54 protein-coding genes, 1 tRNA gene and 1 pseudogene (2 of these 56 running past the window's edge) are annotated in these 57,671 nt (G+C 52.1%); 21 read left to right on the top strand and 35 right to left on the bottom strand.

Annotated features, from left to right (window positions below):
- The 8 genes from lysB to MWH02_RS21150 all read right to left on the bottom strand — a co-directional run.
- Positions 1-173: the 5' end (the start) of an Rz-like lysis system protein LysB gene (gene lysB, locus MWH02_RS21185; RefSeq protein WP_271461390.1), read on the bottom strand. The gene continues 256 nt to the left of window position 1, outside the view; the window shows 173 of its 429 coding nt (coding positions 1-173); its start codon is at positions 171-173; its stop codon lies beyond the left edge, outside the window.
- Positions 170-685 carry a lysozyme gene (locus MWH02_RS21180; protein WP_271461389.1) on the bottom strand — a complete coding sequence of 172 codons (516 nt, stop codon included), beginning with the start codon at positions 683-685 and terminating at the stop codon, positions 170-172. Before MWH02_RS21180 ends, lysB begins: the two co-directional genes overlap by 4 nt.
- The gene (locus MWH02_RS21175) at positions 666-878 is read right to left on the bottom strand and encodes an HP1 family phage holin (RefSeq protein WP_009127601.1); all 213 of its coding nucleotides are present in this window, start codon (positions 876-878) and stop codon (positions 666-668) included. The genes MWH02_RS21180 and MWH02_RS21175 overlap by 20 nt, the downstream gene beginning before the upstream one ends.
- Positions 879-881: 3 nt before the next feature.
- Entirely contained in the window at positions 882-1,085 is a 204-nt protein-coding gene (locus MWH02_RS21170; protein ID WP_271461388.1) for a tail protein X, read from the bottom strand.
- Positions 1,085-1,549: a head completion/stabilization protein gene (locus tag MWH02_RS21165; protein ID WP_271461387.1), complete on the bottom strand. Its 465-nt coding sequence runs from the start codon at positions 1,547-1,549 to the stop codon at positions 1,085-1,087. Before MWH02_RS21165 ends, MWH02_RS21170 begins: the two co-directional genes overlap by 1 nt.
- Before the next feature lie 98 nt (positions 1,550-1,647).
- Positions 1,648-2,298, bottom strand: a complete 651-nt coding sequence (locus MWH02_RS21160) for a phage terminase small subunit (RefSeq protein ID WP_271461386.1) — start codon at positions 2,296-2,298, stop codon at positions 1,648-1,650.
- Positions 2,299-2,300: 2 nt separating this feature from the next.
- The gene (locus MWH02_RS21155; protein ID WP_271461385.1) at positions 2,301-3,362 is read right to left on the bottom strand and encodes a phage major capsid protein, P2 family; all 1,062 of its coding nucleotides are present in this window, start codon (positions 3,360-3,362) and stop codon (positions 2,301-2,303) included.
- Between the two features lie 46 nt (positions 3,363-3,408).
- Positions 3,409-4,260, bottom strand: a complete 852-nt coding sequence (locus tag MWH02_RS21150; RefSeq protein WP_271461384.1) for a GPO family capsid scaffolding protein — start codon at positions 4,258-4,260, stop codon at positions 3,409-3,411.
- Between the two features lie 142 nt (positions 4,261-4,402).
- Between MWH02_RS21150 and MWH02_RS21145 the strand changes: the two genes are divergently transcribed.
- Together MWH02_RS21145 and MWH02_RS21140 are read left to right on the top strand one after the other, a co-directional pair.
- Entirely contained in the window at positions 4,403-6,169 is a 1,767-nt protein-coding gene (locus MWH02_RS21145) for a terminase ATPase subunit family protein (protein ID WP_271461383.1), read from the top strand.
- Entirely contained in the window at positions 6,170-7,201 is a 1,032-nt protein-coding gene (locus MWH02_RS21140) for a phage portal protein (protein WP_271461382.1), read from the top strand.
- A gap of 37 nt (positions 7,202-7,238) precedes the next feature.
- Here MWH02_RS21140 and MWH02_RS21135 read toward each other — a convergent pair whose 3' ends face one another.
- The 11 genes from MWH02_RS21135 to MWH02_RS21080 form a co-directional block, all read right to left on the bottom strand.
- Positions 7,239-8,903 (bottom strand): P-loop NTPase fold protein, encoded by a 1,665-nt coding sequence (locus tag MWH02_RS21135; RefSeq protein WP_271461381.1) that lies wholly within the window; start codon positions 8,901-8,903, stop codon positions 7,239-7,241.
- 240 nt (positions 8,904-9,143) lie between these two features.
- Complete coding sequence (locus tag MWH02_RS21125; RefSeq protein WP_061720362.1) at positions 9,144-9,401, bottom strand: hypothetical protein; 258 nt, start codon at positions 9,399-9,401, stop codon at positions 9,144-9,146.
- 112 nt (positions 9,402-9,513) lie between these two features.
- A complete protein-coding gene (locus MWH02_RS21120; protein ID WP_049850574.1) occupies positions 9,514-9,702 on the bottom strand; it encodes a hypothetical protein in 189 nt (62 codons plus the stop codon).
- A gap of 101 nt (positions 9,703-9,803) precedes the next feature.
- The gene (locus MWH02_RS21115) at positions 9,804-11,813 is read right to left on the bottom strand and encodes a replication endonuclease (protein WP_271461379.1); all 2,010 of its coding nucleotides are present in this window, start codon (positions 11,811-11,813) and stop codon (positions 9,804-9,806) included.
- Positions 11,806-12,123: a DUF5405 family protein gene (locus MWH02_RS21110; RefSeq protein ID WP_271461378.1), complete on the bottom strand. Its 318-nt coding sequence runs from the start codon at positions 12,121-12,123 to the stop codon at positions 11,806-11,808. Before MWH02_RS21110 ends, MWH02_RS21115 begins: the two co-directional genes overlap by 8 nt.
- Complete coding sequence (locus MWH02_RS21105) at positions 12,120-12,347, bottom strand: TraR/DksA family transcriptional regulator (protein ID WP_105088565.1); 228 nt, start codon at positions 12,345-12,347, stop codon at positions 12,120-12,122. Before MWH02_RS21105 ends, MWH02_RS21110 begins: the two co-directional genes overlap by 4 nt.
- Positions 12,347-12,577, bottom strand: a complete 231-nt coding sequence (locus MWH02_RS21100) for a DUF2732 family protein (protein WP_271461377.1) — start codon at positions 12,575-12,577, stop codon at positions 12,347-12,349. The genes MWH02_RS21105 and MWH02_RS21100 overlap by 1 nt, the downstream gene beginning before the upstream one ends.
- A gap of 64 nt (positions 12,578-12,641) precedes the next feature.
- A complete protein-coding gene (locus MWH02_RS21095; RefSeq protein WP_271461376.1) occupies positions 12,642-12,980 on the bottom strand; it encodes a DUF5347 family protein in 339 nt (112 codons plus the stop codon).
- Positions 12,944-13,135 (bottom strand): phage filamentation protein Fil family protein, encoded by a 192-nt coding sequence (locus MWH02_RS21090; protein WP_271461375.1) that lies wholly within the window; start codon positions 13,133-13,135, stop codon positions 12,944-12,946. Before MWH02_RS21090 ends, MWH02_RS21095 begins: the two co-directional genes overlap by 37 nt.
- A gap of 2 nt (positions 13,136-13,137) precedes the next feature.
- Entirely contained in the window at positions 13,138-13,647 is a 510-nt protein-coding gene (locus MWH02_RS21085; RefSeq protein WP_271461374.1) for a phage regulatory CII family protein, read from the bottom strand.
- A 34-nt stretch (positions 13,648-13,681) separates the two neighbouring features.
- Complete coding sequence (locus MWH02_RS21080; RefSeq protein ID WP_061720369.1) at positions 13,682-13,918, bottom strand: hypothetical protein; 237 nt, start codon at positions 13,916-13,918, stop codon at positions 13,682-13,684.
- A gap of 89 nt (positions 13,919-14,007) precedes the next feature.
- Here MWH02_RS21080 and MWH02_RS21075 point away from each other — a divergent pair, with 89 nt between their 5' ends.
- From MWH02_RS21075 to MWH02_RS21040, 8 genes and pseudogenes are all read left to right on the top strand, one after another.
- Positions 14,008-14,613, top strand: coding sequence for a phage repressor protein CI (locus MWH02_RS21075; RefSeq protein ID WP_271461373.1), 606 nt, complete (start codon positions 14,008-14,010; stop codon positions 14,611-14,613).
- A 9-nt stretch (positions 14,614-14,622) separates the two neighbouring features.
- Complete coding sequence (locus MWH02_RS21070) at positions 14,623-15,645, top strand: phage integrase (RefSeq protein WP_271461372.1); 1,023 nt, start codon at positions 14,623-14,625, stop codon at positions 15,643-15,645.
- Between the two features lie 88 nt (positions 15,646-15,733).
- Positions 15,734-16,231, top strand: coding sequence for a hypothetical protein (locus tag MWH02_RS21065; protein ID WP_271461371.1), 498 nt, complete (start codon positions 15,734-15,736; stop codon positions 16,229-16,231).
- Between the two features lie 10 nt (positions 16,232-16,241).
- Positions 16,242-17,129: a hypothetical protein gene (locus MWH02_RS21060; protein ID WP_271461370.1), complete on the top strand. Its 888-nt coding sequence runs from the start codon at positions 16,242-16,244 to the stop codon at positions 17,127-17,129.
- Between the two features lie 111 nt (positions 17,130-17,240).
- Positions 17,241-17,343, top strand: a tRNA-Leu gene (locus MWH02_RS21055).
- Positions 17,344-17,494: 151 nt separating this feature from the next.
- Complete coding sequence (locus MWH02_RS21050) at positions 17,495-18,361, top strand: glycosyltransferase family 17 protein (protein WP_271461369.1); 867 nt, start codon at positions 17,495-17,497, stop codon at positions 18,359-18,361.
- 891 nt (positions 18,362-19,252) lie between these two features.
- Positions 19,253-19,939 (top strand): annotated as a pseudogene (locus tag MWH02_RS21045) (phage integrase); the annotation flags it as partial.
- Positions 19,939-20,529, top strand: coding sequence for a hypothetical protein (locus MWH02_RS21040; protein WP_217549722.1), 591 nt, complete (start codon positions 19,939-19,941; stop codon positions 20,527-20,529). The pseudogene MWH02_RS21045 and the gene MWH02_RS21040, both read left to right, overlap by 1 nt.
- Before the next feature lie 272 nt (positions 20,530-20,801).
- Here MWH02_RS21040 and MWH02_RS21035 read toward each other — a convergent pair whose 3' ends face one another.
- The 4 genes from MWH02_RS21035 to MWH02_RS21020 all read right to left on the bottom strand — a co-directional run bounded on the left by MWH02_RS21035 (position 20,802) and on the right by MWH02_RS21020 (position 27,275).
- Positions 20,802-21,506, bottom strand: coding sequence for an MgtC/SapB family protein (locus MWH02_RS21035; RefSeq protein WP_110867369.1), 705 nt, complete (start codon positions 21,504-21,506; stop codon positions 20,802-20,804).
- A gap of 341 nt (positions 21,507-21,847) precedes the next feature.
- Positions 21,848-23,731, bottom strand: coding sequence for a TolC family protein (locus tag MWH02_RS21030; RefSeq protein ID WP_271461368.1), 1,884 nt, complete (start codon positions 23,729-23,731; stop codon positions 21,848-21,850).
- 5 nt (positions 23,732-23,736) lie between these two features.
- Complete coding sequence (locus MWH02_RS21025; RefSeq protein ID WP_137386563.1) at positions 23,737-24,978, bottom strand: HlyD family type I secretion periplasmic adaptor subunit; 1,242 nt, start codon at positions 24,976-24,978, stop codon at positions 23,737-23,739.
- The gene (locus tag MWH02_RS21020; protein ID WP_101762929.1) at positions 24,975-27,275 is read right to left on the bottom strand and encodes a type I secretion system permease/ATPase; all 2,301 of its coding nucleotides are present in this window, start codon (positions 27,273-27,275) and stop codon (positions 24,975-24,977) included. The genes MWH02_RS21025 and MWH02_RS21020 overlap by 4 nt, the downstream gene beginning before the upstream one ends.
- A 267-nt stretch (positions 27,276-27,542) precedes the next feature.
- Here MWH02_RS21020 and ddlA point away from each other — a divergent pair, with 267 nt between their 5' ends.
- Positions 27,543-28,637: a D-alanine--D-alanine ligase gene (ddlA, locus tag MWH02_RS21015; protein ID WP_271461367.1), complete on the top strand. Its 1,095-nt coding sequence runs from the start codon at positions 27,543-27,545 to the stop codon at positions 28,635-28,637.
- A gap of 16 nt (positions 28,638-28,653) precedes the next feature.
- Here ddlA and MWH02_RS21010 read toward each other — a convergent pair whose 3' ends face one another.
- The gene (locus MWH02_RS21010; RefSeq protein WP_192412215.1) at positions 28,654-30,078 is read right to left on the bottom strand and encodes a GGDEF domain-containing protein; all 1,425 of its coding nucleotides are present in this window, start codon (positions 30,076-30,078) and stop codon (positions 28,654-28,656) included.
- Between MWH02_RS21010 and MWH02_RS21005 the strand changes: the two genes are divergently transcribed.
- Positions 29,986-30,276 (top strand): hypothetical protein, encoded by a 291-nt coding sequence (locus MWH02_RS21005; protein WP_271461402.1) that lies wholly within the window; start codon positions 29,986-29,988, stop codon positions 30,274-30,276. The two genes, MWH02_RS21010 and MWH02_RS21005, sit on opposite strands and share 93 nt — an antisense overlap.
- 96 nt (positions 30,277-30,372) lie before the next feature.
- On the opposite strand, the gene MWH02_RS21000 is transcribed toward MWH02_RS21005, so the two are convergent.
- Together MWH02_RS21000 and MWH02_RS20995 are read right to left on the bottom strand one after the other, a co-directional pair.
- Positions 30,373-31,848 carry a SulP family inorganic anion transporter gene (locus MWH02_RS21000; protein WP_192412217.1) on the bottom strand — a complete coding sequence of 492 codons (1,476 nt, stop codon included), beginning with the start codon at positions 31,846-31,848 and terminating at the stop codon, positions 30,373-30,375.
- Between the two features lie 682 nt (positions 31,849-32,530).
- Complete coding sequence (locus MWH02_RS20995) at positions 32,531-33,340, bottom strand: 5'-nucleotidase, lipoprotein e(P4) family (RefSeq protein ID WP_271461399.1); 810 nt, start codon at positions 33,338-33,340, stop codon at positions 32,531-32,533.
- A gap of 109 nt (positions 33,341-33,449) precedes the next feature.
- Here MWH02_RS20995 and MWH02_RS20990 point away from each other — a divergent pair, with 109 nt between their 5' ends.
- Entirely contained in the window at positions 33,450-34,169 is a 720-nt protein-coding gene (locus MWH02_RS20990) for a purine nucleoside phosphorylase YfiH/LACC1 family protein (protein ID WP_271461366.1), read from the top strand.
- 30 nt (positions 34,170-34,199) lie between these two features.
- On the opposite strand, the gene MWH02_RS20985 is transcribed toward MWH02_RS20990, so the two are convergent.
- The 4 genes from MWH02_RS20985 to MWH02_RS20970 form a co-directional block, all read right to left on the bottom strand.
- Entirely contained in the window at positions 34,200-35,519 is a 1,320-nt protein-coding gene (locus MWH02_RS20985) for a gluconate:H+ symporter (RefSeq protein WP_008103467.1), read from the bottom strand.
- A gap of 78 nt (positions 35,520-35,597) precedes the next feature.
- A complete protein-coding gene (gene idnO / locus MWH02_RS20980; protein WP_101762923.1) occupies positions 35,598-36,362 on the bottom strand; it encodes a gluconate 5-dehydrogenase in 765 nt (254 codons plus the stop codon).
- A gap of 9 nt (positions 36,363-36,371) precedes the next feature.
- Complete coding sequence (gene idnD / locus MWH02_RS20975) at positions 36,372-37,403, bottom strand: L-idonate 5-dehydrogenase (RefSeq protein ID WP_271461365.1); 1,032 nt, start codon at positions 37,401-37,403, stop codon at positions 36,372-36,374.
- A 170-nt stretch (positions 37,404-37,573) separates the two neighbouring features.
- Positions 37,574-38,275, bottom strand: a complete 702-nt coding sequence (locus MWH02_RS20970) for a response regulator (protein ID WP_101762921.1) — start codon at positions 38,273-38,275, stop codon at positions 37,574-37,576.
- 481 nt (positions 38,276-38,756) lie between these two features.
- Here MWH02_RS20970 and MWH02_RS20965 point away from each other — a divergent pair, with 481 nt between their 5' ends.
- The 3 genes from MWH02_RS20965 (at position 38,757) to MWH02_RS20955 (ending at position 45,438) form a co-directional block, all read left to right on the top strand.
- Positions 38,757-42,389, top strand: coding sequence for an ATP-binding protein (locus tag MWH02_RS20965; RefSeq protein WP_271461364.1), 3,633 nt, complete (start codon positions 38,757-38,759; stop codon positions 42,387-42,389).
- 99 nt (positions 42,390-42,488) lie between these two features.
- Positions 42,489-43,112 (top strand): response regulator transcription factor, encoded by a 624-nt coding sequence (locus MWH02_RS20960; protein WP_101762919.1) that lies wholly within the window; start codon positions 42,489-42,491, stop codon positions 43,110-43,112.
- Positions 43,113-43,434: 322 nt separating this feature from the next.
- Positions 43,435-45,438, top strand: a complete 2,004-nt coding sequence (locus tag MWH02_RS20955; protein WP_271461363.1) for an NADPH-dependent 2,4-dienoyl-CoA reductase — start codon at positions 43,435-43,437, stop codon at positions 45,436-45,438.
- Here the strand turns inward: MWH02_RS20955 and rlmG are convergent, their stop codons facing one another.
- On the bottom strand, positions 45,439-46,557 hold the full coding sequence (gene rlmG / locus MWH02_RS20950; RefSeq protein WP_137386574.1) for a 23S rRNA (guanine(1835)-N(2))-methyltransferase RlmG: 1,119 nt from the start codon (positions 46,555-46,557) through the stop codon (positions 45,439-45,441).
- A gap of 81 nt (positions 46,558-46,638) precedes the next feature.
- Between rlmG and MWH02_RS20945 the strand changes: the two genes are divergently transcribed.
- Positions 46,639-47,139: a M48 family metallopeptidase gene (locus MWH02_RS20945; protein WP_101762916.1), complete on the top strand. Its 501-nt coding sequence runs from the start codon at positions 46,639-46,641 to the stop codon at positions 47,137-47,139.
- On the opposite strand, the gene MWH02_RS20940 is transcribed toward MWH02_RS20945, so the two are convergent.
- Positions 47,136-48,824, bottom strand: a complete 1,689-nt coding sequence (locus MWH02_RS20940; protein WP_271461362.1) for a chloride channel protein — start codon at positions 48,822-48,824, stop codon at positions 47,136-47,138. The two genes, MWH02_RS20945 and MWH02_RS20940, sit on opposite strands and share 4 nt — an antisense overlap.
- 139 nt (positions 48,825-48,963) lie before the next feature.
- On the opposite strand from MWH02_RS20940, the gene MWH02_RS20935 reads away from it, so the two are divergent.
- From MWH02_RS20935 to sstT, 3 genes are all read left to right on the top strand, one after another.
- Positions 48,964-49,950: a Gfo/Idh/MocA family protein gene (locus MWH02_RS20935; RefSeq protein ID WP_101763015.1), complete on the top strand. Its 987-nt coding sequence runs from the start codon at positions 48,964-48,966 to the stop codon at positions 49,948-49,950.
- A gap of 271 nt (positions 49,951-50,221) precedes the next feature.
- Positions 50,222-51,193, top strand: a complete 972-nt coding sequence (locus tag MWH02_RS20930) for a TerC family protein (protein WP_008103489.1) — start codon at positions 50,222-50,224, stop codon at positions 51,191-51,193.
- 232 nt (positions 51,194-51,425) lie between these two features.
- Entirely contained in the window at positions 51,426-52,673 is a 1,248-nt protein-coding gene (sstT, locus tag MWH02_RS20925) for a serine/threonine transporter SstT (protein WP_101762914.1), read from the top strand.
- A gap of 44 nt (positions 52,674-52,717) precedes the next feature.
- On the opposite strand, the gene MWH02_RS20920 is transcribed toward sstT, so the two are convergent.
- The 3 genes from MWH02_RS20920 to uxaC are packed head-to-tail and all read right to left on the bottom strand — an operon-like array spanning position 52,718 to position 57,079.
- On the bottom strand, positions 52,718-54,208 hold the full coding sequence (locus MWH02_RS20920) for a UxaA family hydrolase (RefSeq protein WP_271461361.1): 1,491 nt from the start codon (positions 54,206-54,208) through the stop codon (positions 52,718-52,720).
- Between the two features lie 4 nt (positions 54,209-54,212).
- Complete coding sequence (locus tag MWH02_RS20915; protein WP_271461360.1) at positions 54,213-55,661, bottom strand: tagaturonate reductase; 1,449 nt, start codon at positions 55,659-55,661, stop codon at positions 54,213-54,215.
- A 2-nt stretch (positions 55,662-55,663) separates the two neighbouring features.
- Positions 55,664-57,079 (bottom strand): glucuronate isomerase, encoded by a 1,416-nt coding sequence (gene uxaC, locus MWH02_RS20910; RefSeq protein WP_271461359.1) that lies wholly within the window; start codon positions 57,077-57,079, stop codon positions 55,664-55,666.
- 373 nt (positions 57,080-57,452) lie between these two features.
- Between uxaC and MWH02_RS20905 the strand changes: the two genes are divergently transcribed.
- Positions 57,453-57,671, top strand: the 5' end (the start) of a protein-coding gene (locus tag MWH02_RS20905) for an MFS transporter (RefSeq protein ID WP_271461358.1). Its footprint extends 1,083 nt past the window's final position; the window shows 219 of its 1,302 coding nt (coding positions 1-219); it begins with the start codon at positions 57,453-57,455; its stop codon lies beyond the right edge, outside the window.

Raw genomic sequence — 57,671 nt, 5'->3', positions numbered from 1 at the left:
GTCAGAATGTTGAGGGCAATCAGCTGGCCGTTTTTCTGCGACAGCTTTTTGCCCTGCGCGGCTAAATCTTTCACCTGCGCGTCGATTTTGTTTTGGGCGGTGCTGAGCCGCCACGACTGCACGCCAAGCGCGGCAATGAGAACGAGCGCCAGCGCTGCCAGCGCGCGCATCATGCTGTTACTCCTTTTAAGCACCATGCCAATTCACGCATTCGCCGGTTATCCAGTCCCTGATTGAAGACGCCTTTCACGAACACCCAGCGCGGCAGCTGATAACAGGCATCGCGCCAGCGCTCCTTTTTGATGAGTGCCACCATAGTTGAAGCGCAGGCATTGCCGGTGCCGACGTTAAACGCCAGCGACACCAGCGCGTCGTATACCGGCTGCGGCATGGAAACCGCAGCGCAGCGCGCCAGTGCCGCTTCAACGCGTAACACGTTGGTAATGAAATTCCCCGCAGCCTGCCGCTCGGTGATGGTCCGGCCCGGTACCACGCCGACGGTGTTACCTATGCCGTCGGTCCATTTTCCCGCGTCGCACAGGTACGGCTTCAGGCGGCAGCCCTCATAATCGGCGATCAGCTTCAGTCCCTCGACCGAGGTGTGCAGCTGCTGGAAACCCGGCATCGTCGCGACGATAGCCAGCACCATGCCAACGGTACAGCGCTTAACGGTTTGCAGATTCATATTCCTCCCGCGTGATGCGCCCGGCGGCCAGCAGCTGATAGGTTTTGCGCTTGTAGTACCAGCTGATGATTGCCATCAGCAGGCCGATTAATACCCCGGCCACGGTTGAAACATCTTTTAGCGACATGTCGCCCAGCCATGCCATACCGACAGCAATAAACCAGACGATCCCGGCGCGGATTCTTTCCCACATGATTCAGTCCCAAAGCTGGACGGCCTGCACGGTGGCCGCCGCCGTCACGTCCGGCAGCTCCACCTCCAGCCCGTGCGGTAAAATGGGGCCGTGCTCCGCCAGCCCCGGATTGGCCTGCAATACCTGCTCCGTCATGCCCTGCGTGCGCCCGTAGTGACGCCAGCAGATCTCGTCTACCGTGTCGTTTTGCTGCGCGCGCACTTTCATCAGATCAGCTCGACGGTGCAGTGCGGCGCGTTCTGTACACGGCTGATGGCCCAACGTGCGTCGCGCCACAGATCGCCGGTGGCGTCTTCAAGTTCTTCCCCGCGCTTAGCAGCGGCAGCGGTGGCGTCAAAGTCCTGATAACGCTCGTTCAGCACCGCACGCGCCCAGCACCACACCGCATTTTCATAGTGATGCAGACGCACGCTGCGCCCGGCCAGCTGCTCCGCCGGTACATCGGTCAGCCCGTTGAAGCCGCGCAGCTCCTGCTGTTCGCGCCACGGGTACAGCTCCGCGTTCACTTCCGCCATCGCGGTGAGCACCACCTGCTTCAGACGCTGCGGCGTCACGGTGCCGTCAACGCGCATCACGCTGCGAAACGTCGCCAGATCGATGTCCGGCCAGAATGAGTTGTTGGGGATAATTTCCGGCGTTCCCGTCGCCTTTTCCGGCGCTACAAACTGCATGCCTTATTTCTCCTGAATAGGTGGGCGGTGGACGGGGTTTTGATGCGGCGCTGCCTGTCGCTACCCCGTGCCGCCCCGCGCGTGGGCACGTCCGGTTATCAGCTGGCGTGGCGGATTTTCCGCTCCAGCTGCTCAATGTCTTTTTTCACCCCGCAGCGCTCGTCGAGCTGCATGGCCTGCCGCAGATGGTTCAGCGCGGCAACGGGCTGGCTTTCGCGCAGCACCCAGCCGAGCGACTTGTGCAGGCGGGCGCGCGACTGATCGGGCATATCCAGATCGCCGATCACGTCGAGCGTCTGCATCAGCAGGTCGGGGTCAAAGTCGGTTTTTGCCACAAGGGCGTTTTTAGCAGCGTCGGCCATCTCCTCGGCCAGCAGCGTCTGCACGTTGCGGTTAAAGCCCTGCGGCATCGACCAGCCGTGGCGAATAGCGTGGCGGCCAATGGCGAGCGCACCGGCATAATCACCGGCATCAACGCGCCAGAGCATCACGTACATCAGCACGTCGTCCTGCTGCGCACCGTCGGCGGCCAGCACGCCGTCCACCCACGGCACATATTTAGGCAGGACTTCCACCTTGATTTCGGCCTTCTTCACTGTGGACTGAATGCCCTTGAGGCGGCGGCGGTCTTCGCCGAGCTGCATCAGCATCAGGTCATAGCCCTTTAAGTGGCTGCCACTGCCGCCCTTGCGGGCGGCCTCCTGTGCCAGAACATATTGCGTGTGCCGCTGAAAAGGACTCATAGCCATGCTTATGCCTCTGCGCCGCTGGCCGCAGGTGCGGCGAATTCGCCCATTTCAATGTTTTCAACCAGGCAAACGCATTCGTAATCCTCAACCACGTACGCCTCGTTGACGGACTCAAAATTCTCGACACGATCGCGTTTAGGGTTGTCGATGACGGCGCGGCGGCGGCTCTCGTCCTGCCAGTAAATGGAGAAATTGTCGAGGCGGGTGATCAGTAAGGCATCAGCCGGGAAGTAAGGCGCACGCACGGCCTGTAAGCCGCCCATGCGTTTCTGGCTGATAATGAGGTCAGCGGCCAGAGCCTCGGTGTTTGGCTGCTGCTGATTCACCAGCGGGAAATACTTATCTGCCAGCAGACCGCGACCACAAACCACTACCAGATCGGTGTCGTCCTGATACTGAACGCCAATTTTGCGGTTAACCGCATCCATCACCAGAGCGTCCAGATTCGCAAAGTCACCGTTTTTACCGACGCGAACGGAAGAAGACAGACTGCCGTTTTCCTGCGGGATGCCCTTAATGACATGCACCGGTGATTCCTGGCGGATTTTTTCCAGCCAGCCAATATTGACGTCCTGCAGCAGGGGGTTTTCTACGCGGTTTGAGGTTTTCTCACGCTTCACGCCGTTAAAGCCGATCATGATGCGGTCCAGCGCCTGACGCTGGATGATGGCGTCACGAATGCGGGTCTGAAAGTCCTGGAACTTCGCCCACAAATCCAGCTTCGCATAAGGTAACGCGGTATCGAAATTGGTCTGGGTGCACTTGTAGCCAGTACCATCGATGTAAGTCGGATCGGTCGGCTGGCGCTCCTGTGAAGAGGTGTCCGTGGTGCCTGCAATGGTCGAACCTACGCCCAGCCCCAGCACTTCGCCGGATTGCTCGTCCACCGGGATGATGTTAATCATCTTCAGGAAAGCGGCAGACTCCTGAATTTTGCTTTCCAGCTTCTGCGCTACGGACGGCTCGACGGTGAATTTCGCGCTGATGTCCGGCACCTCTACATCGTTGAGCTTCGCGAGCTGAGTGAGGAAGGCATTAAATTTAAATCGGGTCGTTTTTTTCATCGGTCAGTTTCTCTGAAATCAGTTATGTAAAGTGGAATGGCCCGTATCAGCAGTCGGTCAGGTTCTCACTGACACCGCTTCCGCCCGGTGCGCGCTGACGGAAATCGGCGCGACTGTCTTCGCGGCCCAGCTGCTGCTTCAGTTCGGCAAAGTCTTCTTTCTGCTCTTTCAGGTCGGCCAGTTGCGTTTCCAGTTCGGCTTCCAGCTTGCTCAGGCGCTCCGCCTGCTCGTCCAGCGCCTTATCGGTGCGGGTGCTGAATTCCTGCTGCTCGGTAGCAACCAACTCCACCGCCTGATGCACGTCAGAAAAGCGGGCATCATCGGATAGCTGCTTTTTGCCAAACAGAGCGGTGATGCGGGCAAACAGTGCAGGCTTGTCCTCCACCTCTTCCAGCTCGATCACGGTTTCGGTGGCGGCGGTGAACAGGTTTTCCGGGTGCTGCTTGCGGTTCGCCAGCGGGTTCAGCTCGGCTTTCGCGCTGAAGGCCAGCATTTCGGTGCCGAGGCTAGCCGGGTCGTCGGTGGCAGCCAGGCCAACCAGATAGGCTTTGCCGGTGTCGGCAAACTTGGTGCTGACTTCCATGGAGGTGAAAAGCTTCTGGCCCTGCTTCACCAGCGCCACAAGTGCATCCGTCGGCAGGATGTCGGCATACAGCGCCAGCTTTCCGGCCAGCGGACCGTCGGTGATCTCTTCCGTTCCCAGCGCGCTTACCGTGCCGTAGCGGTTAAAGGTGCTGTCCGGGGCGTAGGACTTGATGTGCTCCAGATTGATGGACGCGGTGTAAACCGCCGGATTATAGGCGGCGGCCATCTGCTCCAGCCATTCGCGGGAAATTTCGCGCCCGTCCGTGGTGGCACCTTCCACCCCGATACGAAAACGCTTTGCTTTAACTGCCATAGGTCAGGCTCCGTTGGGTAAATCGCTTTGAAGCCTTATGTTTGCGGTTCAGAGGGGTGTGAAACAACGCGGGCACGTTGTGCGGGCTTCCACACAACGGCAGACGGCAGAAAAGGGATCGGCGGGGCCGTATTTTGGGGCCATGACAACGACACTCGCCCCCGAAGACCTCGATCCCCGCAGGCAGGCCATGCTGCTTTACTTTCAGGGATACCGTATCGCCCGCATTGCTGAAATGCTGGGAGAGAAACCCGCAACCGTTCACAGCTGGAAGAAGCGCGACAAGTGGGGCGACTACGGCCCGCTTGACCAGATGCAGCTGACCACCGCCGCGCGCTACTGCCAGCTGATCATGAAGGAGACAAAAGAAGGGAGAGACTTCAAGGAGATCGACCTGCTGGCGCGCCAGTCCGAGCGGCATGCCCGCATCGGTAAGTTCAGCAACGGCGGCAACGAGGCGGATCTCAATCCTAACGTAGCGAACCGCAACAGTGGGCCGCGCAAGCCGCCGGAAAAGAACGTGTTTACCGACGAACAGGTGGAGAAATTACAGGAGATTTTCCACGGCTCCATGTTCGGCTACCAGCGCCAGTGGTGGGACGCGGGCAACAAGCACCGCATCCGCAACGTGCTCAAGTCGCGCCAGATTGGCGCCACCTACTACTTTGCGCGTGAGGCGCTGCTGGATGCGCTGACCACCGGACGCAACCAGATTTTCCTGTCAGCCAGTAAGGCACAGGCGCACGTGTTCAAGCAGTACATCATTGAGTTCGCTAAAGAGGTGGATGTAGAGCTGAAAGGCGACCCGATGACGCTCAGCAACGGCGCGTGCCTGTACTTCCTCGGCACCAACGCTCGCACCGCGCAGAGCTACCACGGCAACCTTTACCTGGATGAATACTTCTGGATCCCGAAATTTCAGGAGCTGCGCAAGGTGGCGTCCGGCATGGCGCTGCACAAGAAGTGGCGGCAAACCTATTTCTCCACCCCGTCCAGCCTGACGCATAGCGCCTATCCGTTCTGGTCCGGCGGCCTGTTCAACCGGGGCCGCGCCAAGGCTGACCGCGTGGACATCGACCTGTCGCACATGAACCTTTCGCCCGGCCGCTTCTGCGATGACGGCCAGTTCCGCCAGATTGTCACCGTTGAGGACGCCGTGCGCGGCGGCTGTAACCTGTTTGACCTCGACCAGCTGCGACTCGAATACAGCCCGCCGGAATACCAGAACCTGCTGATGTGCGAATTCGTGGACGATCTGGCGTCCGTGTTCCCGCTGCAGCTGCTGCAGAAGTGCATGGTGGACAGCTGGGAAATCTGGAGCGACTTCGAAGCGCTGGCGCTGCGGCCGTTCGGCTGGCGTGAAGTGTGGATCGGTTATGACCCGGCGAAGGGTACGCAGAACGGCGACAGCGCCGGGTGCGTGGTAATCGCCCCGCCTGCCGTGCCGGGCGGCAAGTTCCGCATTCTGGAGCGCCACCAGTGGCGCGGTATGGACTTCCGCGCGCAGGCCGAGTCCATCAAAAAGCTGACGCAGCAGTACAACGTGACATATATCGGCATCGACTCCACGGGCGTCGGCCTCGGCGTGTACGAGAACGTGAAGATGTTTTATCCGGCGGTGAAGGAGTTTGTTTATAACCCGAACGTGAAAAATGCCCTGGTGCTGAAGGCGTTCGACATCATCAGCAGCGGGCGTCTGGAGTTCGACGCCGGGCACCTAGACATCGCGCAGTCATTCATGGCAATCCGCCGCACCACCACGGCCAGCGGCAACCGCCCGACCTACGAAGCCAGCCGCAGCGAAGAAGCGAGTCACGCCGATCTGGCGTGGGCGACCATGCACGCGCTGGCAAACGAACCGCTACAGGGCGAAGCCGCCCACACCGGCAACATCATGGAGATTTTTTAAATGAGCAAACGCAGGAACCGCACGCGCAAGCAGCCCGTGCAGCAGCAACAGATGACCGGTGGCCCGGCGGCAGAAGCGTTTACCTTTGGTGACCCGGTGCCGGTGCTGGACCGCCGCGAGCTGCTGGATTACGTGGAATGCGTGGTCATGGATAAGTGGTATGAACCACCGGTGAGCTTTGACGGGCTGGCGCGCACGTTCCGCGCCGCCGTGCACCACAGTTCGCCGATCAACGTGAAGCGCAACATCCTCACCAGCACCTTCATCCCTCACCCGCTGCTGAGTCAGCAGGCATTCAGCCGTTTTGTGCAGGACTATCTGGTGTTCGGCAACGCCTATCTGGAGAAGCGTACCAACAGGCTCGGCGGTGTGCTGGCGCTTGAGCCGGCACTGGCAAAATTCACACGACGCGGCACCGATTTGGACACCTACTGGTTCGTGCAGTACGGCATGAACACGCAGCCTTACGAGTTCACCAAAGGCAGCGTGTTTCACCTGATGGAGCCGGATTTAAATCAGGAGGTTTACGGCCTGCCGGAATACCTTTCGGCGATCCCGTCCACCCTGCTAAACGAGTCGGCAACGCTGTTTCGCCGTAAATACTACCTGAACGGCAGCCACGCCGGTTTCATTATGTATATGACCGATGCCGCGCAGAATCAGGAAGACGTGAACAATATCCGCCAGGCAATGAAGAGTGCCAAGGGGCCGGGCAACTTCCGCAACCTGTTTATGTACTCGCCGAACGGGAAGAAAGACGGGATCCAGATTATCCCCCTGTCAGAGGTGGCGGCTAAGGATGAGTTTCTGAATATCAAAAACGTTAGCCGTGACGACATGATGGCCGCGCACCGTGTGCCACCGCAGATGATGGGCATCATCCCAAACAATACAGGCGGCTTTGGTGATGTTGAGAAAGCCAGCCGCGTATTTGTGCGAAACGAACTCATGCCGTTACAAAAGCGGTTTATTGAGTTTAATGAGTGGATAGGAGAAGAAATAATTAAATTTAACGAATATGCTTTAAGTTAACTATAAAGCGCCTAATTAGGCGCTATCCATTTCAAACTTAGAAGTTAAATTTTTCCATTCTCAACTTATTCAACTTACTCTCATCAGCTATTTTTTGTAAAGCTACCTTAACCTTATGAGTAATAGATATCATTTTCTCACTTGCATTGCCTATACGTGAAAACTTAAGACTGGTTGCTATAGTAGATGTAAGATGAGGCCCACTTAGACTTTTAAAAAAATTATAATAATCTTCGATTGATGCATCATCTAGCACATCAACATCTTCATCATTCCAACCATTTCTACCTGACAAAAACTCTAAAACCTCCTGTAAACTACGTTTAGGGACCGATTCAGAAAAGGCTTTTTCAAAACGTAGTTTCAACACCTCATCCTTTAAAGGCCTGTATATGTCAAAGCTATTTAAGTTGAATATCTCTGGTGTTGACCTTCTCTCATCAACATAAAAATCTATTAATTCTGAAGCTTTTACTTCATAACCTAAAAATCTAAGAACTCCAATTACACTATCGAGATCATTTGGAGATATTTCGCTTACATTTTCTTTTAAACTTGAGTAAAAACTTTCAATGACTTCATCTTCATTGTCATTGAAGCTATCGTGAAAAGTTTCCCATGCTTTGCGAAATGAGTTCGATTTCTTAAATTGTATAGATCTTGAGTTAGCCTCATTTAGTGCCAAAGTTAACTCATCACCATCCACATAGCCATGCCTTACCAAACTAGCTATTTTTTTATCTAGTTCATTAACACTAATAAAGTTGAAGCTAAGTAAAATCTCCTTCCATTTTTTTTCCTCTTCCGTTGCATCCTTCCCTCCAACAGAATATATACTTCCCAATGATTCTATAAATTCAAGGTTAGGAACATTACTATCAGACTTTGAACAATAGTAAGCCCAGCTCATTAAGGTTACGCTTTTTAGAAATTGTACTTTGACATCGGCCTCAGAATCATCAAAGTAACGCCATACGCTGCTAATACTTCTCTCAATTTTATTTAAAATCCTTATATTTTTTATACCAAGTTCAGTAGAGTACTCCGATAAGTCCTTATGATATTCTTTGCTGCCATCATATGCTATTTTTGCACATTCATGAGGTAATGGCGAAAACTGTAACTCAACATCAATCACCTTCTCTTTAAATTTCTCATAGTCTTTAACCTCATTAGTTCCATCATTAAGTAGAAGAACGACCTTACATTTCTTTTGCTCTTTGAGTAAAGATATTAGACCTAACACTTCTTTTATTTCTAACGCAGTACCTTTTCGCTCTAAATCATCAATACATATCAAATATTGAGAAATAGACATAAATGACCAAGCTTCAATAGCAGGCGTAGCCACCTTTAAATATGGTAAATCCCTCAATTTATTTAAAGAACTTCGACCAAGAGTTTCGAGCATGCCTTTAGTGTTACTACTTAAAGTTTCTAAGCTTGGTGCATTACCTATTGATTCTTTAGAAATGGCATTCTCAAAAATTGATTGTTTCAATTTTTCCAGAGAAGAAATTCCAAATAGGGAAACGTAAGAGTATCTTGATGCAGAAATCATACTTTCCTGTTTTGCCTCATCAAGAAACTTATTCCAACTAAATGTTTTACCGACCCCCCACTCACCTTTAATAGCCATAACACTTGGTGTTGACTGAGATACAAATTTGAGGATCTGATCTTTAACTACTTTTAATGTCATAATAATACCCTAAGTATATTTTAACCTTTAAAAATCATACCGTGATATGGCAATTTTTCATACTTAGTGATGATACATTCCCGTCAGCCCGCGCTCGTACCCCCGCCACGCCTGCGCGCTTTATGATGCGGTTTTCATGCACCTGCATGACATAAACGAAAGCCCGCCAGAACTGGCGGGCCGAGGGTAAAGCGATCCTTTTCGGATCATGCGAATTCATGCGGCATAGTCATGCACTCTTCACTCCAGTTTGAAGTCGTCCACAGAAGCTGATTTGTGGATGCCAATTCCTTCTGCTTCATTCAGAAAATCCATGCCCTGCCGTAAAGAAATGGGATATGGAATCTCAAGCATGAAAACGAAGTCGTAGGTTTTACCGAGCCAGTAACCCCCGCCGCATTCTTTCGGCCGTTGGAAAAACACCCATTCACCGGGCTTGTAGTAAGTGAGTACCTCACCTCGGTAAACGATCTGGAATTTTTCGGGATTTTTAGCCATGGCTTAACGCCTCGCAACTCTCGTTATGTTCGGACTCACCTTTCGTAAGCATCCCGGCGTGATATGTAGCTTCCATCCGATCACATCTTGCTACGCGTGACATCTGAAAAAACTAATCTGAAGCGTGCATCATGCGAGAATATTCGTGGCTTCTGACTTTCCGCATCAGCTCATCGGTCAGTTCAGAGACCCACTGAATGGCAAGCTGCTTCTCGTCATCCGTGCAATCACTAGCAGCAACAAGTTTCATAAATAAATCAATACGCTGGAGCTTCATCGACTCCAAAAAATAATCCTGCATATTCCCTCCGCACAATGAACAACTGGTTATACGTACAGTATATTATGAGTTTCGAAATGTGAAATGTTTTTTTACCTTCCGTGAGAAATCCTCTGGACTAATCAGATGGTTATCTTTTGTTCCTGGAGTCTGCCGTTTCGGTAAAACAGCCGCATTCGCGCGCCGGAATTTATACTGCATCCCCTGGAAAGGAGGCTAATTTCCTCCTCATGCCCCTCAAAACCACGGGCTTTTAGTTCCAGCTCTAACCGCCGGCGCTCCGGCCCCGTACAGTTATTGACAGAACTCCAAGGGGCGGCGATGCCGCCAGAAGGACCAGCCTCCGCTGACGCGTCGGCTAATTTGGCAACGGCTTCCCACTTCACCAGACGCGTGAATACTTCAGAATCTTGATAGTGAGGCGAGTAGATACCCTGAACGCGCTGCACGTCCTCCGCGTACTCGTTGCCCATTTCGGTGATCTCGTAACAAAGACGGATCACTAAGTCATCACGCGCGACCAGCGGACCCCCCTGCGCCATGGTGTAAGACGCCCAGCAGCTGGCAACGGAAGCAGACGCCAGCACGGCGTCCATCTTCTCGTTCGGTAGGCGCGTATCGCCGAGACGGCGCAACTCGCGCCATACAGTGACCGGCGCGCCGCCAATCTGCTGAAACTGGCGGATTCGCCAGCGAGAAGCCCACGCACAAACAGCTTTCGCCATATCACGCATGTTTGAGCCGGTTTCATCGTCCTTCTCGCCGTCCATTGCGAAGCCGTCGATATTTTTGGAGATATATTTAGCGATGTAACCCGTGGCGCTGCCTTTGGTGGGATCGATAGGCTCAGCGTGAAAACGCGCTTTGCGCGCCTGCGGCGTGTTCAGTTCGTCGGCGTCTTCTTTGCTGGCATGCTCACGCATGATCTGCTGCACATGCTCGCGATGCTCCGGCAGCATAAACAGCAGCATGTGCCAGTGTGGCGTGCCGTCGTGATGAGGCTCAACGACGCGGAAACCGAAAACATGGATTTCTTCGCGTGACAGTGCGGCGCGGATGCGCGCCCAAACACGGCACAGATAGCGCTGCGTATCGCGCGGGCTTGAGCCGTTCCATTTGGTAATGAAACCGCCCTGACTGTAAACGGAGTGATAACGCGACGGCGCGGTGATCGTATAAAAGTCCCCTACGCAGCCGGTTTCATTGGCGATGTCTTCAAAGCCACGCATTCTGGTCATCAACTCGCGACGGCGCATGGCCGGGTTCGCGGTGCTGCGGTTGACCATCTCGTCCATCGCTACACGATCACCGGTTTCTTTGTTCATCAGGTCGTATCTTTTGAAGAACTCGCGATTGCGTTTCTTCTGCTCGACCCATTCCGCCAGCGTGCCGCGTGATACGTAAGGTGAAGCTGATTTTTGCACCTGCCCTACAGCGATTGCCATGTGCTCGCGTTGGAGATCGCGCATCTGCTTAAGACGGCCACGCCACCATTCAGGCGCCATCATGCGCAATAAACCTGATTGCGCCTTGCGCAGACTCAGCTCACCTTTGCAGGCTTTGAACTCCGCCCAATATGGCGGCTGCGTGCCGGTCAATGCGGCCAGCTCAGCAACGTAGCGATAAGCAATGCAGGTTATGGTCTGCTCGTCCGCTTCCTGCGGCATTGATGTTTTATCGACAAAATCAGCCAAGCTGAGCGAAAGATAGGATGCAACTTTATAAGCCATATCGCGCACGTCCTGCCGGTCAAGCGTGGGCAGACGATCAAGCTGCTTTATGAACGGCAGTTCATGTTGAGCGGCTTCATCAAGACGATAGCGACTGCGAACCAGCTGCAGGCGTGGCAATACGTTTTGGCCGATAGTTTGGCGCAGAAACGCATTGGCCCGACGGCGGCCATTGTTTGCTGAGAGGATTTTGCTGTAGCGATCGGCAAAGTAACCGGCCAGATAATCCGGCATATTTTGCAGATATTGGCTGCGCCAGTTGTGGTCCTCTGGATTCACATTCCAGAGACGGCGCTCAGAAAGGGACATATCCGCCGGAGCGGACATGCCAAAGACTTCACGCCGTTGCTGATTTACGGCGTGATATTCACCAGTAAGGAGATCAGGAAGACTTTCAGACATGCGCGGCCTGAAGTTCAGCCAGCTCTTGCACTGCAGCCTCGACCAACTCAGCAATGCGGCGAGTTTCCGCTACAAAGGCCGCAGTTGTTTTCATCTGGCCGTGCAAAACATGGCGACCAATGACATCAACAGCCAAATCGCGCATGAGGAGCACTGCCGACTCATATACGGCCATGGTTTGCGGCACGCGCTGACGGACACCATCAACCTCAAGCCAGCTGAATTTCTCCAGCACCAGCTGTTGCGGCTTGCCCGGCTCACTGGATTTCAACGCGCGCACTGCATAGCGATCATCAACCTGGACTCTCAAAGCGCGGCCCCTTTGTAATGCACGCTTTTCAATTCGCTAATCTCTTTGCAGGTAACGCACAGCTCGACACCCGGCAACGCTCGGCGACGCGCTTCAGGGATAGCTGCATCGCATGACAGGCAGAAAAACTCACTCGCTCCTGCAGGACGGTGAATAGCCGTTGCCAGGTTGCGCGCCAGTTCTTCCTGAACGCGCTGCTGAACCAGATCCATTGAGTCGGCCATTAGTGCAGCTCCTGTGCTTGGTGCTGAATTTTTAAGGACTCCTCGCGCAGCAATTCAGCTGCTTCCACATGATTCAGTTCACCGCTATTAATTTTCCAAGCAAGAACGTTCAACCTTGAAGCCATTAACTCCGCCCTGTTACGTCGCTCATCCATGCGCACGTCACGAAGCATTGCATCGAGAGGCTGCTCAAAGGATTTGTTAACTTCTTTGTTTTTTTTCAGTTCCATATACTTTCCTTATTGAAGGCAAAAGAATGCCCGGCGGGTTTACGCCATTAATTTTTCGGATTAATTAATTTGGAAGCGTTAGCTTCTTGGGAAATAAACTCACGACTGCGCGAAAGTGATTCATTGCACCTATCAGCGCGGTAATTTCGTCACTCGTCAATTCACTGTATTCAACGTTGTGACGTACTTTATTGATGTTTGCCAGAAAGAAAATGGCGCTCATCGCCCGGTTATTTTGTTCGTACTGTGGATCACGAGTATTACGCATATCACTAATGAACCGCTTTAGCTCATTACCGCAATCGCCGTACATCATGGTGCGAAGTGCGGCAATATGATTAAGCGCGCTAACTCGCTGCCCCGCGCTCATTTGAACAGTGATGCTCTCAGCTTTGTAAGCCATGTCGTTTTTTTCCTGTTGCCAGTTAAACCTGCCAGCAATTCGGCTTGAGAGTTTGCCGGGTGCCAGCGCCTGCCATTTTCAGCTGCAATCCAGCCGTGACCGAATGCGTGTGAAGGGCTTTGCCGTCTTAGAAGCGGCGCCACTGAAAACGCCATAACTAAACAACCCCTATCGATGCGCCTATCCCGCTTAACACATCGGCAGTGCCAGCCATTGCAGGGTTGGAATGCACGCGCGTTTGAACGGCTATCGCAGCTAAAGTCAGGCAGCGAATGCCGGCATTAACGTTCTGCACAAATCCACGCCTACAGGCCGAGGTAAATTTCCTCTGACTCACAACGCCAGCAGCCAGCTGCCCGACTTCGGCGGTAGCCTTGAGGACATAAGCCGGTAAGTTCTCCTGAGCGATTTCGTTAACCGGCACGCATGGCAGGCATTGCAGTTGAGCCAATGCGCCATCAACCAGCGTTGAGTCTTCCGTCAGGTCGGTCAGAATCAACATTTCGCGAACGGTAAGCTGATGGACCTGCTCCGGGTTGAGCTTGTTACGGATGGTTTGCGGATTAAGTCCCGCCTTTTTAGCCAGCTGGATGATGTTGTGCTTTGCGGAAAACGCGCGGCACGCTTCATCAAAATGGCTTTGTGTGGAGACACTGAAATCAAACATGCTTAATACCTCACGTTATCCCAATATGGATGCATCAAGCCTGCATTGTGATTTCATGACCGGCTGCTGCTTCGATAATTAGGGCAAGCATGTTGATTTCGATGAGGCCGTTAACCCCATCCTTATTCCTGATAGGTAGGCGGTTTTCACGGTACATCTGGCGAACAGTTCCCTTCTTGTAACCTGTGCGACGGCAGAACTCTTCGACAGTAATGTACGGTTCTGAAATCACGAGATTGATTGATGGGCGCATTGAAAGTTTACGGGTCATGATGCACTATCCTCTGTTGAGTTCTAACCAACTCTATTCATCACTATTAAACACGTCTTGATACGACGAGTGAATATTAGGATCACAAATTGGAAAGGTCAACGAAAGATTTTACGAGTCGTAAAGCTCCAACTTTACCAGAGGGTGGTAAAGATCCCATTGAGCGCATCGTCCAGGCATACGGTTTTGCATCTCGACAGGCTCTATGTCGACACTTAGATGTGTCTCAAAGCACTATGGCTAACCGCATAATGCGTGGGAACTTTCCTGCTGATTGGGTTCTGATTTGCTCGATGGAAACCGGCACTTCCCTTGAGTGGCTGACATATGGACGCGGTGATTCGAACATCACAAATCAAGATCAGCCATCAACCAAAATCGAACTCAGAAAAATCACAAATGGGAACTTCTCATCATCTAATTGGGTTGAATATGACGCTCAGCTCTTACCAAGTGATGTTAAAGCCCCACTGTTAGTACATTTCGAGAAACAGAATTACCTGGTTGATATGACCGCCGCAGAAATCACCGACGGGCTGTGGCTCATCGAGATTGACAAGCTCATTAGCGTTAAAGAGCTGTACCGTTTTCCCGGCGGCCGCATCCGCGTTGAGAATGGAAAAGCCTCATTTGAATGCAAGGCAGAAGACATCAAGGTCTTGGGCAAAGTCGTTGCCCGCACTGAGTACCTTTAAAGGCAAAGCATGGCGATAAACAAATTACCCAACGGGAAATGGCAGGCACAGGTTTTTCCAAACGGCCGTGACGGCAAAAGGATTCGCCGCCAGTTTGCGACGAAGGGCGAAGCACAATCCTATGAGAAGTTCGTAAAAGAGCAGGCTCAAGATAAGCCCTGGCTTGGAGAGAAAGCAGATAAGCGGCGGGTAATTGAGCTTGTTGAATTGTGGTTCAACACGCATGGCATTACGTTAGCGGATGGTGAGAAGCGGCGAACCACAATGGCGTTCGCCTGCGAGGCGATGGGAAACCCACTTGCTACCGAGTTTAACGCGAAAATTTTTGCGTCTTATCGCGAGCAGCGGCTAAGCGGAAAGATCACCCGCTCCAGTCGAGTTAAGACGGTAACGCCCCGCACGGTGAATTTAGAGCTGGCGTATTTCAGGGCGATATTTAACGAGCTACGCCGGTTAGATGAATGGACCGCACCCAATCCGCTTGAGAACGTGCGCGAATTTAAGATCAGTGAATCCGAGATGGCGTATCTCACCATTGAGGAAATTAGAACCCTCCTCGCCGAATGTGAGAACAGCCGATCCAAAGACCTGACTACCATTGTGAAAATCTGCCTGGCAACTGGCGCACGGTGGAGTGAGGCCGAAGGCTTGAAGGGAAATCAAATCCGCGCCGGTCAGATCATATACGTGAAAACTAAAGGCAAGAAAAACCGCGCGGTGCCGATAACTGAAAAATTACAGGCTGAACTGCCAACAAGTAGGAAAGCACAGGCGCTCTTTAAACCATGCTATTCGGCCTTTAGAAAGGCCATGCAACGTGCCGATATCGAGACACCAGCTGGGCAGCTGACACACGTCTTGCGACATACCTTCGCGTCTCATTTCATGATGAACGGGGGGAATATTCTTGTACTTCAACGAATTTTGGGGCACACGGATATTAAGGTAACAATGCGTTATGCACACTTTGCACCTGATCATCTTTCTGAAGCAATGCTTTTAAATCCATTAGAAAAAATTGATATGCGATAAATAAAGGCTCTAAAACCTTAACTATTAGAACTTTATTATTAAAAACACATCATTATAATTTTCAATCAAAGCTTAGAAAGGAAATATCATGAAAGAAATACCTATTATAAGCTTAGAAGAATGGACGGATATCAGTTCACTTTTGATCAAAGAATTAAAAAAAATCAATCACAATGGCCTCGTATTATTTAGAAATTTCTCGATTGAAACTTACTCATTTGATGAAAATGATTTTCAAGAACCTACAAATAGATTACAACTAGCAAAGTTAACAGGCACTGATCGCGACTTAGATAGTCCTTTCTGGAATGAACCTGGACATGACTTCGAGCATGATAAAAATTTAAGTGGTAAATTACCTTCTGAAATAATTTATGCCTATGTTGTTGAGGCTAATGATACCGGCTATTTCGTTCATTATGAACCAGGTATTCCAGAGGAAATGGATTTATTCTCTGGTTTAGATGAAACACACGGATTATTAGTCTACGATGAAAATAAACTGAAGCGCGTATCTAAAAATGAACATTGGTTCAAAGGCAATCCCATCGACGCATTGTTAATGATCTTCAAATTAGAAGAATGAGAATATTAAAATGACAAATAAAACATGGAAAGATTATGAGTTTTTTGTAGGCAGAATACAGCAAAGCCTTCTGAATGCAGAAGGAATTTCGCACATTAAGAATATAGTTGTAGAAATAGATAAGAAAATAACAGACCGAAACGGAATTGAACGTCAATTCGATGTTTATTGGGAATTCCAGTTAGGCGGTCAGATTTACAAAAGTGTAATAGAATGCAAGGATTATGCATCAACAATAACTATTGATAAAATTGATGCCTTTATTGGAAAAACCAATGACATCCCTGGGCTAAGGCTTATATATGCTACAAAAACAGGTTATCAGAGTGGTGCTAAAATTAAGGCTGAGCAGTATAAAATAGATTTATTAATTGTTCGAGAAGGTAATGATGAAGATTGGACTTCTGCTGATGGTATCCCTCTTCTAAAATTAATAAATATAAATATCAAAGCCATTTCACCACCTCGAATAATTTCATTCAATCCCTTCGTTGATATGAAATGGGTTGAGTCTCAGCCTAACTTTAACTTGGATGAAGTGAGCCACGCGTTTAGCCGAACATTAAATAATGAGCTATTTATAAATGACATTGAGAAAGGTGAGAGAATATCACTTTATGAACTTCAAAACATCCTTCCAGAAAAAATTGAAAACATGCAATATGGTAAGGGTAGTTTTAGCGAGAGTTTTCAAGATGCACTATTAGAAAATAAAAGCGGAAATTTAAAGATTAAATTAAACTCTTATACTCTAGAATACCAATATAACAAACCTTTGAACGTTTCATCGACAATTGATTATTCAAATGAATTATTAGGAATAGTTCAAAACTATGCAACTGGAGATAAGAAAATGATTTTCAAAGATGGAATAATTCACAACATGTCAGATGAGTAATCATCTTAGCTTATTTAAGTTCCCCTTAGTTTTAGAGATCTAACCACTACTGTAAATGGCAGCAAAGTGGCAGCAGAGCGCAACGCTATGTGCCACTTTTCATCACTATTCGGCTTAGAGAAAACATAAAAATCAGTAAGTTACTGATTTTACTCGCTTCAAATTGGGACTCATAATCGCTTGGTCGCTGGTTCAAACCCAGCAGGGGCCACCAAATTTAGTGATTTAAATCATGCTCTTAAGCCACCTTCCTTGAGGTGGCTTTTTCGTATTTGGCTTTCATTGCCCCCTTTTTGTCCACCGAGATCCAAAAGCTAGACAGCAGCATCTATCATTTGTGAACATAAGACGCTGGAACTAACTCAATGCGTAAGGAATACCTAATGATTTATGATTGTTTTTTATACTACGACGAAGATATGCTACTTGATATAAGATTAAATAGTTTGGACGATGCCGTAGATTATTTTGTCATTGTAGAATCTACTCATACATTCACTGGGAAACCTAAGAAATTAAATTTCGATATAGATAAATATGAAAGATTTAAAGATAAGATTATCTATGTTGTCTTTGATGAGTTACCAATTCTAGAAAATGGTAAAGCAGGGAACTATGATGCCTGGGCAAACGAGGCTGCAACAAGAAACGCTATAATGCGAGGATTAAAAAAGGCTAAGGATGAAGATTTGATATTAATTTCCGATGTTGATGAAATTTTTAACTCAGCAATTATAAAAAAAATAAACCCCAAGAAATTATGTACGATATTGTATATGCCTTTTTATAATTATCAATTTAATCTTCAAGTATTCAATGCTGACGGATCAGAGCGTCAATGCCGATTACCACGGGCTACTAATATGCATAATCTCAAACATTATTTTGACGGTAAACCAGAGTTGTTCCGAAACATAAAGAAATCAGAATTATACAGTCATTTTATTTCAAGAAACTGGTTTAAGTTACGCAGCGAGGTCATAAAAAATGCAGGCTGGCATTTCTCATGGATTATGACTCCAGAACGGATATCAGAAAAAATGTCTTCAATTTCTCATACCGAATATGATTTACCTCATTTAAATAATAAAGAGCACATTATTGATGCGCTGAAAAATGGTAAAGATTTATGGAATAGGGAAAGAAAACTTGTCAGGCAAGAGTTAACTAATGATAAATTCCCATCTTACCTTGTTGCGAACAGAGAAAAATTTAAACAATTCGTCTTGTGATAATTTTAGGTTGACAATAAACGGTTAATTCTTAGCGTCATTTAAACTTTTGGAAAGCACAACCACCTATAATCGTGCTAATTTTTAATGACGCCTGACACTGTTTTTACCCCTCTGTTTTTCAGTCCATTCGAATCAGTCAATTTTACCGCAGCCCCCTAACCAATCATGGCCAAATGGACATTGCTTACGCTCAAGCAGCAGATCCATTCAAGATCCAATAATCTGCAAATAACAATCTTGTCTTTTTCTCATTGAGCTGTGCAATTACCAAGATCCAATATTGATCCTTCAAACTGAAAAGCACTCAAAATCTTTTCAAGATTTTAATTTGCCTAATTACATCAGAAAGCCAGCAGCCGCGTGCACTGGCGCATCGGTTTGCATAAAAATAAAACTGAAAAATTTTTATGATGTAAAACCCACAGGCGGGTGCGATGTAGCGCCGTTTTCGTCATTGTGGGGCTGTTGCTGCACCTGTGCCCTACTGTGCGGGTGATCCATGTGAGGGAGATTAGTCGAGTGGCTGTTCTGATGCGTGCGGCTACGTGCGTTCTGTGTGGTGTGATAGCAGGCATAAAAAAACGCTGTGTTAGCAGGTCTGGTGAAGTGGATAATTTACCGATAACTTGAGAATATTTCGCGGCGAGTGCAGTGACATGTATGGCACTTTTCCCGATGGCGACACTGTTGGTTGGCTGCCCGGTAGACGGGTGCGTATGACTTGCCATTCACTGCATAAGCGCAACACTGTCAAGCATCAACTGCGCCACGTTGATTTGCTCTGAACCAATCCAAACCGCTGGCGCGATAGTCTCCTGACGTGTAGCCGCGACGCTTTGCCTGATTTCGTAAAAGATTAGGCTCAACATAAGCCTTGGCTGGGAGATAAAGCGGATAAGCGGGAAGATCACCCGCTCCAGCCGAGTGAAGACGGTTACGCCGCGCACTGTTAATTTAGAGCTGGCATATTTTAGGGCAATGTTTAACGAGCTACGCCGGTTAGATTAATGAACCGCTCCGAACTCGCTTGAAAACGTGCGCGAGTTTAAAATCAGTGAATCGGAGATGGCGTTTCTCACCATTGAGGAAATTAAAACACTCCTCGCTGAATGTGGGAACAGCCGTTCTAAAGATTTAACTACCATTATGAAGATCTGCCTGGCAACTGGCGCACGTTGGAGTGAAGCCGAAGGCTTAAAGGGCAACCAAATCCGCGCCGGTCAGTTCATCTATGTGAAAACTAAAGGCAAGAAAAACCGCGAGGTGCCGATAACTAAAAAATTACAAGCTGATCTGCCAGCCTGCAGGAAAGCACAGGTGCTCTTTAAACCTTGTTACTTAGCCTTTAGGAAGGCCATGCAACGTGCCGGTATCGAAACACCTGCTGGGCAGTTTTTGCACGTTTTGCGCCACACGTTCGCGTCTCATTTCATGACGAACGGCGGCAATATTCTCGTACTTCAGCGGATACTAGGGCATACAGATATTAAGGTAACAATGAGATATGCGCATTTTGCGCCAGATAACTTGTCTGAAGCTATTTTACTTAACCCTCTCAGCAAAATGGAATCGTGATGGAGAAGGAAATTCAGTGTGATGATTTAGAACTCGAAGAACTCCTATGCGTTAGGGTTTTCAGTAATACATTTCATGTAATTGGCTTGGATAGGTATTACAAAGCGATAACAGAATGGGCTGAAAGAAAAGTCTTAACAGGCGAAGAGTCTGATACTCTCCTTATTCTGGCATCTCTGAATTTAGAGCCGATACCTGATCGTAATGAAGTAGAGCAATATCTAAAAATTTACCAGCGAGAGATGAACATACAAAATCCACATCCTCATTACAGCGCATTAGTATGGCTACGGATGCAAATAGGATATTTGATTGCTTCTAAATCCGGTGAAGATGTTGAGGGCAAGCTTGCATTATTTACTCATTATTTCTTAGATTTTCCGCCAAGAGCTTTCGCCAGATCAGCGAATATTCTATCCAATTTTTATTGGGAACTGTTTGACGAAGCAATACCTATCTTTTATTCAAAAGCTTCTGAAATGAGTGAAAACGAACTCATTTTGCATGTTAAAGAGCGTCTAACCCCCCTCTACAGGAAGTTAGACAACTCTGACTGGATGGGAATTCTAGCTAGAGAAATTTTTGTGTAGAAATGGCAGCTGAGTGGCAGCAGAGCTCAACGCTATGTGCCACTTTTCATCACTATTCGGCCTAAAGAAAACATTAAATTCAGTAAATTACTGATTCCACTCGCTATAAATTTTAACTTGTTACCGCTTGGTCGCTGGTTCAAATCCAGCAGCGCCACTAATTTTAGTAATGTAAATCATACTGTTAACCCACCTTTTTCAAGGTGGCTTTTTTGTTTGTCATTCATAGTGGCGATCAAATGGCGATACGTTTTCTAAAGCACATCTAAATATCAATCACGCTCCAACTCATTCACCTGCCACCGCACCGAACTTACGCCCTTTTCCAGACTGATGCGGCTCACCAGGCTTTCCAGCTGATCGGTTAACGTGGGATTGCCAATCACCTCAGCATTCACCTCCATGCGATGCGGCGGATCCAAATCCTCACTGTGCAGTGATTGCAGACGCAATCCGCTGCCGCCCAGCGTGTGCAGCATTAGGCTGCGAACCTGAACCTCATCCTGCGCGAGGCAGATGATTTGTACTTTGTAGTGTTGCATCGCTTCGGCTGCTGAGACGATGGTTTGGCGGTTGATACCCAAGGCCAGTTCACGCAGCAGTATATTCGCGCACAGGATCACCATGCAGCCGAGGGCCGCCTCCAGCAGCAATCCCATGCTGCACAGCACGCCAATGGCGGCGGTGCACCACAAGGTGGCGGCGGTATTCAATCCGCGGATGTTCAAGCCATCGCGCATGATCACTCCGCCGCCGAGGAAACCGATACCGGAAACCACATAAGCCGCAACGCGTGACGCATCCGTAGCGATGCCGGGCACGCTTTGTGTCATCAGAACGAAGAGACAAGCGCCGGTGCTCACCAACGCATTGGTGCGTAATCCGGTCATGCGTTGACGTAGTTGGCGCTCACTGCCGATCAGCGCACCCAAAACCAGCGCGACGGTGACGCGCAGTAAAAAGATTTTCCAATCCATGATAGACCTCAATCCGCAGCTTTCTGTTTGCGGAACAAAAGATTAATAAATGGATTACAGACAGTGCGAATACCGCTGGGAACCAGCCGCATTGTGCTTATGAAAAGGGGTGATTCTGGAAGGAAATTCACCGTCTTAACGCGCAGTTAAGACAGCGTGAAGGCTATCTTACCGCGAGGTCCTGCTGTAATCGTTTGGGACTTGTGTCCAATGCCGTTCTCCTCTTGGGTAAAAATTCGCCGCGATTCTAAAGTGACTTACGCAGCATTGCCAACTCAAATAGCCCGTTCGTTTACGTTGGGTTAAAACAAAAAACCCGCCGAAGCGGGTGTATGGAATTGTTATCGCCCCGTCGTTAGCCAACGACTTAGCGTGCCCGAGTTAGCATATCCGCTGATAATGGCGGCATAGCTATCGAAACGGTTGCTGACTTCACTGACCTGGTTGTTGTACAGATCGCTTTCTGCGCTCAATACATCCAGCAATGAACGGCGGCCTAAGTGATACCACTGATCAAAGAAGTCCTTACGAATCCGATCGGATTCCACAATCAGGTTTTTATACAGCACGGCGCGTTCCGCTGTTGAGTGTGCATTCTGGTTGGCAGCACGCACACGATTTTCCAGATCGCGGCGTTGCTCCTGCACTTGCTGACGACTCGCTTCGGCACGTTTAATCGCCGCAATTTCCTGGGCGTTGGTTGAACCGCCGCGGAATAAGCCCCAGCTAACGTTCAGGCCGGTTTGCCATGCCTGTTGTCGTCCGAGCTGATCTTCACGGGTGTTTTTGCTTACCGTCCAGTTGAGCTTTGGCAGGCCAGAAGCTTTGATTGCCTCCGCCTCTTTAAAGGCTGCTCGCTCCTCAGCGCTGGCGCGCAAGATCAGAGGATGGACATCCAAACTCGTCAGTTGGCGGTTTAAATCACCAAAGGAAAGCGCCCACTTATCGCTGGCTGGTAACGTCACGCGGTTGTTGCCCATCAGGCGATTCAGAGTGATTTCAACATCCCGCGCGCGAGACTCGGCATTTTCCAGGTAGCTTTGCGCTTGCAGTAAGCGCCCTTTTGCCTGCGTCAGTTCACTGCGACGTCCAGTATCTGACTGAACAATACCGCTGAGCATTTTGGTCAGCTCTGCCATACGCGCCAAATACTGCTTACTGATGGCGATGACGTGCTGCTGTTTATTCCACTCAATCAAGGCGTTACTTACCTGCATCGCCAAATCTTCTCGCTGTGCCTGCACCGACTGTAAGGCTGACTTAACGCGCTCTTCGCGACTTTCAATGGTGCGACTGGTTTGGCCAAAGTCGATTAGATTAGTCGCTACTGAAACACCTAAAGACGGCATATTCCCCTGGTATTCATAATTTTTAGTTCCACCACCAAACTCTTTGGTTGCCGAAGCGGCGCTTACATCAACTTGTGGCCAGCGCTGGCCTTTCGCTTCATCTACGCTGGCTTCAGCCGCATCACCCTGAGCGATATAGGACTTCAGCGCCGGGCTGATTCGCCAGGTGATACGCGCAGCTGAGAGAAACTTTTGCCGTATTTCACTCTCGGCAACTGTTTCATTAACTCCGCCGCTTAACGTAACGGGTGAAGTCGTTTCTGCCGCTGTAGTCGCTGCTGGAGGGCTAACATAACTAAAATCTGCCTTAGCGCTTTCAGCTGGAGCATAGGTTTTCGTTGCTGCCGCCTGCTGCTGACCCACATTTCGCGACGATTGCATCGGGTTAAACGGCTGTGGTTCAGGGCGACGCTGATCCTCCGTCAGGAAACCTCCGCCCTGAATTTCAGCATGCTGGCTGGTTTTCGCGCTGATCTGTGCAGGACGTTCGGCGGCTTCGCGCTGGTGCGGCGCTTCTGCTATTGGGGCCGGTACGATTGGCGCAACTGGCGGCTGAACCCGCGGAGTAATCGCGACCTCCGGTATCTGTCTTTCAACAAACAGCGGCGCAGGCGCGGTGAACGTTGGTTGCGCAACCTTTGCCGCAGGTGTCGTTGGAGCAGATGCAGGCGCCATTGAACCTTGCAAACGTTGCGTTCGCACCGGCGCTGCCGCAGGAGCGACAGGACGCTGGCCGCTCATTTCCGCAAACATCATCAACTCACTGGTGGAATCCGCCATCACGTTGACCGCGGGCGCCATCACAACGGCAATACAAACGGCAAGCAGAGAGAGATGACGCGCCTGTGCATGGCGCATCTTGTTATTATTTTTCATGATTATTAACGCTCGCGGAATGCTTCTTTAGCTTTCAGGACCGGCTTCAGCAGGTAATCGAGAATGGTTTTCTCACCCGTGCGCACCTCGACGGTAGCGATCATGCCGGGAATGATAGGCAGATCTTTGTTACCTGCGTGCAGCGTGCTTTTATCCGTCAGGATCAGTACGCGATAGTAGGTATCATCCGGGCGTCCACTGGCGGCTTTTTGATCGTCTTTTAAGGTATCCGGACTGATATACTCCACGTGCCCATCAAGCCCGCCGTAAATGGCAAAGTCATAGGCGGTGATTTTCACCTTGGCCGGTAAGCCTGGACGCAGGAAGGCGACATCCGACGGACGGATTTTCCCCTCCACCAGCAACTGCTCTTCCAGCGGAACGATTTCGAGGATGTGCTCACCCGGCTGAATAACCCCGCCAATGGTGTTAACGCGTACGTTTTTCACCGTGCCGCGCACCGGTGCGACGATCGTGGTGCGATCAACAATATCGGCACGGCCAATCAGGTTTTCGCTAACCTGGCTCAGTTCTAATTCCAGGCGTCCCAGCTCGGTGTGGGCATCTGATTGATAGCGGTTACGACGTTCGACGATTTGCGCCTGAATGTCATTGGCCTGACGCTGCATACGCAGTAGTTCGACTTCCGACAAGAGACCTTTGGCCGCTAACGGCTCAGCCAGATGAATCTCGCGCATCGAAAGTGCGTAACTGCGTTGCAATGAGTTGATGCTGTCACTTAGCGCACGTTTGCGCGATTCATAAGCTTTAGTTTCCTGCGCCACAACGGCGGGATCGCTCTGTACCTGCTCATCAAACGCCAGTGGCAATGAATAAGCTTCAGCACGTAAGCGTGCAATGCTGCCCTTCAGACCCACCACTTTACTCAGTACTTCGCGATAGCTGGATTGCGCACGCGTTGGGTCAATTTTCAGTAGCACATCACCGCGATCTACAACCGTACCTTCACGCACATTCATCTCTGCCAGAATGCCGCCTTCCAGGCTTTGAATAACCTGCTCACGGCTGCGTGAGATGACCTTGCCATCGCCTTTAGTGATCTCTTCGACTCGTGCGTAATTGGCCCAGGTAAGGCCACCAACTAACACCGCAATGATGATCCACATCACTAGCTTGGAACCCGGCGTGGTTTGCGACAGCAGAGAAGCCTGCACGTCATTCATAAATTCGGCATCAGCAGCAGACATACCTTTCTCGCTCTTACGCCATGACATTAACTTGCTCATACTGCGGCCTCCTCTGCTGCTGCTTGCTTCGGCGCTGAATCGTTAGCGGGAGCTGGCGCACGTACCGCCGGTTCAACCGCCTGACGCGGCTGTTTGCGGGCTTTATTTTTTCCTTCTAAAGCGGTAAGCACCTGATCTTTCGGGCCATCCGCCACCACTTTGCCTTCTTCCACCACGATGATGCGATCGACCAATGCCAGAATGGATGGACGATGCGTCACCACAATCAGCGTGTGTCCTTCACTGGCGCGACGTAAATGCGCGAGGAATTGGTTTTCCGTCATGCTATCCATGGCGCTGGTTGGCTCATCCATCAGCAGCACTTTAGGCCGGGTGAGAAGCGTTCGCGCCAGAGAAACCAGCTGACGCTGACCGCCAGACAAGCCTTCGCCGCCCTCGCCAACCGTTAAATTGATACCACTTGGATGGCGTGCCGCAACGTGGTCCAAACCGGTCAGATTTAGCACGCGCAGCAGTTCATTGGCGGTGGCGTCCGGGCGCCCAATCATTACGTTTTCGCGCAGCGTACCGTAGAACAGACGCGCATCTTGACCGACAAAGCCAACAGCCTTGCGCCAGTCCGCCGGATCAATCTGGTTAACATCCAGACCATCGGCCGAAAGCTGACCTTTCACCGGTTGGTAAAGGCGCGCCATCACACGTAATAAGGTGGATTTACCGCTACCGATGCGGCCAAGAATCGCGACGCGTTCCCCGGCTTTAATGCTCAACGAGATATCTTTGAGGATTTCCGGGTTGGGCTTCATTGGCGGTGCCGGATAGGAGAAGTTGACGTTGGTCAGCGTGATCTCACCACTCAACGGCGGATCGGTGAGATAGGTTTTGCTGCTGTCACGATCAATAGGCATCTCCATCAGCTTGTTGAGTGACGTTAGCGCCGCTTTTGCCTGCTGATAACGTACAGCCAGGCCAATAACCTGACCGAGCGGGCCAGTCGCGCGGCTGGCAAGCATCACGGTGGCGATCATCGCACCCATGGTGAACGTGCCTTCATTGATCAGATAAACACCGGCCACCACCAACATCACCGTCTGAAACTGCTGCAGGAACGTCACCACGCCGGTTGCCAGCGTTGAGTAACGTTTTGATTTCATCGAGTTAGCGGATTGCAGTGCGCTGAAGTTTTCCCAGCGACGCTGCATGTGTGCTTCACCGCCCACTGCTTTCAGCGTTTCCATACCTTCAACCGATTCGATCAGCACACCTTGCTTGAGTGAGGCGTCACGCAGGTTCTCTTTCATGATGCGCGCCAGCGGCCACTGGATCGCGGCACTGACGATGATGATCAATGGGATCATCATCAGTGGAATGATCGCCAGCGGACCGCTGATAAAGAAGATCACACCCACAAACATCAGAATGAAGGGCAGATCGGAAATCGCCGCCAGCGTGGCAGATGCCACGAAGTCACGTACCGATTCATACTCACGAATCTGGTTGGCGAAGGTACCGGAGGAAGCGGGTTTGTGTTCCATCTGGATAGAAAGTGCCTGACGGAACAGCATACTGCCGAGCACTAAATCGGCCTTTTTACCCGCCATATCCAGCAGATGCGCGCGTACGAAACGGGTAACGGCTTCGAAGATCATCGCAATGGTCACGCCAATCGCCAGTGACCACAGCGTCACGAAGGCCTGGTTCGGCACCACACGGTCATAGACGTTCATGGTGAAGAAGATGCTGGAAAGACCGAGAACGTTGATCAATACCGCCGCAATCGCGGCACTGCGGTAATAGCGGCGATAGCGCCACAGTGTGGTGAACAGCCAATGGCCTTTTACTTCCGGCAGCATTTCACTGGCACGCTCATCGACCACAGCAGTGGGTTTCGCCATGACGGCGAAGCCCGCGTAGATCTCATTCAGCTCGGCCAGATTCATCTCAACGGCTGAAGCGCTGACTTCTGGCATCACCAGTTGGAAGCGCAATTCGCGTTGATTTTCCTCATTAGTGTGAATGCGGCGCGACAGCACAATGCAACCGCCGCCCCCTTTGCGCAGCAGAATCATCGGCATCAACTGCTCCGGCAGATCCTGCAGACGACGCTCAACCATGCCGCCGGTAATGCCGGCGTTTTCGAGCGCTGTCATGGCCTGTGATGGTGAGAGCAATGTCGCTTTTGGCAAACCTGCCACCAGCGCTTCTTCACTTTTCTCGCGTTTATAGTGTTTGCAGATCCAAGCCACGCTTTTTAACAGCGTGTCATCTACCGTGGTTTCAATACGAGCAACAGAACGCGCATCCTGCTCCACAGCATCCTGCTTCTGGTCGACCATTTCCCGACTCCTGTAAACCTGACAAAAAAACGGTGAGCACATTGCCCACCGTTGCACCTGTTTGAATTGGGAAAATTCTGACAGAAGGCAGGTTTTGAGCAGTCCAAGACTTGTCTCAAACGGTTAGGAATAATTGTTTAAAGTCGTGATTGCAGGCACGGAGGCGGGCTTTTTGCACTGCCTGGCGCAGAAAAATGCAAGGCTGTTGATGCTCGTCCTGGGCGTGTTATCTTACTGGCTCGCTTTATCGCAATCGGACAAATAGCAATGGTAAAACAGCGCGTAGGGATCGTGTTTGGCGGCAAATCGGCCGAGCATGAAGTGTCATTACAATCAGCCAAAAATATCCTCGAAGCCATCGATAAGAGCAAGTACGAGGTGGTGTTGCTGGGAATTGATAAACAGGGTGAATGGCATCTCAATGATGCTTCGGGATTCTTGCTCAACGCAGAGAACCCGAAGCTGATCGCGCTTAACCGTTCAGGTGAAAATGTCGCGCTGGTTCCGGGCAGTTCTTCCCAGCAGCTGATTACCCGTCAGCAGGCGCAGCCTTTGTCACAGCTGGATGTCATTTTTCCCATCGTGCACGGCACGCTGGGTGAAGATGGTTCGCTACAGGGCTTATTGCGTATGGCGAATCTGCCGTTTGTCGGCTCTGACGTGCTCGGGTCTGCCGTCAGCATGGACAAAGATTTTACCAAGCGGCTGCTGCGTGATGCCGGACTGAACGTTGCACCCTGGCTGAGCGTGACGCAGGCACAGCGCGCGAACATTGATGCTGAGGCCGTGATTGCACGCTTTGGCCTGCCGCTGTTTATCAAACCGGCTAACCAGGGATCGTCCGTTGGCGTGAGCAAAGTCGACAGCCCTGAAGCGTTCGATGCCGCGCTGGATCTCGCCTTTACGTTTGATCGCAAAGTCTTGATCGAGCAAGGGATTAAGGGGCGCGAGATTGAATGTGCCGTGCTGGGCAACGATGCGCCAGAAGCCAGCCCGTGCGGCGAAGTGGTGGTGCATGATGCCTTCTACTCATACGACACCAAATACATCAGCGAAAGCGGTGCGCAAGTGGTGGTGCCAGCGGCAATCAGCGATGAAGCCAGCGAGGCAATTCGTCAGGTGGCAATTACTGCGTTTCAAGCGCTGGAGTGTTTTGGCATGGCGCGTGTTGACGTGTTCCTGACGGAAAGCGGCGAGATCATTGTCAATGAAGTGAATACCTTGCCAGGTTTTACCAATATCAGCATGTATCCGAAGTTATGGCAGGCAGCAGGTTTGAGCTACAGCGATCTGATTTCCCGTCTGATTGAGCTGGCTCAGCAGCGTCACCAGCAAACCAGCCAACTGAAAAGTAGCGTTTGAATCGCCATGACGTGGCTCAGGCCACGTCATTCATCATGCTGCGCGGCTCCATCGCCGGTGAGGTTTGATTACGGCCATTGCGTTTGGAAAGATAAAGATTCTTATCCGCCGCTGACACTAAGCGATTGATCACGCTTGGCCATTCACGTTCGTTCTGCGCACTGCCGCGCGCCAGACCTAAACTGGCAGTTACCGTCACCGTGTTGCCCTGAATCCAGAACTTCTCTTTGACCATCGCCTGACGTACCGTTTCGGCGAGTTGGTAAAGCTGGCTATGGCTACAATCGAACATCACCATCACAAACTCTTCGCCACCAAAGCGACACACCATGCCACGATTGCCAACCACGCGCTGAATGCGCCGCGCAATCTCTTCCAGCACGCAATCACCGGCATCGTGGCCAAAATTGTCGTTAATGGCTTTGAAATAGTCGACATCAAGCATAATAACGCCAGCTTCCCGTTGTAGCGAGAAAGGTTCATTTCTTAAGCTTTCATACAGACCGGAACGGGACAGCAACTGGGTGAGAAAATCAAAATTAGCGCGGAGTGCAAGGCGATGATTTAACTGGCGGATCGCATCCATGCTCACCGCCACCAGCAGCGGGCTGAGCGCAACGGTGGCGACGCCAAGCCGTGCCGAGGTGAGATGGCTAATCGGTAGCAGTGCATCGTCACCCTGGATGTTCATCACACCATGCGACACCAGCACAATCTCCGTGATACCGGTTATCAGGATCACTAAGCTGGTCAATGGAATCGGCAACACGATGGCGCACCAGATCAGCGCCGGAACCGGGAATGTCAGGCTGCCGGCCCCGCCAATCAATGCCCCAACGATCAGCGACAGGATGACCGCCGCCAGCGGCAGCAGTTTGCCGGGATGCAGCAAGGTGTGCGGTGAAACCGTACGCAGCGGGCGCGCCAGCATCACCGGCAGCAGCATCAGCGAAGTAGAGAACTGTTCGCTGAACCAGTCGCTCCACGCCACAATAAAGCGCGCATTAAAATCAATATCCTGTGCCCACGCGCCCCATGTTGCACAAGCCGCCGCGCCAAGAAAACAGGCGGGAAAAATGCGCATAGCATTGAACACCTGGCTATGGGCGGAAGGACGTTGCAGATGTTTGATCAGCATGCTGACCGCGACGAGAATAAACAGAATGTTGGCAAAATTGACGGTAAACGCTGGCAGCGCCCAGCCGGAAAATACCGTGTCGTTAAAAATCATCGCACTGAAGCACACCAGATAGCTGGAGGTAGTGTGCAAAAACGGATTCCTCACTATTAATCCCGCCACCAGCGCATTCACCGGCCAGAATAGTGAGAACTCTTCGGGGATGCGTAAATGGCTGCCGATAAAGCAGAAAAACAGCGTAATGAAGAACAGCGTGAGGGCATTCTTTTTAAAATTATTCTCTTCAAACAGCATAACGCGCATACGTCTGAACCCTGTAACCTGGAAAGTGCCGGCATCAACCCTAAGCATCAGCAAGCATTAAACCGGAAATACCCGTGCGATGATTCGGTAATTAAGCAAGTGTTCGTCATCCTACTCTGCGGCTGGGCGGCGCTCGCCTGCCATAAAAAGCAGCGTCGCGCCAAATGGCATTGTGGAAACGCCAGAGACAAAGGATAAAACTTGTGGCAATTATGCCCTGTAAATAAAAAAATCGGCTATCCGAGATATCCGATTTTTTAGTTTTAAAGCGGTTGTTCCAGCACAGACTTATGGCTATTTCACCGCAACAGGCCATTGACTCAGACGAATGCCACGTTTACGTGCGTTTTCACCAAAGTCTTTTAGCACCGCTTTAACGTCGGGATCCATATATTGGGCATTGCCGTGCTCAGCAATCACCACGCTGTTTTCCGGGATCTCTGCCAGCAATCCCTGCAGCTTTGGATTGTGCATAAAGGTCAGATTTTGCTGCAGGCGTAAAACGTAGTGATCGTCATGTCGCGTGAGCTGCAAAGCGTTGCGATGGCTTTTATAGATGCTGTAGAGGATTTGCGTAGCGATGCCAATTCCAATGCCGGCCAGCATGCCAAACACAATAATGCCGCCGATAGTGGCAAGGAATGGCACATATTGCTGCGGTCCCATGCGCATCTGCTCAATGAACAGGCGCGGCGTGGCCAGCTTATAGCCGGTATAAAGCAGCACCGCCGCAAGGCTGGCAAGGGGAATCGCGTTAAGCAGATTACTGAACCACAGGCCGCAGATTAACAGCAGCACACCATGAATCAGAATCGACAGTTTGGTTTGCGCGCCAACGCTGACGTTCACCGAACTGCGCACAATCACTGCAGTAATCGGCATCGCGCCAAGGAAACCGGCGGTCAGGTTACCAATACCCTGCGCAAACATCTCTTTGTTAGGTGAAGGTGCAGGATGTTGCGGACGCAGTTTCTTCAGCGCTTCCTGGCTAAGCAGCGTTTCAAGGCTCGCGACCAGCGCCAGCGTGATCGCCACCATCCACACTGCAGGATTCTGCCACGCTTGCCAGTCTGGCGTTTCCAGTTCAGCCACCAGCGCCGACATGCTGTCGAACGCGGGCAGCGCGATACGCGGCAAGCCATCAGCTAACGCTGGAAACAGGCGATCCCCAAACACCGTCGCCGCACAGCCTACCAGCACCGCTACCAGCGGACCGGGCATCCAGCTCAGCACTTTAACTGACTTGATCAGCGGCGTGGTCCACAGCCATAAAATAGCCAATCCCACGCCAGCAACCAGCATCGCGCTGCTGGAAAAATGAAATTCCCCGTTTACCAGCGACAACAGCTCAACATCGCCCGCCGCGCCGAATGCTACCGGAATTTGCTGCATAATCAGCAAAATACCAATCGCCGCCAGCATGCCTTTAATCACGCTGCTCGGCACTAAGGCGATAAAACGTCCTGCACGCAGTAAGCCAAACAGGCACTGCAACACACCCGCCAGAATCAGCGCGGTGAGAAAGGCGGAAAAGCTGCCTAGCGTGGCGATCGACGCGACCACAATCGTTACCAATCCCGCCGCCGGACCACTAACCGCAAAACGCGAGGGGCTCAGCGCAGTCACCAGCAACCCACCAATCACGCCGGTGAGCAGACCCGCAAAGGGCGGCAATCCACTCGCCTGCGCGATACCAAGACAGAGCGGCAGCGCGACCAGAAACACCACCAAACCAGCCGGAATATCCTGACGAAGCGTGCTTAAATTCATGGCGTTGATTCCTCTGCAGATGGCTGAATTAACCGCGCGCGGCGCCGCAAAGCCAGAGTACGATTTATCACTAATAAGGGTTTCAGGGTCATCACAATAATCTTCTCTCAACATTTAAAAAGATCGCTTTCAGGCAGATAGCGACGTCATTAAACGCGGCTATGGAGAACCATTGAGGATGAAAGCAGAACTTCCTCACAAAAATAGTTTATAGACGCTTAAGCATTACCTTGCATCATGAATATTTCTGACGTCGACAAAACGAATCTTTTTGTAAACAAAACTTCAATAAACGTATGAATCAGGTAAGTTTATGCAAGGAGCGGAATGATGAGAAGGAACAATAAAAAGCATTATTAACAATAAAATAAGAGCGATTTTAAATGTGATATTTTCGGTGCAATTACAAAACAATACACGCAAAAATTATATGCCATTTTAGCGACGCTATAATTTAATCCTTATGAGCTGGGAGAATTCCTAATTAAAAAATTTATGATTAGTGCGATTCACTGCCATTTAGCAAATAAGACGAGATATTTCGCTATTCAGTTGCCATGAATTTAGTAAGAGATCAGGAAAACAGTGAGGGGAATAATAGTTACGGAGTTATGTAAATATTGATGGACCTGAAAAGGACATGAATGCGCCTGCCTAAGCAGACGCTATTTTACCTGACGAATTATTTACCGTTCCACGCTTTCATACGCGCTTCACGCACCTGCAGTTGCTGCTCAGGCGTGAGTTTGTTGTAGTTTTCCGCCATGCCACTTTCCCAGTCGCCATACAGCGGGTTCGGTAACACGATAAATTGGGTGCCAAAACGCTGATGATTAAGGCTAACGAACTGCTGACGCTGCGCATTTCCCTGATGCCAGGTTGAACCGCCAAAGTCATTCAGGTTGTCGCCCACATACAGCACCACGTTGTAACCGGCATTCTTCACCGCGTCGAAGCGCTCTTGCTTATTAGAATTGCCGGTGCTCAAGCGCACCGTTTTCTCGCTCACGCCGCTGAAGCCCAGCTTATTCAGGTTCTCCACCGTTGCGGCAAAATCTTTTTGGTCGCGGTTGGAGATATAGAACATAGTGCCGCCGTGGCTGTTGACGTAGTTGGCAAACTCCACTGCGCCCGGAACGGCCGTTGCCTGACGCGCCTGCGTCCACGCTGACCAGGTTTTACCCGAGAAGGACTGGCCGTTTTTCGCCTGCCACGCGCTGTAGGCGCTGTTATCAATCATCGTTTCATCTAAATCGACGATAACCGCTTTCGGTTTACCCGCCAGCGATGGCGCCTGATCGAAGGCCATGCGCGCGCTGTTAAATGCCTGCCAACTCAATGCCTGATATTCGCCGGATTGCTGGAACCAGTTTACTGCCAGCACCGATTGCTGGCCGAGCTGCTGCTGAGCCTGCTGTTTAGAAGGCTGCGCACAACCGGTTAATGCCAGCGCCATTAAGCCGGATGCCGCCAGCAAGGTGGTTTTCTTCATCATTTCATCCTTAAGTGATTAGGGTCAGTTTTTGTAAAGCTTTAAAAATGTAGCAGTTAACGTAAGCTGTGGGCAGCAGAAAGCAGCGGTTTGGTGAGAGGAGACACTTATGGTACAGCACCCCCACAGCGGTCCACGATCAAGACTATTGGATGACTTTTCCTGGCTGGAATACGCCTTTCAGCCGGCTGGCCAGCCCGTTCCGGCAGAGGCGGCTTATGGTCAACAGCGACACAGCGCCAATGTGTTGCTGGCAAGCCAAAACATCCCGCCTAAACGTTGCGAATCGGATGGCTTGATTGGCGAAGATCATCTGCCGGTCGCGGTGTATACCGCCGATTGTCTGCCGGTGTTATTTGCCGATCCGCAACAACAGCAGGTTGCGGCGGTGCACGCCGGATTAAAAGGCACGCTCGGTGGTGTATTGAACAACGCGATTGATCGTCTGCTAGAGCGCGGCGCCAGCCGTGAAACGCTGCGTGTGGTAATCGGTCCAGCGATCGGGCCGTGCTGCTATGAACTGGGTAACGATCTGGTGACACAGATGCAGGATCGTCACGATCTTCCGCCGTTACCCTACTCCACCCAGCAGCCGCACAACGCACAAGCGATCCGTCCGCAGGCGCGGGCCCAGCAGGATGGAATCTGGTTTGATCTGCCTAACCTGGCGCGAGGCTTGTTGTTACAGCGGGGAGTGGTGGCGGAACATATTGAAGTGCTGAACGTCTGTACCTACTGCATGGCGGAATCGGGGTCCAGCTATCGCTACAACACCCATTTTGACAGCGGCTATCAGTCACGTTTCTCGTGGATCCGCACGCGCGGTTAAGGGCTTCACATCCTTGTGAAGCTTTATCGATCAGTGAATTATGGCATTGAGCGCCAGTACGCCGGCTAAACCGAGAATTGAGATCAGCGTCTCCATCACCGTCCAGGTTTTCAGGGTTTCCACCACGCTCAGGTTGAAGTAACCCTTGAACAGCCAGAAGCCGGGATCGTTCACGTGTGAAGCGATCACGCTACCGGAACCCACCGCCAGTACCATCAAGGCAGGATCGGCATGCGTGGCAGCGATAATTGGCGTCACAATACCGGCGGTGGTGATCGCCGCCACCGTGGCTGAACCCAGCGCCACGCGCAGCATTGCCGCAACCGTCCAGCACATCAGCAGCGGTGACAGTGACGATCCCTTCATCATATCGGCGATGTAGTTACCCACGCCGCTGTCCACCAGCACCTGTTTAAAAGCACCGCCGCCCGCGATGATAAAGATGATCATGGCGATGGCGGCAATCGACTCGCCGCACATATCCATCACTTCTTCCATCTTACGGCCATTGCGCAGCCCCAACGTCAGCACCGCTATCACCACCGCGATAAACAGCGCCACTGCCGGATTACCGATGAATTCGAAGAACTGACGCAGCGCGTTCTCTTTCGGCGTGGTCAACTCGAAGACGGCGGCAATCGCCATCAGCACCACCGGAATCACTGCGGCAAAAATACTGATGCCGAAGCCAGGCATCTCCTCTTCCGTGAAGATTTTTGGGTTGTAGAGCCCTTCCGGCGGTGACTTCTCAAAGCTTTTAAGGAACTTCGAGAAAACCGGTCCGGCAATAATCACCGTTGGAATGGTGATGATCATGCCGTAGAGCAACGTGGTACCGAGATTGGCGCCAAAGATAGTGGCAATCGCCGTTGGGCCAGGATGCGGCGGCAGGAAGCAGTGAGTGACCGAGAGCGCGGCGACCATCGGCACGCCGACGTACAGCAGCGGCAAACCGGCAGCCGCCACAATAGTGAACACCAGCGGCAGCAACAGTACGAAGCCAACTTCATAGAACATCGCCAGGCCGACGATCAGTCCGGTCACCACCAGCGCCCATTGCAGCCGCTCTTTACCAAAAGCGGCGATCAGCGTGGTAGCAACACGTTGTGCGGCACCGGTATCGGAAACCAGCCGCCCGAGCATGGCGCCGAAGCCGAGGATCATGGCTAATCCGCCCAGCGTCGAGCCGATACCTTTCTGGATCGAGGCCATTACATTCAGTGGCGTCATGCCTTCGGCAATACCGACCACCGCCGAGACAAATACCAAAGCAATGAAGCCATTGACCTTAAATACAATCATCAACACCAGCAGCAGTATCACACCCAGCACAATGATGGTTATTGGCATTTTTATTATCCTTAGGAATACAGAGGGGTGATTAAGGTTTAGGCGCGGCCCGATGATAATGCCAGCCGCGCCCGGTCATCACACGGCGACGCGCATGCCACCGTCAACGAACAGCAGATGCCCGTTAACGAAGTTCGATGCACCGGAAGCAAGGAACACTGCCGCGCCAATCAGCTCTTCCGGTTTGCCCCAGCGAGCGGCTGGCGTGCGCTTGGTTAGCCAGCCGGTAAAGGCAGGATCGTCAGCCAGCGCCTGAGTCATCTCCGTGACGAAATAGCCCGGCGCAATGGCGTTCACCTGAATATTGTGACGCGCCAGCTCCACGCACATGCCGCGCGTCAGCATAGTCACCGCGCCTTTGGAGGCCGCGTAAGGCGTGATGGTGTCGCGCCCTAATTCGCTCTGCATCGAACCGATATTGATGATTTTACCCTGCTGACGCTCGACCATTTTTTTCGCCACAGTTTGCGAAACCAGGAATACGGCGGTCTGGTTGACCGCGATAACGTCATTCCAGTCCTGCTCCGGGAATTCAAGGAACGGCCGACGACGCTGGATGCCAGCATTATTCACCAGCACATCAATCGCGCCCCACTCCGCTTCGATCTCATCTACCGCCTGTTTCACCTGCGCCGATTGCGTGACATCAAACGCTTTGGCGTGCGCGCGTAAGCCCAACTCACGCAGCTGCGCCGCGCCCTTCTCTGCGCCTTCGTGCGTGGTGGCGTTGACGATCACGTCAGCACCGGCTTCCGCCAGGCCGCGCGCCAGCAGATATCCAATGCCGCGCGCCGAACCGGTCAACAGCACACGCTTGCCTTCGAGGGAAAATAACTGGCTCATCACTGCTCCTTAAAAGGTTAACTGGACTTTAGCGGCACGGGTTTTATCGCCGGCAAACTGCAGCGCGGCATCGATATCCTGCAAGACATACTCACCGCTGAACAGCGGCAACGGGTTTACCACGCCGGTAGCCAGCCATTCGACGGCGGTGTTGAATTCATGAGTAAAGCGGAAGGAACCAACCAGATTAATCTCTTTGGCAATCAGCGCCATGATCGGGAAATTGGGAATGGTGCCGCCCATGCCAACCTGCACCAGCGTACCTTTGGCGCACACCACATCGAGGCAGCGCTGCAGCGAAGAAGGATGGCCGGAGGCTTCAAACGCCACATCGAAATAGCCTTTGTCGGCAAGATAGGGCGCGAAATCGCCGTCGGCGGCATGAATCACCTCGCTTGCGCCCATCTGCTGCGCCATCTCCAGTGAACGCTCGCTGATATCGCTGCACACAATGGAGGCCGCGCCGCGCGCTTTGGCCGCCGCCGCAATCAGGCAGCCAATCGGACCCACGCCTGAGATAAACACGTGCTTGCCGGTGAGATCACCTGCCTGCTGCGTGGCGTGAATACACACCGCCAGCGGCTCAGCGAACACCATGACCGTTTCATCAGCATCCTGCGGGAACGGCACGCATTGCGCGCTATCCACCACTTTGTATTGGGTAAAACCGCCGTCAACGTGCGGCACATACATGGCGCTGCCGAAGAAGCGCATGGTGGTGCACTGGTTTTCCTGATCGCGCTGGCAATATTTGCACGCGCCGCAAGGCTTAGAGGGATTTACCGCGACTTTTTGTTGGGGTTTAAGTGCTGGATTGTCGCTCTCCACCACATAACCAATCACTTCGTGGCCCAGGATCATCGGCATTTTGATCTCAAAACTACCGACCTTGCCTTCCTGATAGTAATGCAGATCGGATCCACAAATGCCGCCACGCGTGATACGCACCAGCGTACCTTTGCCGTCCCATTTCACCTGCTGCTGCGCAACGCTGACTTGTTTTTTTCCAGTGATTACGCCGGATTGCGTTTCGATATTCATAACGTCCCCATAAGAGCTGTAGCAATGGGGGCCATCAGACCGAGTTATGCGGCTTAAAACTGTGATGAACATCACCTAAAAACATGTTACGGAAAGCTGTTACCTGGAACGTGAAGTCTGCGATGCCGAAGAGGAAACAGGCGGCCGTAAGTGGCCGCCTGTGAAGAGAATTAATAGCCTGACATCAGGTCGTGGCTGTATTTGAACAGCTCAGAATCCGAACGTAAACCGAGCTTTTTCAGCGCCGATTGTTTCTGCCCGCTCACGGTTTTACGACTGCGCTTAAACTTCACGGCAATTTGTGACACGCTCAAACCATCGAGAAAACAACGCACCACTTCAACTTCACGCGGGCTGAGGGTTTTCACCTTCTCATACATATTGCCTTTGCTGCTGAAATCGAGGCTGTCATCCAGCGACTCTTCGCTCATGACATAGAGATTTTCAACCTCGTAGGCGACTTCTTTAGACAAGAACAAACGGCCCTGCGCCACCTGACGAATCGCATGGGTAATTTCCTGCATATTGTGGCTTTTGCCAATAAAGCCTTTCACGCCTGCACTTAGCACCATTTTGACGATGGCCGGACTCTCCATTGAAGAAGAGATCAGAATTTTTTGCTGGGGATGGTGATTACGCAGTTGCTTCACCAGCGCCAAACCATCCAGTTCACGTTCACCCAGCAGGAAATCCAGTACCAGCACATCGACTACGGTACTTCTCAGCTGATTAAATAATTCATTACTTGAAGCCCAGGTACCCACCAAATGAATATCGGGCTCATGTTTCAAACACAACTCGAAAACGGTACGGACCATGGGGTGATCATCAAGGACAGCCACACGCACTTGTTTATTGTGTGCATATACCATTTGTTTATTCCTTTATTACAGCATTAACTTTGTCCAATTCTGACTGTCACACCCGCTTCAATAAATAAATGGTGTCGATTACAACAGCTGTGAAAAAATAGCCTTCACAACATCAGAATTCTAAATCGATAGCGTCACCCTAATAGCGGTCATTTTTATATACCCCTTTTAGGTTTATATTTTTCCGTGATAGATTCTTACTTGCCTGCTCACGTAAAAGTGGGAAAAGTCTGACTTAACTCCTTAACAAGACCACATAAGAATTGTCTTGAAAGAAAAGGAGCAATCTAACTAACTGAATAAGCTAAGAAATGAACATCATATAGTGACATCGTCATCACCCTCTCTCTTTCGCTAAAAATCAAATATTTGAGAATGGTCGCAAAATTTTAACAGTAAAAGAATAGAACGAGCGAAAGATAATAATATCTTTATAATCCCTGGTCCTAATAGATATTAATGGATACCTTAAGAAGGCAGCGTGCTAATTAATCTTAATACTTTTCGCTTGTTGGCATTATTTTTTCTGGCTTTAGTTTCATGTTCATTAATAGCATCAGAGAAAAAACTGCAATTACTGGCGCGATATGATGTAGCTCAACCTGCTTTACAACTGGCTGAACCAATCTCTTCGGAGTTTCGTCATCACGTTCTCAAAGTTGCTGTCGCTGGGCAACCACAACCGCCCCTTTTTATGGATATAGATACGCGACGATTCGAAGGCGTGAGTGCGGATTATCTCTCTCTGATTCAGAATATGCTGGATACCACAATAGAAATCCATTATTACGCCAGTCATAGCGCGGCCCAGGAAGCGGTAACCAGCGGAGAAATGCAACTATTAGCGATCTATGTGGAACCCCCCTCAGTATCAAAGCCGCAAACCTTGATCGCCAGCGACCCCTGGATGCTGGATTATGCAGCGATCGGTTTTAAGTCTGAGCAGAACGCTCCATTAAAAATTGATGAACCCAATCGCATGGCCTGGTCTGGTTCAGCGTTGATGCGTGCACATTTAGAAGAGACTTTTAAGAGCGACCTTTTAGTTCGCTTTCCTGGTTACTACGATGCTGTCGCAGCAACAGTATTTGGCCAAACAGAGCGTGTATGGGGCAATGCCGCCACACTTACACACCTTAATCGCTTCATGTTCGCAAATGCGCTGGAAATAACCAAAGATGACCACGCTATTCCGATGAATTTCAGCTTTGGCATTAGCCCGCGTTATCCACAACTTGCCGAAGCGATTAATTTTGCCTTAACACAAATTCCTCTCTCTATTCGCATGCAGATAGCGAAGCGCTGGCAACTGGATACGTACCATGTGCTGCAGCGTAATCCGCTTGCACTCAAGCATGAAGAGGAGAAATGGCTGCAGGCACACCCGCGTATTAACACCGCACTACCGCAAACCCTCGCTCCACTCAGCAGTCGCAACGGAAGCATGCCGTTTCGCGGCATGATCATTGATGTTTTAGATCTGATAGCCAACCAAAGTGGCATTACATTTAATTCAGAAGTTCAGGAAGAAAGTGGACGTAACCAAACCGATAAGCATTTTCCACATCTGTATGCGCTTGAGATGCTTACCCCGGATATGCCACATCAGTTAATAACCCGCCCATGGCTGGTTTCACACTGGGTCATTATTCGCCATAAACGCCCTCGGAATATTATGGCTCGGGATCCTTTTCCCTTTGGCTCGGCTCTCATGCTGAACAATCGGCAGATGAAGGATTGGATGCTTCTGCATTATCCCCATCTGAACCTCGCCTATATCAACGATCCTTTGCAGGCCTTGCGTGAATTGCAGGCGCATGAAATCGATGCGGTAGTGCTGCCAAAGATTTTTGTGGATTATCTGCTCCACAACCATTACGCAGATGACCTGATTATTGAAACCACGTTGGGTGCAGACCCGGTACGTTTTGTCATGCGTGTTGAACCCGGTAATGAAACGCTGATTAGCATTCTCAATAAAGCCTTGATCGCGATTCCTCCCGAAACCATGTTCAAGTTGCTGGCACATTGGCGTCAGTCAGAGATGCCGTTCCTCAGTGCTTCATGGCAGAGTTACAAACAAATTATCTTGCTGATCGTGTCCGTCTCGGCCGGATTGATAGCCCTTATTTTGCTGTGGAACCGTCATCTGCGGAAGGTTATTCAGCAGCGTATTCAGGCTGAAAATGCATTGAAAAATCAGCTCAATTTCACCCATACACTCTTCAATGACTCTCCCGTTGCCATGTATATCCGCGATAAACAAACCCGATTAGTGGATTGCAACAATGCCTACCTACGTTTTATGGATTTCCAGCGAGAAGATGTCATCGGTAAACGACTGTCGGACGTTCTCACTGGCAATAACGCCAGTATTCACAGTATTGAAGATGGCTATCAAAAAACCTTACTGGATGGCGAAGCCGTCATGCGCGATATACACATGGATTTTGAACAGCGGACATTCCAGCTTTATCACTGGATACTGCCGTTTCGCGATCGGCACGGTGATGTCGCAGGTGTTATTGGGGGCTGGCTGGATGTCACTGAACGCAATGCGCTGCTGCAGGAGTTACAACTCGCCAAAGATGTGGCTGATAAAGCCAACCGCTCCAAAAGTGAATTTCTTGCCAGCATGAGCCATGAAATCCGCACGCCACTGCATGCCATGATTGGCTTACTGGAGCTCGAAACTCGCTTGCAACCGGCTGATTCACTCTCAGAGAACATCCGTGTTGCGTACCATTCGGCACGCGCGTTGCTGTCATTGATTGGCGATATTCTCGATTTGTCGAAAATCGAGTCCGGCCTTTATCAACCAACGTTAGAAACGGTCTACCTTCCTGATGTTCTCGATCAAGCGGTTACGCTATTTCGTAATAAAGCAGAGATTAAGGGACTTGAACTGCGGGTAGAGATGGATATTGCTGCTTACTGGGTGAAAACAGACCCATTGATGCTGAATCAAATTCTCTCCAACCTATTGAGCAACGCCATTAAGTTTTCCGATTACGGCACTGTCACTGTCGTGCTCATGCAGGGCATTGCGCAGGAGGAGGACGGTTGTGAATTCGTGATCGAAGTTAGCGATCAAGGTTGTGGCATGACGGAGGACCAACAGCACGCCATCTTCGAACCTTTTGTGCAGGTGGGCGATCGTCAGCAGCAGCAAATTGGCACCGGATTAGGATTAAGCATTTGTCGTAATCTGGCGCATTTACTGGATGGTGAGCTGATTGTGGAAAGTGCGCCAGGGGAAGGCGCGGTGTTCTCTTTTTATTTCCGTGCCTTGCCCGGTGAACCGCAGGATCAAACACAGCCTCATTTGTCGCAGCCGCTGATCTCCGACAAGCTCTCCGTGATGATCATTGACGATCACGCACCCAACCGATTACTGCTTGGGAAACAGCTTGAACTGGCCGGCCATCAAGTCATGGTGAGTGAAAGTGCGGCAGAAGCACTGACGTTATGGCAGCAGGATCCATTACGTTTCGACCTCATCATCACAGACTGTAATATGCCGGGCATGAACGGCTTTGAGTTCGCTGAAGCGCTGCGTCTATACGAGCATGAGCATCTGTTAACACCGATCATGCTCTTCGGCCTGACTGCATCGGCTGAGCAGCATATTATGCAACGCTGCCTTCAGGCGGGAATGAACGATTGTCTTTTCAAGCCGCTGGATTTAGAGAGCTTACTTGCTCAGGTTGCACGTTGTACCCGGCGCAGCGCCATAAAACCAGAAATCCAGGCCCCGCCGGCAGCGAGTATCTCCTCTTTCCCACAGCTGTTAACACAACTGGCCGAACAGGATAGTGAAGGTTGTCTGGTGTTACTCAATAGCATACGAACCAGCCACGAAGAGTTGTTGGTATCACTTCAGCAAACCGATGATGCCAGCGCCCTGTCACAGCTGGGTCACAAATTAAAAGGAGGAGCAGCAATGCTAAATGCTCCAACCTTGACTGAACTGGGCCGCAAGTTGGAGAAACACCGCGAGGAAGCCCTCGATCCGCAAGCGTTAATTCAGCAGATTGTCGAGGAAATGAAACGTGTTAATGAGTCCTTGCAAGAATTTGAGAAACATCGCCTGAAAAAACATCAAGATTTATAGAATCATAATCTTATCGAGACATTTCTCGGTTCGCCCTATTAATCTGCCGGACATAATGGCCGTCAACGTCATCATTACGGTGCCGTTAAAGGGAGAGATATGTTTAATGCAAAAATTCTCATCGTTGATGAGCATCGTTTGGTTGCCGCCGGCGTGCAGGCTTTATTATTAATGAATGGCTTTAATTGTGTCACTACTGCGCACACAATTAACGATGGTATTGATGATATCATTCATCAACACATCGACATACTAATATTAGACCCTGACTTTAAAGAAAAAAATGGCATCGCATTTCTACGCGATATCGTCAAATCAAAGACGTGGATGAAAGTCATATTGATTAGTCGGGATAGCAACAACCATCTTTCAATACAATCACTTAGCCAGGGCGCGAACGGGTTCGTGTCAACTTACGATCCCATTCAAACACTGATCGCCGCCATTGGCTGCGTTTCTAATAATGTGAATTATCTACCGGGCGACATTCTGGACAAACGTCAGCGTTATGCAAATGAGCAAGATATGCTTTCTCGCCTGACTGACCGTGAAAATTTAATTTTGCGACAGCTCGCACAGGGGAAGTCGAATAAAACCATCGCTTGCGAATTGGGATTAAATAATAAAACAATCAGCACTTATAAAACAAAGATATTCCAAAAACTTGAGTCAAAAAACCTGGTTGATATCATCGAACTTGCACGTCGCAATGGGGCTTGTTGAAAGAAAAATCAAGACTAGTCTTGCTGATTAATAACGTTATGGCGTGGCATGATATGCCTTGTCCTAACCCCGGACAGTTTTTAAAAAGATTGAGTTATAAAGGAATTAATAACCACAGAGCTAATTTATTAGCCCCTTCTTCATGCTATTACAGGGCGAGTAGGTTTCTTCCCGTGCCTGCCGAAAGAAGTCCGATACTTTCGTCTGCGACTTACCGCCCTGCTTTTTTTTGATACTTCTCACAGGCTGAACGCCACACACTTCCTTCCCTGCAAAATCCCGCTAGAGTTCACTCATCCGACCACTCTCTGAGTATGTGATTATGTCTGAGCATTATGCCCACCTGTTCGCCCCGCTGGATCTGGGTTTCACCCAGCTTAAAAATCGTTTTCTGATGGGTTCGATGCATACCGGACTGGAAGAACACGCCGAGGGCGCAGAGCGCCTGGCCGCTTTTTACGCTGAGCGCGCGCGTGAAGGCGTGGCGCTGATTGTCACTGGCGGTATCGCGCCCAATCCGCAAGGCGTGGTGGCACAAGGCGGAGCGATCCTCAACCAGGAAAGTCAGTGCAACTGGCACCGTATCATCACCGATGCGGTGCATGCAGAAGGCGGGAAAATCGCGCTGCAAATTCTGCATGCCGGGCGCTACAGCTATCAGCGTGACCTGGTTGCCCCATCGGCATTACAGGCGCCGATCAATCCTTTTACGCCACAAGCGCTCAGCGATGCGGATATTCAGCAAACCATTCAGGACTTCGCGCACTGCGCCAAACTGGCGCAACAGGCCGGCTATGACGGCGTGGAGATCATGGGCTCGGAAGGTTATCTGATTAACCAGTTTCTGGTGGCGCACACCAATCAGCGTGAGGATGACTGGGGCGGCGATGTGACGCGACGCCAGCGCTTTGCGTTAGCGGTGACGCAAGCGGTGCGTGATGCCGTCGGCAGCGACTTCATCATTATCTTCCGCCTGTCGATGCTCGATTTGGTCAATAACGGCAGCTCGCTGGAAGAGACGCTTTCACTGGCGCAAGCGTTGGAGCAGTGCGGCGTTACGCTGTTTAACAGCGGCATTGGCTGGCATGAAGCGCGCATTCCCACCATCGCCACCTGCGTGCCGCGTGCTGGTTTTGCCTGGGTCACGCAGCACCTGCGCGAGCGCGTATCGGTGCCGGTCATCGCCACCAATCGCATCAACCATCCCGACGTAGCTGAACAGCTTTTGCGTGATGGCATCGCTGATATGGTCTCGATGGCGCGCCCTTTCCTCGCCGATGCGGCTTTTGTCCGTAAAGCCGAAACCGGCCAGCCCGATGCCATCAACACCTGCATTGCCTGTAATCAGGCCTGCCTCGATCAAATCTTTGTTGGCAAAATCACCTCTTGTCTGGTGAATCCGCGCGCCTGCCACGAAACGCTGATGCCGGTGATCGCCACCAAGCAGCCGAAACAGCTGGCGGTGGTGGGCGCGGGGCCCGCGGGTATGGCGTTCGCGCTGCAGGCGGCGCAGCGCGGCCATCAGGTCACGCTTTACGAGGCCGATGCGCAAATTGGTGGGCAGTTTAATATCGCCCGGCAGATTCCCGGCAAAGCTGAATTCAGTGAAACGCTGCGCTATTTCCGTCACCAACTTGCTGCCGCAGGCGTAACGATTAAAACGGAACATCGCGTCAGCGCAGACGAACTGGCAGCCGCTGACGAAGTGATCATCGCTACCGGTATCTTGCCGCGCCAGCTGACGATTCCTGGCATCGATCATCCCAGCGTGCTGAGCTATCTCGATGTGATACGCGATAAAAAACCGGTGGGAAAACGCGTGGCGATTATCGGCGCGGGCGGCATTGGTTTTGATACCGCCGAGTTTCTGCTGCATCAAACCAACCATGACGATTTCTACCAAAGCTGGGGCATCGATCGCAGCCTGCAGGCGCGAGGCGGTTTGATTGCGCCACAGCCACAGCCCGCCGATCGGCAAATCTGGTTGCTGCAGCGCAAATCCGGCAAGCCGGGCGCAGGCTTAGCGAAAACCACCGGCTGGATCCACCGCGCCAGCTTGCAGGCGCACGGCGTGCAGATGTGGGGCGACGTCGAATATTTGCAGATTGATGATGCTGGATTACATCTGCGTCATCAGGGCGAAGCGATGACGCTGGCGGTGGATAACGTGGTGATTTGTGCCGGACAGGAACCGCTGCGCCTGCTGGCGGATCAGCTCAGCGCGCGTGGCAAATCCGTACGTGTGATTGGGGGTGCGGATGTGGCGCAGGAGCTGGATGCTCGCCGCGCCATCGCTCAGGCGACCGAACTGGCGCTGAGTGTGTAATTAGCGCAGTTTGACCGAACGCAGTACCACGAACTTGGCGTTGGACGCCACCAGCTCGCAGTTGCCAAACAGCTTTTTCATTTTGACGTGATAACCGAGGTGGCGGTTGCCGACGATGCGCAACTCGCCGCCATACTGCAGGCAGCGTTTCGCATCACGCAGCATTTGCCATGCCAGATGATCGGTCACCGCGTGCTGCTGATGGAATGGCGGATTGCACAGCACCGCGTGCAGGCGATCGGACGGGAAGCCACTCAGCACGTTGTTAACGCGAAACTGACAGCGCGCCATATCCTGCGGACGGTTCACTTCCACGTTCAGTTTGCTTGATGCCACCGCCATGTAGGATTCATCATAAAACAGCACGTCCGCGTTTGGGTTCTGTTCCAGTGCCAGCAAGCCAATCACGCCGTTGCCACAACCCAGGTCGAGAATCTCACCTTCAATGTCAAAAGGCAGATGCTGCATAAAGAAGCGTGCGCCCACATCCAGCGACGCGCGGGAAAACACGTTGGCGTGATTGTGGATCTGGTATTCAGAATCATCCAGCGGCCAAACGGTGGTGGCGGGCTGATCCGCTAATTGCGGCGCAGTGAAGCGGCTGTAAATCAGACGCGCTTTTTTCCACGCCAGCGAGGTTTTGCTCTCGCCGAGGATGCGCTCGAACAGTTGCAGCGTGGAGTTGTGAATATCTTTGGCCTTCGCCGCCGCCAGAATCAGCGTGTCCGGCGTAACCACTTCGCGCAGTGCACGCAGTTGATGCTCGAGCAGCGCCAGCGCTTTGGGGATTTTGATCATCACCACCGCCGGTGCGGCCGGCAATGGCGCCAGGCTATCGAGAAAATGCACCTGATCTTCATCCATCTCATTGAGTCGCAGGTTCTGTCTTGCCGCCTGTTCGCTCAGCAGCGAATCGCTGACGTGCCACACCGGACGTGCACCCAACCCGCAAGTCAGCGCGCCAAAGCTGTCGTTGAACACCAAAACCGGTCCCTCAGGCAGCGCTTGCTGCAACAGGTATTCATCGGCGGAATCCCACGCCTGTAGCGGGCTTTCCTCACGCATTGGCGGGAAGCGGTGCAGCGTCAGCGTGCGATTGGTCAGTTCAAGTTGGCTCATGGAATCTCCGGCGTGGTACACTTTGCGCGATTTTCGCCCTAAAAAGGGGGCGCAGTATACTGTCTTTCGCCGGGAATCCCAATGTCATTAATCTATCTGCAGGGCTACCCTGAAAACATCCTCGAGCAGGTTCAGACGCTGATCGAACATGAGCGCTTAGGTGCCTTTCTCCAGCAACGCTATCCCGATACGCACAATATCGTCAGCGACCGCGCGCTCTATGATTACACGCAGGCGCTGAAAAACCGCTATATGCGCAGCGCACCGCCGGTGAGCAAAGTGATTTGGGACAATAAAATCAAGGTGATGAAGCACGCGTTGGGGCTGCATACGGCGATTTCGCGCGTGCAAGGCGGCAATCTAAAAGCCAAAGCGGAGATTCGCATCTCCACTTTCTTCCGCCTCGCACCGGAAGCGTTTTTGCGCATGATCGTGGTGCACGAGCTGGCGCACCTGAAAGAGAAAGAGCACGACAAAGCGTTTTACCAACTCTGCTGCCACATGGAACCGGATTATCATCAGCTCGAATTTGACGCACGCTTGTGGATGACCGATCAGGCGATGCGCGGCAACGCGGCTTAAAGAAACTCCTGCGCTTTTTGGATCAGGCTGGTTTTGGTCAGTGCGCCCATAAAACGGCGCTCCTGCGGATTATTTAGCACCGGCAGGCGTTCAAGCGTGACGCGGGCAAAGGCTTCCCAGCCTTCGCGCATGCTTTGATTCTGATAAATGCAGGGAAAGTTATTGTCCATCACGTTACTGACTGGCGAATGCAGCGTGATCTCCTGCGACAACACCTTGCGTGAGATATCGTGTATCGACACCACGCCGAGAAATTGCCCTTCACTGTTAATCACATAGACATAACGTTCCCGCTTGAGCGAGCTCACCGCCAGCGCCTGCCCTACTGACTCTTCTGGCTGCAACGCCGCGCCGGGAATGATCAACTGATCGACACGCATGTTATCGAAATCATACTTGGCTTCGGAACGACTGAAATGGCTGCTCACCACCGGATAAGTGCTGGACGATTGCAGGCGATACACCACCATCGAGGCCAGCACTGACGCGATCATAATCGGGAATAGCAGGCTGCTATTCAGCGTCATCTCAAGCACCATCAGCATCGCCATTAACGGTGCCTGGCTGACCGCCGCCAGCACCGCCGCCATGCCGATGGCCGCATACAGCAAAGTATTGCCGACCGGTAAATGCAGCATCACACCCATCTGCGCCAGCGCCACGCCGAGCAGTGCGCCGATCAATAAGGAAGGGGTAAACAGCCCGCCCACCGCGTTGGAACCCACCGACAGCGTGGTCGCCAGCGTTTTTAGCACCAGCAATCCCAGTAATCCCATCAGTAGATATTGGCCATCAATGATTTTCACGATCACTTCGTAACCGTTACCGAGAATATCGGTGGAGATCAGCGCCAAAAACCCCACCGCTAATCCACCGGCGCCGAGCCGCAGCGGCAGCGAACGCACGCGGCCAAACAGCGCCTTGCTGCGCGCAATCAGTTTGATCAGCAGCCAGCCGGCGATACCGGCGACAAAACCAATCAGCAACGTCATCAGCAAACTGCTGATATCCATCTGGAATAGCGCTTCGGATAACGGATATAGCGCGCTGCGAAAACCCAGCGACCACATGGTCATCACCGCCACCGCCGACGAGACAATCAGCGGAATCAAACGCTGCAGCGCCGAGATGCCAAAAGCGATCTCCGCGACAAATATCGCCGACGCCAACGGGGCGTGATACACCGATGAAAGCCCAGCAGCAGCGGCCATCGCTACGATATCGCTGTTACGCAGATTCAACGATTTCGGCAGCCAGCGCCCGATTAAACTGCCGCTCAGCGCCGAGAGCTGCACCATCGGCCCCTCTTTACCAATCGACGCGCCGCTGCCGATGCTGGCCATCGATGACAGCGCACGGAACAGCGAGGTTTTGGTTGGTACCGCATCGAGCCGCGCGTTAATCACCTCCAGATAATCGGTCTGCACCGTTTCCTGTTTCTCAATCGCCACCGCATAGCGCAGGAAAAAACCGGCCAATACGCCGCCTGCGCCCACCAGCAGCGGCCAGAAGATCCACGGCCAGACATGCATCGCCACGGTGATTTCACTGTCACTGTTGAATAGCAGATGGTTGATCAATTCAATCACGCCGCGAAAGGCCAGCGTCACCAGCGAGGCCACACATCCAACGGGGATGGCAATCAGTAATGTGGTCCAGTTCAGAGCATGTTTACTTCCACTCACCCGCGCGTCCCCGCTAAGTCGGTTAAAAAGTTGTGCGGCATCATCATATTGGAATGCGGATCTCAGGATCAAATTTCGCCTGCCTGGCGCTCAGATGAACATGTTACTCTGCCGTTTTACTTTAGCAGGAGAGCAGCACGTGATTCGTTTCGCCATCGTGGGAACCAACTGGATTACCCGCCAGTTTATCGACGCCGCGCATGAAACCGGCAAAATGAAGTTGAGCGGCGTCTATTCGCGTAGTCAGCAGCAGGCCGACGCGTTTGTGGTGGATTATCCCTGCAAGCTGACCTTCACCTCTCTGGATGAGCTTGCCGCCAGCAGTGAGATCGATGCGGTGTATATCGCCAGTCCAAATGCGCTGCACAGTGAGCAGGCGATACTGTTTATGTCGCACGGTAAGCATGTGATTTGCGAGAAGCCGATGGCGTCTAATCTGCGTGAAGCCGAGGCGATGATTGCCTGCGCGCGCCAGCATCAGGTGGTGCTGTTCGAAGCCTTTAAAACCGCCAGCCTGCCCACCTTCCAGCAACTGCAAAAAACGCTGCCGCAATTGGGCAAACTGCGTAAAGCCTTGATCAACTATTGCCAGTATTCCTCGCGTTATCAGCGCTATCTGGATGGCGAGAACCCGAATACCTTTAATCCTCGCTGGTCAAATGGCTCGATGATGGATATCGGCTTTTACTGCCTTGCCGCCGCTGTCACCTTGTGGGGTGCGCCACAGCAGGTCAAGGCGCAAGCTTCCCTGCTGGAAAGTGGCGTTGATGCGCATGGCGTGGTGGTGCTGGGCTACGGCGATTTTGATGTCACGCTGCTGCACTCAAAGGTCAGCGATTCACTGATCCCGAGTGAAATTCAGGGCGAAGCGGGATCGCTGGTGATTGAAAAGATCTCCGAGTGCCAGCAACTGCGCTTTATCCCGCGCGGTGGCGAGAGCCAAAACCTGACGCAGCCGCAGCACATCAATACCATGCTGTATGAAGCCGAAACCTTCGCTAAATTGGTGGAAGCCGGTGAAGTTGAGCATGCGGCCTTAGAAAACTCACGTATTACGGCGCAACTGCTCACGGAAATCCGCCGCCAGACCGGCGTGGTATTCCCGGCGGATCAGGCTGAAGTGTAAATATTGCAAAACATTTCCAGAGCCCTCTTGAAAGCGATTATCGAACTCCGTATGTTTAGCGCTGCAAAGGGGAGTAACTTCTACGCTGATTGATCGTCATTACGATGCACCACGCAATATGCGTTACGCATCCGGTCGTCAGGCAACCCGGAATCTATTCTGAGTTGTAAGTGAGACCTTGCCGGAAGGCGAGGTTTGCTTGCAGCACGATCAAAGCGGCTGACGTCTTCTGACTTCAGCCGCTTTTTTATTTCTGGAAAAGGATACGACTATGCACTCAGTTGGCACACCGTTACTTTGGGGCAGCTTCGCTGTCGTAGTGCTCATCATGCTGGCGATCGACCTGCTATTACAGGGCCGACGCGGCGCACAAACCATGTCATTCAAACAAGCAGCGGTCTGGTCGCTAATTTGGGTGTCAGTTTCACTGCTGTTCAGCGCCGCCTTCTGGTGGTATCTCGACGGTACCGCTGGACGTGAAGTTGCCACCGCGCAAACCCTCGCCTTCCTCACTGGCTACGTTTTAGAGAAAGCGCTGGCGGTGGATAACGTCTTTGTCTGGCTGATGCTGTTTAGCTACTTCGCTGTACCGGCCAACCTGCAGCGCCGCGTGCTGATTTATGGCGTATTAGGCGCAATTGTGCTGCGTACCATCATGATCTTTGCTGGCAGCTATTTGGTTACTCAGTTCAGCTGGATCCTTTACGTGTTCGGCGCCTTCCTGCTGTTCACCGGCCTGAAAATGGCGCTGGCGAAAGAGGAAGATGACAGCACGGTGGGCGACAAACCGGTGGTGCGCTGGCTGCGCAAGCATCTGCGCATGACCGATAGCCTGGACGGCGAGAAGTTCTTCACCCGCAAAAACGGTGTGCTGTTTGCTACGCCGCTGCTGCTGGTGCTGATCATGGTTGAACTGAGCGATGTGATTTTCGCCGTGGACAGCATTCCCGCGATCTTCGCGGTGACCACCGATCCGTTCATTGTGCTGACTTCCAACCTGTTTGCGATTCTTGGCCTGCGCGCCATGTACTTCCTGCTGGCTAACGTGGCGGAGCGTTTCTCGATGCTGAAATATGGCCTGGCGATTGTGCTGGTGTTTATCGGTATCAAAATGCTGATTGTCGAGTTCTATCACATTCCCGTCGGCATCTCGCTGACGGTGGTGGGTGTAATTCTCGGCGGTACGCTGCTGATCAACGCCTGGGTAAACCACAGAAACGACCAGAAGAAGATCTCACCATAATCTTCTGCAGGGGCGCTAATCGCCCCTGCTTTGTTTCGCCAGTGGCAACCTTCACCTTTTATATATCTGTCACACTTCCCGTCATCAGCAGATCAAAAAACCGATCTGCTGCGCATGCACAGAATTATCTCTTTCCTCATAAGCTCTTTTCCTTATACTCCGCCGGGCAAACCGTTGTGCGTGGTGGAACCGCGCACAATACTCATGACCGCGAATATAAAAAGACTGTGATATGCAAAACAACTTTATTGGACGTCTGGGCGCACTGTTCGCAGGAAGCCTGGTAAAACAAATCATGATCGGCCTGGTGGCGGGCGTGGCGCTGGCGTGGTTCTCACGCGATGCCGCACTGGCCGTTGGCTTGCTGGGTGAGCTGTTCGTGCGTGCGCTAAAAGCCGTCGCGCCGCTGTTGGTTTTGGTGCTGGTAATCTCTTCGATCGCTAACCATCAGCAGGGACAAAAAACCAATATCCGCCCGATTATCATGCTGTATCTGCTCAGCACGTTCTTTGCTGCGGTTGTGGCGGTGATCTTCAGCCATCTGTTCCCTCAGACGCTGTCGATGAACGTCGGCGCCACGCAAATTACGCCGCCGTCGGGTATTACCGAAGTGCTGCACGGCTTGCTGATGAGCATGGTGTCGAACCCGATTGAAGCGCTGATGAATGCCAACTACATCGGTATTTTGGTGTGGGCGCTGGGATTGGGGCTGGCGTTTCGTCATGCCAGCCCAAGCAGCAAAGCGTTTCTTAATGACGCGTCCAATGCCGCGACCTGGGTCGTGCGCTGCGTGATCCGCTGTGCGCCGCTGGGGATTTTTGGTCTGGTGGCCTCCATTCTCGCCTCAACCGGTTTCGATGCGCTGTGGGAATACGCCAATCTGCTGGCGCTGCTGCTCGGCTGCATGCTGATTATGGCGCTGGTAATCAACCCAATGCTGGTGTTCCAGAAGATTCGCCGCAACCCGTATCCGCTGGTGTTTACCTGCATGCGTGAAAGTGGCGTCACCGCGTTCTTCACCCGCAGTTCAGCGGCTAACATTCCGGTCAATATGGCGCTGGCGAAACGTCTCAATCTGGATGAAGACACGTATTCCGTGTCGATCCCGCTGGGTGCCACCATCAGCATGGCTGGCGCATCCATCACCATCACGGTGTTGACGCTGGCGGCAGTACATACGCTGGGTATTGCGGTGGATGTTCCAACCGCCATTCTGTTGAGTCTGGTGGCGTCACTGTGTGCTTGTGGCGCATCCGGTGTGGCCGGCGGTTCGCTGCTGCTGATCCCGGTAGCCTGCAACATGTTTGGTATTCCAAATGATTTGGCGATGCAGGTAGTAGCGGTGGGCTTTATTATTGGCGTGCTGCAGGATTCCGCCGAGACCGCGCTGAACTCCTCGACGGATATTCTGTTTACCGCGGCCGTATGCCAGGCCGAAGCCGAGCGCCAGCCGCGTCGTACGGTGTCAGAGTCGGAGTAAAGTAAGGTTTTTGAATATGGGTCGCCATCCATGGCGACCTGGTTTTACAAGGTCACACCGCTTTTAAAGATGGCTAACTCGCGAAAATCGTTAGTTTCGTTGCGCGCGGGTTGGCCATTGGCAATCGCCACAATCATATCGACGAAGTCCGCCAGCATCTCCGCCATACTCATCCCTTCAAGCAAACGCCCGGCATTAAAATCGATCCAGTGCGGCTTCTTCTCGGCGAGCTGCGTATTGGTGGCGATCTTTACCGTCGGCACAAAACCGCCGTACGGCGTGCCGCGTCCGGTGGTAAACAGCACCATATGACAGCCCGCGCCCGCCAGCGCGCTGGTTGCAACCGCATCGTTGCCCGGCGCACTTAACAGATTCAGTCCCGGTGTATGCAGGCGCTCACCGTACTTCAGCACATCCACCACCTGACTTTGTCCGGCCTTCTGCGTACAGCCGAGCGACTTCTCCTCCAGCGTGGTGATGCCGCCCGCTTTGTTGCCGGGTGATGGATTTTCATAGATCGGCTGCTGGTGATCGATAAAGTAGCGCTTGAAGTCATTTATCATCGCCACGGTTTTTTCAAAGGTGGCTTCATCGCGGCAGCGACTCATCAAAATGCGCTCTGCGCCAAACATCTCCGGCACTTCGGTCAGCACCGTGGTGCCGCCGTTGGCAATCATCTGGTCAGAGAAACAGCCCAGCATGGGATTGGCGGTGATGCCGGAAAAACCATCCGAACCGCCGCACTCCAGGCCAAACTTCAGCTCGCTGAGTTTGCCCGGCTGGCGTTGATCCGCGCGTATGGCACCATAGAGTTCGTGCAGACGTTCCAGCCCCGCTTCCACTTCATCATCCTGCTTCTGGCACTCCATGAACTGCACGCGATCGCTATCGAAGCCACCAAGCGTTTCACGAAACACATCAACCTGATTGTTCTCGCAGCCAAGCCCAATCACCAGCACCGCGCCGGCATTGGGATGACGCACCATGTTCTGCAGCATGGTGCGGGTGTTCTCGTGATCCTGCCCAAGCTGCGAACAGCCAAACGGATGGCTGAACAGATGCACGCCGTCAATGCCTTCGGCGTCATTGGTCTCTTTCATAAAGCGCGTCAGGATTTGCCGCGCGATGCCGTTGACGCAGCCCACGGTGGGCAGGATCCATAACTCATTACGGATGCCCACTTCTCCGCTGGCGCGACGATAGATCTGCACGTCGCGATCGCCAGCTTGCGGCGGCAGATCGAGAAAATCGGGTTGATAGTCATACTCATCCACGTCGCTTAGGTTGGTGCGCGCATTGCTGGAGTGAATGATTTCGCCGGCCGCAATCGGTTGAGTGGCGTGCGCGATCGGCAAACCGTATTTGATCACCAGCGCGTCGGTGGCTAAAGGCTGCAGCGCAAACTTATGGCCGCGTCCAACCTCCTGCTGCAAGGTGATCGCCTGTTGATTGATTTCGACCTGGGTATTGGCTGGCAAATCGCGCAACGCCACAGCAACGTTGTCGCGTGAATGGATTCTAATGGCATCTTGCATAGCGTTATCTCAGTTGTGTCAACGCCGTCCGCATCCCGTGGACGATGATGTTTTGCAGGTGCTGGCTGACAGCAGCCACTAATCCGGGCTGCTGAGTGAGATCTTCGCCCCAGTGATTGGCGTCGCTGAGTACCGCGCGCACCAACTGTTCTGGAGTCTGTTTATCGTTATTTACTGCTGACCACAGTTCAGCGAAACGCTGCAGCCACTGTTCGTCGTCCTGCAGCGGCCAGTGACGTTTGCCCTCTGCACCACGATAAAAGGCCAGCAGCGCGGCAAAGGCGAAGGTCAGCCGCACAGGCCATTGCCCGTTTTGCTGCTGCGACGACAACAATTGCGGCAGCAAACGGGTGCGGAATTTGGTCATGCCGTTAAGGGCGATGGAGAGCAACGCATGGCGGATAAAGGGATTGCGGAAGCGACGCTGCACCGCGTCGGCAAAGGCGTGCAGCTCGTCGCGCGGCAGATCCAGCGTGGGAATGACCTCATCGCGCAGCAGCGCATCGACAAAGCCGGCCATCTGCGCATCATCCATCGCCTCTCCCACGCTCTCCAGTCCGGCCTGAAATGCCACCGGCACCAGCGCGGTGTGCGCGCCGTTAAGGATCGCCACCTTTTGCGCTTTGTACGGTGTGATGTCCTCCACCAGCTTCACTTCCGGTGCCAGCGCGTGCAGCTGAAGCTCCTGCGCCAGTGCATTTGGTCCCTGAATGACAAACTGGTAATAGACTTCGCCCGCCACCAGATAGCGATCTTCGTAGCCTAATGACGCTTCGATCGCCGCGCTATCCGCGGGATAACCGGTGACAATACGATCCACCAGCGTGTTGTAGAACGCGCAGTGATCCTGCACCCAGCAGGCAAACGCCGGCGGCAGCTGCCAATGCTGGCTGTAGCGCAGCACCAGCTCACGCAGCGTGTCGCCGTTGTAATCGATCAGTTCACAGGGCACCACCAGCCAACCTTTATCGCTGGCACCGGCAAAATGGTTGAAGCGCGCCCACAGCAGCTGCGTCAGCTTGCCGGGGAAGGATGAGGCGGGCGTGTCGTCCAGCCGATCCTGCTCCGCAAAGGCAATGCCGGCTTCTGTGGTATTGGAGAAGACAAAGCGCATCTGCGGTGCGCGTGCCAGCGCGAGAAACGCATCAAACTGCTGATACGGCTGGATTTCACGATTCACGCTGCGGATCAGGCGGGCTTCACTCGCCTGCTCGCCCGCCGCATTGAGTCCGCGAATCAGCGTGGTGTATAAGCCATCTTGCTGATTCAGTGTCTCTTCCACCACGCGGTTGCGCGGCCGCACCACCACCACGCCCGCATCGGTATTGTGATGCTGATTAAGCCAGTCGAGCTGCCAGTCGATAAAGGCGCGCAGGAAGTTGCCTTCACCAAACTGGATAACGCGCTCGCTGTAGTGCGCGCCAGGAAAATCGTGACGGTTGAGTCGCTGCATTATCAGGCTCCCAGCTCAATACCGAAGTAATCGCGCGCATTGTTGAAACTGATGTTCTGTACCATCTGCCCTAACAACGCCTCGTCTTCAGGCGCTTCGCCCCGCGCCACCCAATTGCCTATCATCTGGCACAGCAGACGACGGAAATATTCATGACGCGTGTAAGAGAGGAAGCTGCGGCTGTCGGTTAGCATGCCGACGAAGCGGCTCAGCAGGCCGATTTGGGCCAGTTGCGTCATCTGCCGCTGCATGCCATCCAGCTGATCGTTAAACCACCACGCCGAACCAAACTGCATCTTGCCGGGTTCGCCTTCACCCTGGAAATTGCCTGCCATGGTCGCCAGCACTTCGTTGTCGCGCGGGTTGAGGCAGTAAAGAATGGTTTTGGGCAGCGCGTTATTGCGGTTTTGCGCATCCAGCAGACGCGCCAGCGGAATCGCCAACGGCGCATCGTTAATCGAATCGAAGCCTACATCCGGCCCGAGGATATCGAACTGGCGGCGATTGGCGTTGCGTAGCGCGCCAATGTGATACTGCTGCGCCCAGCCGCGACGCGCATATTCGCTGCCGAGCCACACCAGCACGGCGGTTTTAAACTGGGCCGTCTCTCCAGCGGAAGGCGCTGCACCTTGCAGTCGGCGCGCCAGAATGCCATCCAGCGTGGCGTCATCCGCTTCCGCAAACACCATCACATCCAGCGCGTGATCGGAAATTTTGCAGCCATGCGCGGCGAAGTGATCGAGTCGCTGGCTTAAGGCGCAGCGCAGATCGTCGAAACGCTGCACGTTCACATCCGCGACCTGCGCTAAGCGCTGAATCCACGGCAGGAAACTCTCCAGCTCAATGTTAAAGGCTTTATCTGGACGCCAGCTCGGCAGCACTTTGACGTCAAAGCTGCTGTCCTGCGCCAGCTTGCGGTGATGCTGTAAATCGTCGAGCGGATCGTCGGTGGTGCCGACCATTTTCACCTTCATCTGCTGCATGATGCCGCGCGCGCTGAAGGCGTCCTGCGCCAGCAGTTCATTGCACTGCTGCCAGATGCGATCTGCGCTCTGCTCATTCAGCAGCACATCGGTAATGCCAAAAGGCCGGCGCAATTCGAGGTGCGTCCAGTGATAGAGCGGATTGCCGATGGTATGCGGCACGGTACGGGCCCATGCGTTAAATTTCTCACGATCGCTGGCATCGCCGGTGCATAACGCTTCCGGCACGCCGTTAGCGCGCATCGCACGCCATTTGTAGTGATCGCCTTTCAGCCAGATGTCATAGAGGTTGGTGAAGCGGTAATTATCGGCAATCTGCTGCGGCGGTAAGTGACAGTGATAGTCGAAAATCGGCTGGTCTTTAGCGTAGTCGTGGTACAGACGACGGGCGAACTCGGTGTCGAGTAGAAAATCCTCACTCATAAAACGCGACATACCTGCTTCCTCATTTTGTAGCCAGATGGCTTTTAACTAAAAGTTATCATACCAATTTAAACGAAAGGCAAAATTGTTTGCGATCCGACTCACAATAATGACAGTTTCACTGTGGGTATATGGACGATTTTGTTGCGGATAATGCGTTAAATGGCTGTTTTAACGATCTTTCGCCCTAACACACACTGGCCGCAAGGTTTATGTGATGGCATTCAACTTTTAAAGCGGTATAACAAGTTAACCTCTCGCTCCGTTGCTAACGGGATTAATGGCACAGGCAAGGAACTGCGGGAGTGAACAGCCCTGTTCACGTCTTCCCGCTCCAGATAACTACAGCGGTAAAACCGCAACGACAGACTGGACGAGGTTAATAATGCGTAAGATCAAAGGGCTACGCTGGTACATGATTGGGCTGGTGACGCTGGGCACCGTGCTCGGTTACCTGACGCGCAATACCATTGCCGTCGCTGCGCCCACGCTGGAAACGCAGTTGGGTATCACCACGCAACAATATTCTTATATCGTCGCCGCCTACTCGGCGTGCTACACCATCATGCAGCCGGTAGCCGGTTATGTGCTGGACATGCTCGGC

This window comes from Pantoea leporis (assembly GCF_028048155.1).
Classification (GTDB): Bacteria; Pseudomonadota; Gammaproteobacteria; order Enterobacterales; family Enterobacteriaceae; genus Pantoea; species Pantoea leporis.
Note: the sequence above shows the minus strand (reverse complement) of the source record. Positions and strands in the feature narration are given on the sequence as shown.

Bases quoted from the DNA above. Each gene is read 5' to 3' on its own strand.
- sstT (WP_101762914.1), top strand. From the start codon at position 51,426: ATGCAAAACAACTTTATTGGACGTCTGGGCGCACTGTTCGCAGGAAGC.
- MWH02_RS21180 (WP_271461389.1), bottom strand. From the start codon at position 685: ATGAATCTGCAAACCGTTAAGCGCTGTACCGTTGGCATGGTGCTGGCT.
- MWH02_RS20955 (WP_271461363.1), top strand. From the start codon at position 43,435: ATGTCTGAGCATTATGCCCACCTGTTCGCCCCGCTGGATCTGGGTTTC.
- MWH02_RS21165 (WP_271461387.1), bottom strand. From the start codon at position 1,549: ATGCAGTTTGTAGCGCCGGAAAAGGCGACGGGAACGCCGGAAATTATC.
- MWH02_RS21155 (WP_271461385.1), bottom strand. From the start codon at position 3,362: ATGAAAAAAACGACCCGATTTAAATTTAATGCCTTCCTCACTCAGCTC.
- ddlA (WP_271461367.1), top strand. From the start codon at position 27,543: ATGGTAAAACAGCGCGTAGGGATCGTGTTTGGCGGCAAATCGGCCGAG.
- MWH02_RS21030 (WP_271461368.1), bottom strand. From the start codon at position 23,731: ATGAAAAATAATAACAAGATGCGCCATGCACAGGCGCGTCATCTCTCT.
- MWH02_RS21150 (WP_271461384.1), bottom strand. From the start codon at position 4,260: ATGGCAGTTAAAGCAAAGCGTTTTCGTATCGGGGTGGAAGGTGCCACC.
- MWH02_RS21005 (WP_271461402.1), top strand. From the start codon at position 29,986: ATGGCTGCCGATAAAGCAGAAAAACAGCGTAATGAAGAACAGCGTGAG.
- MWH02_RS20920 (WP_271461361.1), bottom strand. From the start codon at position 54,208: ATGCAAGATGCCATTAGAATCCATTCACGCGACAACGTTGCTGTGGCG.
- MWH02_RS21065 (WP_271461371.1), top strand. From the start codon at position 15,734: ATGAAAGAAATACCTATTATAAGCTTAGAAGAATGGACGGATATCAGT.
- MWH02_RS21140 (WP_271461382.1), top strand. From the start codon at position 6,170: ATGAGCAAACGCAGGAACCGCACGCGCAAGCAGCCCGTGCAGCAGCAA.
- MWH02_RS20960 (WP_101762919.1), top strand. From the start codon at position 42,489: ATGTTTAATGCAAAAATTCTCATCGTTGATGAGCATCGTTTGGTTGCC.
- MWH02_RS21125 (WP_061720362.1), bottom strand. From the start codon at position 9,401: ATGGCTAAAAATCCCGAAAAATTCCAGATCGTTTACCGAGGTGAGGTA.
- MWH02_RS20945 (WP_101762916.1), top strand. From the start codon at position 46,639: ATGTCATTAATCTATCTGCAGGGCTACCCTGAAAACATCCTCGAGCAG.
- MWH02_RS21135 (WP_271461381.1), bottom strand. From the start codon at position 8,903: ATGACATTAAAAGTAGTTAAAGATCAGATCCTCAAATTTGTATCTCAG.
- MWH02_RS20990 (WP_271461366.1), top strand. From the start codon at position 33,450: ATGGTACAGCACCCCCACAGCGGTCCACGATCAAGACTATTGGATGAC.
- MWH02_RS21070 (WP_271461372.1), top strand. From the start codon at position 14,623: ATGGCGATAAACAAATTACCCAACGGGAAATGGCAGGCACAGGTTTTT.
- MWH02_RS20970 (WP_101762921.1), bottom strand. From the start codon at position 38,275: ATGGTATATGCACACAATAAACAAGTGCGTGTGGCTGTCCTTGATGAT.
- idnO (WP_101762923.1), bottom strand. From the start codon at position 36,362: ATGAGCCAGTTATTTTCCCTCGAAGGCAAGCGTGTGCTGTTGACCGGT.
- MWH02_RS21040 (WP_217549722.1), top strand. From the start codon at position 19,939: ATGGAGAAGGAAATTCAGTGTGATGATTTAGAACTCGAAGAACTCCTA.
- MWH02_RS20915 (WP_271461360.1), bottom strand. From the start codon at position 55,661: ATGCAGCGACTCAACCGTCACGATTTTCCTGGCGCGCACTACAGCGAG.
- MWH02_RS21060 (WP_271461370.1), top strand. From the start codon at position 16,242: ATGACAAATAAAACATGGAAAGATTATGAGTTTTTTGTAGGCAGAATA.
- MWH02_RS21115 (WP_271461379.1), bottom strand. From the start codon at position 11,813: ATGTCTGAAAGTCTTCCTGATCTCCTTACTGGTGAATATCACGCCGTA.
- MWH02_RS21080 (WP_061720369.1), bottom strand. From the start codon at position 13,918: ATGACCCGTAAACTTTCAATGCGCCCATCAATCAATCTCGTGATTTCA.
- MWH02_RS21020 (WP_101762929.1), bottom strand. From the start codon at position 27,275: ATGGTCGACCAGAAGCAGGATGCTGTGGAGCAGGATGCGCGTTCTGTT.
- MWH02_RS21025 (WP_137386563.1), bottom strand. From the start codon at position 24,978: ATGAGCAAGTTAATGTCATGGCGTAAGAGCGAGAAAGGTATGTCTGCT.
- MWH02_RS21120 (WP_049850574.1), bottom strand. From the start codon at position 9,702: ATGCAGGATTATTTTTTGGAGTCGATGAAGCTCCAGCGTATTGATTTA.
- MWH02_RS21035 (WP_110867369.1), bottom strand. From the start codon at position 21,506: ATGGATTGGAAAATCTTTTTACTGCGCGTCACCGTCGCGCTGGTTTTG.
- rlmG (WP_137386574.1), bottom strand. From the start codon at position 46,557: ATGAGCCAACTTGAACTGACCAATCGCACGCTGACGCTGCACCGCTTC.
- MWH02_RS21175 (WP_009127601.1), bottom strand. From the start codon at position 878: ATGTGGGAAAGAATCCGCGCCGGGATCGTCTGGTTTATTGCTGTCGGT.
- MWH02_RS21105 (WP_105088565.1), bottom strand. From the start codon at position 12,347: ATGGCCGACTCAATGGATCTGGTTCAGCAGCGCGTTCAGGAAGAACTG.
- MWH02_RS21095 (WP_271461376.1), bottom strand. From the start codon at position 12,980: ATGGCTTACAAAGCTGAGAGCATCACTGTTCAAATGAGCGCGGGGCAG.
- MWH02_RS21160 (WP_271461386.1), bottom strand. From the start codon at position 2,298: ATGGCTATGAGTCCTTTTCAGCGGCACACGCAATATGTTCTGGCACAG.
- MWH02_RS21000 (WP_192412217.1), bottom strand. From the start codon at position 31,848: ATGAATTTAAGCACGCTTCGTCAGGATATTCCGGCTGGTTTGGTGGTG.
- MWH02_RS21090 (WP_271461375.1), bottom strand. From the start codon at position 13,135: ATGGCGTTTTCAGTGGCGCCGCTTCTAAGACGGCAAAGCCCTTCACAC.
- MWH02_RS21100 (WP_271461377.1), bottom strand. From the start codon at position 12,577: ATGGAACTGAAAAAAAACAAAGAAGTTAACAAATCCTTTGAGCAGCCT.
- MWH02_RS21010 (WP_192412215.1), bottom strand. From the start codon at position 30,078: ATGCGCGTTATGCTGTTTGAAGAGAATAATTTTAAAAAGAATGCCCTC.
- idnD (WP_271461365.1), bottom strand. From the start codon at position 37,403: ATGAATATCGAAACGCAATCCGGCGTAATCACTGGAAAAAAACAAGTC.
- MWH02_RS20985 (WP_008103467.1), bottom strand. From the start codon at position 35,519: ATGCCAATAACCATCATTGTGCTGGGTGTGATACTGCTGCTGGTGTTG.
- MWH02_RS21170 (WP_271461388.1), bottom strand. From the start codon at position 1,085: ATGAAAGTGCGCGCGCAGCAAAACGACACGGTAGACGAGATCTGCTGG.
- MWH02_RS20995 (WP_271461399.1), bottom strand. From the start codon at position 33,340: ATGAAGAAAACCACCTTGCTGGCGGCATCCGGCTTAATGGCGCTGGCA.
- MWH02_RS21050 (WP_271461369.1), top strand. From the start codon at position 17,495: ATGCGTAAGGAATACCTAATGATTTATGATTGTTTTTTATACTACGAC.
- MWH02_RS20930 (WP_008103489.1), top strand. From the start codon at position 50,222: ATGCACTCAGTTGGCACACCGTTACTTTGGGGCAGCTTCGCTGTCGTA.
- MWH02_RS21085 (WP_271461374.1), bottom strand. From the start codon at position 13,647: ATGTTTGATTTCAGTGTCTCCACACAAAGCCATTTTGATGAAGCGTGC.
- MWH02_RS21145 (WP_271461383.1), top strand. From the start codon at position 4,403: ATGACAACGACACTCGCCCCCGAAGACCTCGATCCCCGCAGGCAGGCC.
- uxaC (WP_271461359.1), bottom strand. From the start codon at position 57,079: ATGTCGCGTTTTATGAGTGAGGATTTTCTACTCGACACCGAGTTCGCC.